General features: G+C 65.9%; 51 protein-coding genes and 1 pseudogene. 20 read left to right on the top strand and 32 right to left on the bottom strand.

What is annotated here, in order from left to right:
- The coding region (locus KIT53_RS12480; protein ID WP_297752853.1) for an IS3 family transposase at positions 1-1,279 on the top strand (1,279 nt) is incomplete at its 5' end.
- A 689-nt stretch (positions 1,280-1,968) separates the two neighbouring features.
- Here the strand turns inward: KIT53_RS12480 and KIT53_RS12485 are convergent.
- Genes KIT53_RS12485 through KIT53_RS12505 form a run of 5 tightly spaced genes read right to left on the bottom strand, consistent with a single transcriptional unit; the run spans position 1,969 to position 4,946 of the window.
- Positions 1,969-2,376 (bottom strand): SirB2 family protein, encoded by a 408-nt coding sequence (locus KIT53_RS12485; RefSeq protein ID WP_297752855.1) that lies wholly within the window; start codon positions 2,374-2,376, stop codon positions 1,969-1,971.
- Between the two features lie 4 nt (positions 2,377-2,380).
- A complete protein-coding gene (locus KIT53_RS12490; RefSeq protein WP_297752858.1) occupies positions 2,381-2,821 on the bottom strand; it encodes a hypothetical protein in 441 nt (146 codons plus the stop codon).
- The gene (locus tag KIT53_RS12495; RefSeq protein ID WP_297752860.1) at positions 2,818-3,273 is read right to left on the bottom strand and encodes an Rrf2 family transcriptional regulator; all 456 of its coding nucleotides are present in this window, start codon (positions 3,271-3,273) and stop codon (positions 2,818-2,820) included. Before KIT53_RS12495 ends, KIT53_RS12490 begins: the two co-directional genes overlap by 4 nt.
- A gap of 13 nt (positions 3,274-3,286) precedes the next feature.
- A complete protein-coding gene (locus KIT53_RS12500; protein WP_297752862.1) occupies positions 3,287-4,534 on the bottom strand; it encodes an NnrS family protein in 1,248 nt (415 codons plus the stop codon).
- Positions 4,527-4,946, bottom strand: a complete 420-nt coding sequence (locus KIT53_RS12505; RefSeq protein WP_297752864.1) for a group III truncated hemoglobin — start codon at positions 4,944-4,946, stop codon at positions 4,527-4,529. Before KIT53_RS12505 ends, KIT53_RS12500 begins: the two co-directional genes overlap by 8 nt.
- Before the next feature lie 104 nt (positions 4,947-5,050).
- On the opposite strand from KIT53_RS12505, the gene KIT53_RS12510 reads away from it, so the two are divergent.
- Positions 5,051-5,377: a cupin domain-containing protein gene (locus KIT53_RS12510; protein ID WP_009520424.1), complete on the top strand. Its 327-nt coding sequence runs from the start codon at positions 5,051-5,053 to the stop codon at positions 5,375-5,377.
- A gap of 42 nt (positions 5,378-5,419) precedes the next feature.
- Here KIT53_RS12510 and norR read toward each other — a convergent pair whose 3' ends face one another.
- Complete coding sequence (gene norR, locus KIT53_RS12515) at positions 5,420-6,979, bottom strand: nitric oxide reductase transcriptional regulator NorR (protein ID WP_297752866.1); 1,560 nt, start codon at positions 6,977-6,979, stop codon at positions 5,420-5,422.
- Between the two features lie 140 nt (positions 6,980-7,119).
- Here norR and ytfE point away from each other — a divergent pair, with 140 nt between their 5' ends.
- From ytfE to KIT53_RS12530, 3 genes are all read left to right on the top strand, one after another.
- Positions 7,120-7,797 carry an iron-sulfur cluster repair protein YtfE gene (gene ytfE / locus KIT53_RS12520; RefSeq protein ID WP_009515310.1) on the top strand — a complete coding sequence of 226 codons (678 nt, stop codon included), beginning with the start codon at positions 7,120-7,122 and terminating at the stop codon, positions 7,795-7,797.
- Positions 7,798-7,815: 18 nt separating this feature from the next.
- The gene (locus KIT53_RS12525; protein ID WP_297752869.1) at positions 7,816-10,092 is read left to right on the top strand and encodes a nitric-oxide reductase large subunit; all 2,277 of its coding nucleotides are present in this window, start codon (positions 7,816-7,818) and stop codon (positions 10,090-10,092) included.
- A 624-nt stretch (positions 10,093-10,716) separates the two neighbouring features.
- Entirely contained in the window at positions 10,717-11,079 is a 363-nt protein-coding gene (locus KIT53_RS12530; protein WP_297752871.1) for a hypothetical protein, read from the top strand.
- On the opposite strand, the gene KIT53_RS12535 is transcribed toward KIT53_RS12530, so the two are convergent.
- Positions 11,076-11,480, bottom strand: a complete 405-nt coding sequence (locus KIT53_RS12535; protein ID WP_297752873.1) for a hypothetical protein — start codon at positions 11,478-11,480, stop codon at positions 11,076-11,078. The two genes, KIT53_RS12530 and KIT53_RS12535, sit on opposite strands and share 4 nt — an antisense overlap.
- Positions 11,481-12,044: 564 nt before the next feature.
- On the opposite strand from KIT53_RS12535, the gene KIT53_RS12540 reads away from it, so the two are divergent.
- Positions 12,045-12,284: a hypothetical protein gene (locus tag KIT53_RS12540; protein WP_297752875.1), complete on the top strand. Its 240-nt coding sequence runs from the start codon at positions 12,045-12,047 to the stop codon at positions 12,282-12,284.
- 472 nt (positions 12,285-12,756) lie between these two features.
- Here the strand turns inward: KIT53_RS12540 and KIT53_RS12545 are convergent, their stop codons facing one another.
- From KIT53_RS12545 to KIT53_RS12600, 12 genes and pseudogenes are all read right to left on the bottom strand, one after another.
- The gene (locus KIT53_RS12545; RefSeq protein ID WP_297752877.1) at positions 12,757-13,311 is read right to left on the bottom strand and encodes a hypothetical protein; all 555 of its coding nucleotides are present in this window, start codon (positions 13,309-13,311) and stop codon (positions 12,757-12,759) included.
- Between the two features lie 58 nt (positions 13,312-13,369).
- On the bottom strand, positions 13,370-13,684 hold the full coding sequence (locus KIT53_RS12550; protein ID WP_297752879.1) for a hypothetical protein: 315 nt from the start codon (positions 13,682-13,684) through the stop codon (positions 13,370-13,372).
- Positions 13,685-14,037: 353 nt separating this feature from the next.
- Positions 14,038-14,325, bottom strand: a pseudogene (locus tag KIT53_RS12555) (IS3 family transposase); the annotation flags it as partial.
- Positions 14,326-14,416: 91 nt separating this feature from the next.
- Positions 14,417-15,340, bottom strand: coding sequence for an NAD(P)-dependent oxidoreductase (locus KIT53_RS12560; protein WP_297752881.1), 924 nt, complete (start codon positions 15,338-15,340; stop codon positions 14,417-14,419).
- Positions 15,333-17,093 carry a thiamine pyrophosphate-binding protein gene (locus KIT53_RS12565; RefSeq protein ID WP_297752883.1) on the bottom strand — a complete coding sequence of 587 codons (1,761 nt, stop codon included), beginning with the start codon at positions 17,091-17,093 and terminating at the stop codon, positions 15,333-15,335. Before KIT53_RS12565 ends, KIT53_RS12560 begins: the two co-directional genes overlap by 8 nt.
- 8 nt (positions 17,094-17,101) lie before the next feature.
- Entirely contained in the window at positions 17,102-18,502 is a 1,401-nt protein-coding gene (locus KIT53_RS12570) for an amidase (RefSeq protein WP_297752886.1), read from the bottom strand.
- The gene (locus KIT53_RS12575; RefSeq protein ID WP_297752888.1) at positions 18,502-19,794 is read right to left on the bottom strand and encodes a TRAP transporter large permease; all 1,293 of its coding nucleotides are present in this window, start codon (positions 19,792-19,794) and stop codon (positions 18,502-18,504) included. Before KIT53_RS12575 ends, KIT53_RS12570 begins: the two co-directional genes overlap by 1 nt.
- Entirely contained in the window at positions 19,791-20,333 is a 543-nt protein-coding gene (locus KIT53_RS12580; RefSeq protein ID WP_297752890.1) for a TRAP transporter small permease, read from the bottom strand. Before KIT53_RS12580 ends, KIT53_RS12575 begins: the two co-directional genes overlap by 4 nt.
- 58 nt (positions 20,334-20,391) lie before the next feature.
- Entirely contained in the window at positions 20,392-21,468 is a 1,077-nt protein-coding gene (gene dctP, locus KIT53_RS12585; protein ID WP_297752891.1) for a TRAP transporter substrate-binding protein DctP, read from the bottom strand.
- Between the two features lie 48 nt (positions 21,469-21,516).
- Positions 21,517-22,341 (bottom strand): class II aldolase/adducin family protein, encoded by an 825-nt coding sequence (locus KIT53_RS12590; RefSeq protein WP_297752893.1) that lies wholly within the window; start codon positions 22,339-22,341, stop codon positions 21,517-21,519.
- 28 nt (positions 22,342-22,369) lie between these two features.
- Complete coding sequence (locus KIT53_RS12595; protein ID WP_297752895.1) at positions 22,370-23,062, bottom strand: aldolase/citrate lyase family protein; 693 nt, start codon at positions 23,060-23,062, stop codon at positions 22,370-22,372.
- Complete coding sequence (locus KIT53_RS12600; RefSeq protein ID WP_297752897.1) at positions 23,059-23,883, bottom strand: IclR family transcriptional regulator; 825 nt, start codon at positions 23,881-23,883, stop codon at positions 23,059-23,061. Before KIT53_RS12600 ends, KIT53_RS12595 begins: the two co-directional genes overlap by 4 nt.
- A gap of 151 nt (positions 23,884-24,034) precedes the next feature.
- Between KIT53_RS12600 and KIT53_RS12605 the strand changes: the two genes are divergently transcribed.
- The 3 genes from KIT53_RS12605 to KIT53_RS12615 are packed head-to-tail and all read left to right on the top strand — an operon-like array spanning position 24,035 to position 27,508.
- Positions 24,035-25,414 carry an amidase gene (locus KIT53_RS12605; protein ID WP_297752899.1) on the top strand — a complete coding sequence of 460 codons (1,380 nt, stop codon included), beginning with the start codon at positions 24,035-24,037 and terminating at the stop codon, positions 25,412-25,414.
- Entirely contained in the window at positions 25,407-26,642 is a 1,236-nt protein-coding gene (locus tag KIT53_RS12610; RefSeq protein ID WP_297752901.1) for a CoA transferase, read from the top strand. The genes KIT53_RS12605 and KIT53_RS12610 overlap by 8 nt, the downstream gene beginning before the upstream one ends.
- A complete protein-coding gene (locus KIT53_RS12615; RefSeq protein ID WP_297752903.1) occupies positions 26,639-27,508 on the top strand; it encodes an aldolase/citrate lyase family protein in 870 nt (289 codons plus the stop codon). Before KIT53_RS12610 ends, KIT53_RS12615 begins: the two co-directional genes overlap by 4 nt.
- A gap of 64 nt (positions 27,509-27,572) precedes the next feature.
- Here KIT53_RS12615 and katG read toward each other — a convergent pair whose 3' ends face one another.
- The 4 genes from katG to KIT53_RS12635 all read right to left on the bottom strand — a co-directional run bounded on the left by katG (position 27,573) and on the right by KIT53_RS12635 (position 32,704).
- Positions 27,573-29,786 (bottom strand): catalase/peroxidase HPI, encoded by a 2,214-nt coding sequence (gene katG, locus KIT53_RS12620; protein WP_297752905.1) that lies wholly within the window; start codon positions 29,784-29,786, stop codon positions 27,573-27,575.
- 154 nt (positions 29,787-29,940) lie between these two features.
- Positions 29,941-31,248, bottom strand: coding sequence for a serine--tRNA ligase (gene serS / locus KIT53_RS12625; RefSeq protein ID WP_297752907.1), 1,308 nt, complete (start codon positions 31,246-31,248; stop codon positions 29,941-29,943).
- A 36-nt stretch (positions 31,249-31,284) separates the two neighbouring features.
- Positions 31,285-32,256 carry a 4-hydroxy-3-methylbut-2-enyl diphosphate reductase gene (gene ispH / locus KIT53_RS12630; RefSeq protein ID WP_297752909.1) on the bottom strand — a complete coding sequence of 324 codons (972 nt, stop codon included), beginning with the start codon at positions 32,254-32,256 and terminating at the stop codon, positions 31,285-31,287.
- A 1-nt stretch (position 32,257) separates the two neighbouring features.
- Positions 32,258-32,704, bottom strand: coding sequence for an FKBP-type peptidyl-prolyl cis-trans isomerase (locus KIT53_RS12635; RefSeq protein ID WP_297752911.1), 447 nt, complete (start codon positions 32,702-32,704; stop codon positions 32,258-32,260).
- A gap of 63 nt (positions 32,705-32,767) precedes the next feature.
- Here KIT53_RS12635 and radC point away from each other — a divergent pair, with 63 nt between their 5' ends.
- Both radC and KIT53_RS12645 read left to right on the top strand, forming a co-directional pair.
- Positions 32,768-33,460 carry a DNA repair protein RadC gene (gene radC, locus KIT53_RS12640; RefSeq protein ID WP_297752913.1) on the top strand — a complete coding sequence of 231 codons (693 nt, stop codon included), beginning with the start codon at positions 32,768-32,770 and terminating at the stop codon, positions 33,458-33,460.
- Positions 33,461-33,504: 44 nt separating this feature from the next.
- Positions 33,505-34,140, top strand: a complete 636-nt coding sequence (locus tag KIT53_RS12645; protein ID WP_297752915.1) for a Smr/MutS family protein — start codon at positions 33,505-33,507, stop codon at positions 34,138-34,140.
- Here the strand turns inward: KIT53_RS12645 and KIT53_RS12650 are convergent.
- Both KIT53_RS12650 and KIT53_RS12655 read right to left on the bottom strand, forming a co-directional pair.
- Positions 34,137-35,039: an SMP-30/gluconolactonase/LRE family protein gene (locus KIT53_RS12650; protein WP_297752917.1), complete on the bottom strand. Its 903-nt coding sequence runs from the start codon at positions 35,037-35,039 to the stop codon at positions 34,137-34,139. The genes KIT53_RS12645 and KIT53_RS12650 overlap by 4 nt on opposite strands.
- A complete protein-coding gene (locus tag KIT53_RS12655; RefSeq protein WP_297752919.1) occupies positions 35,036-35,875 on the bottom strand; it encodes an IclR family transcriptional regulator in 840 nt (279 codons plus the stop codon). The genes KIT53_RS12650 and KIT53_RS12655 overlap by 4 nt, the downstream gene beginning before the upstream one ends.
- 141 nt (positions 35,876-36,016) lie before the next feature.
- Here KIT53_RS12655 and KIT53_RS12660 point away from each other — a divergent pair, with 141 nt between their 5' ends.
- The 6 genes from KIT53_RS12660 (at position 36,017) to KIT53_RS12685 (ending at position 41,034) form a co-directional block, all read left to right on the top strand.
- Positions 36,017-36,709, top strand: coding sequence for a hypothetical protein (locus KIT53_RS12660; protein ID WP_297752921.1), 693 nt, complete (start codon positions 36,017-36,019; stop codon positions 36,707-36,709).
- Positions 36,710-36,731: 22 nt separating this feature from the next.
- A complete protein-coding gene (locus KIT53_RS12665) occupies positions 36,732-37,763 on the top strand; it encodes an alcohol dehydrogenase catalytic domain-containing protein (protein ID WP_297752923.1) in 1,032 nt (343 codons plus the stop codon).
- 59 nt (positions 37,764-37,822) lie between these two features.
- The gene (locus tag KIT53_RS12670; protein WP_297752926.1) at positions 37,823-38,833 is read left to right on the top strand and encodes a TRAP transporter substrate-binding protein; all 1,011 of its coding nucleotides are present in this window, start codon (positions 37,823-37,825) and stop codon (positions 38,831-38,833) included.
- A 51-nt stretch (positions 38,834-38,884) separates the two neighbouring features.
- Positions 38,885-39,433 (top strand): TRAP transporter small permease, encoded by a 549-nt coding sequence (locus tag KIT53_RS12675; RefSeq protein ID WP_297752928.1) that lies wholly within the window; start codon positions 38,885-38,887, stop codon positions 39,431-39,433.
- On the top strand, positions 39,430-40,710 hold the full coding sequence (locus KIT53_RS12680; protein ID WP_297752930.1) for a TRAP transporter large permease subunit: 1,281 nt from the start codon (positions 39,430-39,432) through the stop codon (positions 40,708-40,710). Before KIT53_RS12675 ends, KIT53_RS12680 begins: the two co-directional genes overlap by 4 nt.
- A 72-nt stretch (positions 40,711-40,782) precedes the next feature.
- A complete protein-coding gene (locus KIT53_RS12685; RefSeq protein WP_297752932.1) occupies positions 40,783-41,034 on the top strand; it encodes a hypothetical protein in 252 nt (83 codons plus the stop codon).
- Between the two features lie 12 nt (positions 41,035-41,046).
- Here KIT53_RS12685 and KIT53_RS12690 read toward each other — a convergent pair whose 3' ends face one another.
- The 3 genes from KIT53_RS12690 to upp form a co-directional block, all read right to left on the bottom strand.
- Positions 41,047-41,451 carry a group II truncated hemoglobin gene (locus KIT53_RS12690; RefSeq protein ID WP_297752934.1) on the bottom strand — a complete coding sequence of 135 codons (405 nt, stop codon included), beginning with the start codon at positions 41,449-41,451 and terminating at the stop codon, positions 41,047-41,049.
- 15 nt (positions 41,452-41,466) lie between these two features.
- Positions 41,467-44,022: an FtsX-like permease family protein gene (locus KIT53_RS12695; RefSeq protein WP_297752936.1), complete on the bottom strand. Its 2,556-nt coding sequence runs from the start codon at positions 44,020-44,022 to the stop codon at positions 41,467-41,469.
- Positions 44,023-44,119: 97 nt separating this feature from the next.
- Complete coding sequence (gene upp / locus KIT53_RS12700) at positions 44,120-44,752, bottom strand: uracil phosphoribosyltransferase (protein ID WP_297752938.1); 633 nt, start codon at positions 44,750-44,752, stop codon at positions 44,120-44,122.
- 121 nt (positions 44,753-44,873) lie between these two features.
- Here upp and KIT53_RS12705 point away from each other — a divergent pair, with 121 nt between their 5' ends.
- Together KIT53_RS12705 and KIT53_RS12710 are read left to right on the top strand one after the other, a co-directional pair.
- Positions 44,874-46,259, top strand: a complete 1,386-nt coding sequence (locus KIT53_RS12705; protein WP_297752940.1) for a sigma-54 dependent transcriptional regulator — start codon at positions 44,874-44,876, stop codon at positions 46,257-46,259.
- 16 nt (positions 46,260-46,275) lie between these two features.
- The gene (locus KIT53_RS12710) at positions 46,276-48,384 is read left to right on the top strand and encodes a cache domain-containing protein (RefSeq protein WP_297752942.1); all 2,109 of its coding nucleotides are present in this window, start codon (positions 46,276-46,278) and stop codon (positions 48,382-48,384) included.
- A 216-nt stretch (positions 48,385-48,600) separates the two neighbouring features.
- On the opposite strand, the gene boxA is transcribed toward KIT53_RS12710, so the two are convergent.
- The 4 genes from boxA to KIT53_RS12730 all read right to left on the bottom strand — a co-directional run bounded on the left by boxA (position 48,601) and on the right by KIT53_RS12730 (position 54,378).
- Positions 48,601-49,887 carry a benzoyl-CoA 2,3-epoxidase subunit BoxA gene (gene boxA / locus KIT53_RS12715; protein WP_297752944.1) on the bottom strand — a complete coding sequence of 429 codons (1,287 nt, stop codon included), beginning with the start codon at positions 49,885-49,887 and terminating at the stop codon, positions 48,601-48,603.
- Positions 49,888-50,022: 135 nt separating this feature from the next.
- Positions 50,023-51,450: a benzoyl-CoA 2,3-epoxidase subunit BoxB gene (boxB, locus tag KIT53_RS12720; protein ID WP_297752947.1), complete on the bottom strand. Its 1,428-nt coding sequence runs from the start codon at positions 51,448-51,450 to the stop codon at positions 50,023-50,025.
- Between the two features lie 162 nt (positions 51,451-51,612).
- Positions 51,613-53,280 carry a 2,3-epoxybenzoyl-CoA dihydrolase gene (gene boxC / locus KIT53_RS12725; protein WP_297752949.1) on the bottom strand — a complete coding sequence of 556 codons (1,668 nt, stop codon included), beginning with the start codon at positions 53,278-53,280 and terminating at the stop codon, positions 51,613-51,615.
- 153 nt (positions 53,281-53,433) lie between these two features.
- The gene (locus KIT53_RS12730) at positions 53,434-54,378 is read right to left on the bottom strand and encodes a helix-turn-helix transcriptional regulator (RefSeq protein WP_297752951.1); all 945 of its coding nucleotides are present in this window, start codon (positions 54,376-54,378) and stop codon (positions 53,434-53,436) included.
- A 179-nt stretch (positions 54,379-54,557) separates the two neighbouring features.
- Between KIT53_RS12730 and KIT53_RS12735 the strand changes: the two genes are divergently transcribed.
- A complete protein-coding gene (locus KIT53_RS12735; RefSeq protein WP_297753089.1) occupies positions 54,558-56,129 on the top strand; it encodes a 3,4-dehydroadipyl-CoA semialdehyde dehydrogenase in 1,572 nt (523 codons plus the stop codon).
- Positions 56,130-56,369: the final 240 nt, after the last annotated feature.

The raw sequence follows: 56,369 nt of genomic DNA on the forward strand, positions 1-56,369 counted from the left end.
CCCGGGCCGTGCGTCATTGACCGCCTGGGTGGAAGAGCTCCATCCCGAATTGCGAGTCCGCTTGGTCGGTCACGCTGAGCGTGTCAGCCACTCCGCTGAACTCAAGCAGGCAGCGGTTATTGCGCTGTGCACTCGTCAAGGCAGTGCAGAGGCCTTGGCTCAGGAGATTGGCGTGTGCAGGCCGACGCTGTACAAGTGGAAAAACCGGCTACTTGACCGCGAGGCACCAGCATTCATGACGAACCCAAACGATATGCCAACGCCTGGCGCTGCCCGCGAAGAGCTGGAACGCCAACTTGAGGTCTTGCGACGGGACATCAGGCGCCTGCAGTTGGAACAAGACCTGCTCAAGAAGGCGAACGAAATCATAAAAAAAGACCTGGGCATCAACCAGCCGCCCCTGACCAATCGGGAGAAGACCCTGTTGGTTGATGCCCTGCGGAGCACGTACACGCTGTCTGAGCTTCTTGGTCAGGTGGGACTGCCGCGCAGCTCCTACTTCTACCATCGCGCTCGTCTGAATGCAGCGGACAGGTACGTCGAAGTACGACGCACCATCGCCGACATCTTTGAGCGCAATCACCGCTGCTACGGCTACCGCAGGATACGCGCCTCGCTGACCAAGCAAAGCGTCAGCATCTCCGAGAAGGTGGTGCAGCGTCTGATGAAACAGGAGTCGCTGGTGGCCGCCGCGCCCAAGCGTCGCCGCTATGGTTCCTACCTGGGAGAAATCAGTCCGGCGCCTGAGAATCTCATCAACCGTGACTTCAGTGCGACCGCGCCCAATGAGAAGTGGCTCACGGATATCACGGAGTTCCAGATCCCCGCTGGCAAGGTGTATCTCTCACCCATGATCGACTGCTTCGATGGCATGGTCGTCAGCTGGGCAATTGGCACGCGTCCCGATGCGGCGCTGGTGAACTCCATGTTGGATGCCGCGATCGATGGCGTCGCCACCGGTAGCGACCGGCCGGTCGTTCACTCCGATCGCGGCGCGCACTACCGCTGGCCGGGTTGGCTCAAGCGCATGGCCGACGCAAAGCTGGTGCGCTCTATGTCGCGCAAGGGGTACTCGCCAGACAACGCAGCGTGTGAAGGCTTCTTCGGCCGGCTGAAGACCGAGCACTTCTATCCCCGAGACTGGCAGTCCGCCACCATCGAACAGTTCATGCAGGCCTTGGACGCCTACATTCGCTGGTACAACGAGAAGCGGATCAAGATCTCTCTGGGCTCTCTCAGTCCAGTCGAGTACCGACGCAGCCTCGGAATCGTCGCTTAACCAGTCCAAGATTTGTACCGCACCCCCCCCTGACTTACTGGGTCACTTCTAGGTGGAAATCAACAATCAGCGATCCATTTCACGACAAAATCGTGACAGACATATTTCCTTCAACCGCTCAGGACGCCGGCATGCATGCAAGTTGTCCATCCAGTCGCCTGAAGCCCAGTCACTGCCCCTTCGAAGGCCCCTCTTTCGCTTCCGTCAAGTGACGCCCTTCAGCCATTGCAGGCGATGGGATGTGGCGCGCTCGCCTGCGCGACGCTCGTGGATTAGCGCTTGATCGAGATGGTTCTCACGAGCACACCGTTGGGACCTGAACACCCTGGAACCCCCTTCTTGAAAAGGCGAGCGCATGAGCGGGTTCTGCTCGCGCGAGCACAATCCATCCTGCGATGGAAACCAATGCACTATCAGATGATGAATTGATGGCCCGAGCCCGCGAATGGCGACTTCGGGCGCTACGCGGCGAGAGGGAAGCGCGCGGCACAGCGCACGAGCTAGAGCGTGAACTGCGCCAGCGCACGAAGCTGCACCCCCCTAACACCAGCGCGCCCTGCCTGGACGTGCACTTGCCATCAACGACGCAAGAAGCACCTCGGCAGGCCTGGCGGTTCTGGTAACCGGCGATAGCAACGACGTTGCAATGGGTTGGAGGAACGTCCGAACGCGCTTCGCGGACGCAGCCATCACCAGCCCACGACGCGCAAGAACCCCAGCGGGTCATGGGTTCGGGCAACGGCAATCATCATCACGAAGCAGGTTAAAGCCGCAGCGAACGCCAACGCCTTGCCGGCCTGGGTCGGCGCCCGGCGCAGCGCCAACACACCCAATACGATGTACGCGATCAGTAGTGCGAGCTTGACCAGCAGCCACGGCGTGGCAAAAGGATTGAGCTGCAAGGCTGCCAGCAATAGCAAAGCGGCGGTGAGCAAGGCGGTATCGATCACCTGGCTCAACCGGCGCATCGCCAACGACCTTGGCATCTGGGCCCCCAGCAGCACGCCCAAGCCCCGACCGGCGAACAACCCACCGCTCAGCATCGCGAGCCCGACATGCGAGGCCTTGATTACAGGATAGAAGTCGGCCAATGCCATCCCATCACCATCGCAGGTAGAACATGGCCTTAGCCAGCAGCACGATGGCCAACACATGGCAGAACACGCTCAGGTGCAGCCTTCGCGAGCGGCGCCCGCCCAGCACGCCACTGCGCCGCCAGATCATGGCCATCGAGAAATGCCCGAACACGCTCAGCGCCAACGCTATCTTGAGCGTCAGCAACAACCCGAAACTGCTGGCCAGTGGCTGCGCCAGAGCCGCACGGTGCTGCCAAGCCAGTCCAATGCCAGTCACGTAGAGCGTCAACAACACCCAAGGCATCACGGCGGTAGCGCGGTCGCCGATCGCACGCTCCACCATGTGCATGGTCTGGCGCGGCAGGTGCTTGCGCACACCCTCAAGCATCACCACCTCGAAGAACACCGTGCCGACGAAGGCCATGGCAGCCGACAGGTGCAGGACAAGCAAGATGCCATAGCTCATGGCACCCGCCTGCGCTCCAGCTTCATGCGCTGACCCGATTTCAGCGGGAAGTCAGTGCCGGGCAGCAAGTCGGCCAGCGAAAAGCCGTCCAAGTGCGCCATGAACTCCCGCACTGCGCCACCCAGCACGCCGGCGAGGCGGCACTGGCCGCTGAGCACGCATTGGGTGCCCGTGGAAAAACACTCGACCAGCGCGAAGTCCGGCTCAATGCTGCGCACCACCGCGCCCAGATTGATGTCACGCGGTGCATGGGCCAGGCGCATGCCACCGCCCTTGCCTCGCACGGTCTCGACCCAGCCCTGCAGGCCAAGCTGGTGCGTGACTTTCATCAAATGGGCTTCCGATATCCCGTACGCCTGAGCCACCTCCGAGATGGTGCACAGGCGCTCGGGCTGCTGCGCCACATACATCAGCAAGCGCAGCGCGTAGTCGGTCATCGTGGTCAGGCGCACGGGAAGATCCTGGTCATGGCGTCGGGTGCTGACGCACCTTGATCTTGGCGGGTTTGGGTATCGGCGCTGCCGCCGCATCGATGCGCGGGCGGATCAACATCGGAAAGAACCGCCACAGGTACAGCGCGAAAGCCAGCACCCACGAACCAGCCGACGCATGCAGCGCGCTCCATGCCAGTTCGGTGGGCAGCAGGGCCAGCAGGCGCAGCGCCGCGGCAGCGATCACCAAGCCGTAGCAGCACACCATGAGGCGATCCGTGCGCAGCGGCCGCCCCAGATGACCCAGTGCTGTGCGCGTGACCATGCCGATGATCAGCACGGAAAAGCCCGCCACGCCGATCACGTGCGCGGGCCAGGCGGCGCGCAGCACGGCGCCCGAGAGCTGCGCCGCCGCCACCAGCAGCCCCGCCGCCAGTGCGGCGTAGCCCACGTAGAGAATCCACAGCAGCGGAACGCGTCGCACGGCCGCGGGCTTCCAGGCCGACAGCTGCACCAGCGCGATCACGCCTGCCACGCCCAGGAACAGCGCCGATGCCTGGGCCCAACCCACGAGCCCACCGCCAATGGCCAGGCCGGCCGCCGCCAGTTGCCAATGGCCGCTTCGCGTGTGCATGGGGATCGCCAGCCCTGGTACGGCGCGCATGGCGAAGAACGGAATCACCCGCCTGGCCACCAGCAACGCGATCACCGCCATGCACAGCAGGCCGGTGTTGAAGTGCTGCATGAGTCGCACAGGGTCTCCCTGCCAGGCGGACCACAGGAACAAGGCATTGGCCACGCCCAGCCCGAGAACCAGCACCGGCACGCCGTAGTTGCGCTGACTTCGCGCACCCACGATGGCGCGCCCCAAAGCGACAGCGGCGCAGGTGAAGAACAGCAGTTCGCTGGCCACCGCCACCCCAAAGGCCGTGTTGCCGGGCACCAGATAGGCCACCCGGGCCACCACCCATGACGCACCGAGAACGCCCAAGGCCTTCCCCGTGAGCGGATTGATGCCGGTCCAGTTCGCCCCCGCGGTGAGCAGGAAGCCCACGGCAATGGTGGCGATGAAGCCCCAGAGCATCTCGTGCGCGTGCCACACGACACCGGCCAGTTGTCCACGCAACAGGCCGGGCGCGAACACCCACAACGCCACCGACACGGCGGCCCAGAAACAACCGGCCAGGTACAGCGGCCGAAAGCCCAGCTCCAGAAAGGCTTTCCATTGCGGCCCGGGCATTTGCGCCGCCCCTGGCTCCTGGATCTGCAGCAGATCAGCCATGGCTGAGTGCCGTGGGCACGGCATCCGGATCGTGGCTGATCTGGTAGCCCATCCAGAGGCTCTGCGCAACCCGCACGGCCATGGCGCAGGCCCGCTCGGCCATGGCCTGATTGGACTGGGCGGCTGCGTTCTCCCGAAACAGCCGCAGCCAGCACTCGAACAGCTCGGCAGACAGCCCGGGCAACGCGGCATGCTTGGGCATGGGCGCGCCCGAGAACCGGCCCGTTCGCCGCAGCAGCGCCGACCAGAAATCCACCAGCTTGGCCAAGTGGCGGTCCCAGTCGTCGATGTGCGCGTCGAAGATCGGCCCCAGCACTTCGTCCCGGCGGACACGGGCATAGAACGTATGCACGAGCGCAGTCACCTCGGCCTCTGTACAGAGATGGGTTCCGGGCACTCGCTCGTCGGTCATGTGGACTGCGGCATCACTCATAAGATTTATTTCAAATATATCTTATGATGGCTCCGGATGCGCCCTCCCTGCATCCCCCCTGATCTACATCAAACGCCGGCATCATGGCCCTCAAGCACGCTCAGCCCCTGGAGATCATCGATCTTCACGCTACCGACGAGTCCCGCGGCACGGCGATCAGCAGCAGCCTCCTCAAGACGCCGCATCTGCAGTTGCTCCATGTCGTGCTCGCGGCAGGGCATGCCTTGCCAGAACACCATGTACCCGGCGAGATCACGATCCAGTGCATTTCGGGTGAGGCAGACGTTGTGACGCCGGCGACCAGCTGCCGTCTGGTCGCCGGCACCCTGGTGATGCTGCCCGCGGCAGAACCCCACCGCGTGCAGGCCCACCTCGACACCGCGTTGTTGGTCACCGTGCTTCATCCCTGAGGGGATTCGCGCGGCGGTCCCCGCCCTCGAAGCGCGCCCGCCTCAGGCCTTGAGCCCGAGCCGGCGGGCCAGCTTGTGCAGATTGCTGGCGTCCAGGCCGAGCGCACGGGCGGCCGCAGCCCAGTTGTCGCGGTGCAGAACCAGGGCTTGCTGGATCGCCTGGCGTTGCGTTGCGGCCACCATCTCGTGCAACGGCGCAAGCGCCGGCAAGACCTCGGTGCCCGGGTCCCGCGGAACTGCCAGCACCTCCTCACTCGCGGGCGCATCCTGCTCATCCAGGTCCAGCATGTCCGGCTCCAGGGTCACGATATCGCGCCGATCCGCGCCGCGGCTCATGGCCTTGAGCGCCGCACGGCTGATCACGTGCTCCAACTCGCGCACGTTGCCGGGCCAGCGGTAGCGACGCAACGCAGCCTCGGCGGCAGCGGACAGCCGCAGGCTGCGCAGGCCCAGGCGGCCACGGTTGAGTTCGAGGAAGCGGCCCGCAAGCAGCAGAACGTCGTTGCCTCGTTCACGCAAGGGCGGGATGGGGATGGGATAGACCGAGAGGCGGTGGTACAGGTCGTCGCGGAACGCCCCCTCGCGCACAAGTTCGCGCAGTTGGCGGTTGGTGGCCGCGATCACGCGCACGTTCACGCGCCGTGGCCGGTCGGTGCCCAGGCGCTGGATCTCGCCGTTCTGCAGCGTGCGCAGCAACTTGGCCTGGATGGCTAGCGGCAGCTCGCCTACCTCGTCGAGGAACAGTGTGCCGCCATCGGCGGCCTCGATGCGCCCCGGCCGTTCGCTTGTCGCGCCGGAGAAGGCGCCCTTGGCGTGACCAAACAGCTCGCTCTCGGCCAGGGACTCGGGCAGCGCCGCGCAGTTGACGTGCACCAGCGGTTTGCCGACGCGGCGCGAGAGTTGGTGCAGGCGGTGCGCGAACAGCTCCTTGCCGACACCCGTCTCACCCAGCAGCAGCGCGGGCAACTCGGAATCGGCCACCACCCGCAGCTCGTGCAGCAGGTGCACGATGGCTTCGCTCTGGCCAACGATCTCGTTGTCCTCGCGGAGAGCGGTGCGCGCGCTGGCCGGCGCCGACCAGCCCGTGGTACGCAAGGCGCGGATTTCGGCCTCCAGGCGCGTGATGCGTACCGCCGCTTCGATGGCGCTGGCGAGCTGCTCCAGTTCGCACGGGGCCTGGGCGTCGAAGCGACCGATGTCCAGCGCGTCGAGCGTTACGACGCCCCAGCGCTCCCCTTCTACGTTCAGTGCCATGCCCATGCAGTCGTGTACCGGCAGGGGTTGGCCGGCGTGGCCGTCGATCAGGCCATCGTAGGGATCGGACAGCGGACTGTCGTGGGGGAAGCGGGTGACCCCGCGTCGCGCCAAGATGGCCGCGAGCCTAGGGTGATCCTTCACCGCGAAGCGCCTGCCCAAGGCGTCACTGGTCAGGCCGTCCACCGCCAACGGTCGCAGGTGCTCCTGCTCCAGTCGCAGCAGCGCCACCGACCCACAGGCGAAGTGCGCGCGAAGGCTGTTCACCAAGCGCTGCAAGCGCACCGCCGCTGGCAGAACGGCCACCAAGTCGGTCAGCAGCAGCAATTGCGTCGTGTCGATGGTCATAAGCACCTCATGGGGTGTTTTATACCGTTGCCCCATCGTGGTGATTTTGACCAAGATCAATCCAAGTCCTTGATTGGAAAAGGAATATTCCTGGCACGCGGTTCGCATCTCCGGCAGCACCCATCCACGAAGGAGAGACCATGGACCTGATGGACCAATCCCTGGGGCAATTGGCTCGCCGCATTCCCGGCGCCACACGCGTCCTGGACGCGCACCACGTCGACTTCTGTTGCGCGGGCAACCGCACCCTGCGCACGGCGGCCGCCACCGCCGGCCTGGATGGCGATGCCATCGCCGCCGAACTGCTGGCACTGCAAGCGCGCGAGGCCCAGGCCGATGGGCCGGACTGGAGCCGGGCCACCGACACCGAACTGGTGGAGCACATCCTGACGCGTTATCACGCCGTGCACCGCGAACAACTGCCCGAGCTGATCCGCCTGGCGCGCCGCGTGGAGCAAGTGCATGGCGATCGCGAGGACTGTCCACACGGACTGGCCGACCACCTCATGGCCATGGCGCAGGAGCTGGAGAGCCACATGCGCAAGGAAGAGGTGGTGCTGTTCCCGATGATCACGCGCGACCAGGGCGCCATGGCCCGCATGCCCATCGGCGTGATGCGCGGCGAGCACGAAGAACACGGCGTGGCCTTGCGCCATCTGGTGGAACTCACGCAGAACTTCACGCCGCCGCGTGGCGCCTGCACCACCTGGAAGGCGCTCTACACCGGACTGCGCGCCTTTCGCGACGATCTGATCGCACACATCCATCTGGAAAACAACGTCCTGTTCGAGCGCTTCGCGCCGGCGGACGTGCACTGACCACACGGGAGAAGTCTCATGGGCATTTACAAGAAGTACTGGTTCGCGCTGATCGGCGTGTGCATGGTGATGTTCTCGCTGCTGGGTTACTTCGGCGCCGACGTCTACCGTTCCGCGCCGCCCATCCCCGCTCAGGTGAGCACGGCCGAGGGAAAGGCCCTGTTCACCCGGGACGACATCCTGGACGGCCAGACCGCCTGGCAGTCGGTGGGTGGCATGCAGCTGGGCTCCATCTGGGGCCACGGCGCCTACCAGGCGCCCGACTGGACGGCCGACTGGCTGCACCGCGAGCTCACGGCCTGGCTCGACCTGACCGCGATGCAACAGCAAGGGCGCCCCTTCGCGCAACTCGATGCCGGCCAGCAAGGCGCGCTGCGCGCCGAACTGCAGCGCGAGTACCGCGGCAACCGTGTCGGCGCCGACGGCACACTGGTGGTGAGCGAGCGCCGCGCGCAGGCCATGGAACAAACGGCGGCCTACTACGACCAGCTGTTCTCCGACGCGCCCGCACTGGTGAAGAGCCGCGAGAGCTTCGCGATGAAGGAGAACACCCTGCCCAGCGCGGAACGGCGCCAGCAGCTCACGCGCTTCTTCTTCTGGACAGCGTGGGCGGCGGGCACCGAGCGGCCCGATTCGAAGGTGACCTACACCAACAACTGGCCGCACGAGCCACTGATCAACAACGTCCCCAGCAAGGAGAACGTGGTCTGGTCCATCGCCAGCGTGGTGATCCTGCTGGCGGGCATCGGCCTGTTGGTCTGGGCCTGGGCATTCCTGCGCGACCACGACGAGCCGCTGCCGGCCGCGCCCAAGCGCGACCCGCTGATCGCCGCGGGACTCACCCCCTCTCAGCGGGCGCTGGGCAAGTACCTGTTCCTGGTGGTGGCGCTGTTCGTCTTCCAGGTCTTCATCGGCGGCTTCACCGCGCACTACACGGTGGAGCGCAGCTTCTACGGCATTGATCTGTCGCAGTGGTTCCCCTACTCGCTCACGCGCACCTGGCACATCCAGGCGGCGCTGTTCTGGATCGCCACCGGCTTCCTGGCCGTCGGGCTGTTCCTGGCCCCGGTGATCAACGGCGGCAAGGACCCGAAGTTCCAGAAGCTGGGCGTGGACGCGCTCTTCTGGGCGCTGGTCTTCGTCTGCGTCGGCTCCTTCGTGGGCAACTACCTGGCCATCGCCCAGAAGATGCCGGCCGAGTGGAACTTCTGGCTCGGTCACCAGGGCTACGAGTACGTGGACCTGGGCCGCGTCTGGCAGATCCTCAAGTGGGCCGGCATCCTGCTCTGGCTGGTGCTCATGCTGCGCGGCGTGCTCCCCGCGCTGTTCGCGCGCAACGGGGAGGACAAGAACCTGCTGGCCCTGCTCACGGCCTCGGTCGGCGCCATCGGCCTGTTCTACGGTGCCGGCCTGTTCTATGGCGAGCGCACCAGCCTGTCGGTGATGGAGTACTGGCGCTGGTGGGTGGTGCACCTGTGGGTTGAAGGCTTCTTCGAGGTGTTCGCCACCACGGCACTGGCCTTCGTTTTCTCCAGCATGGGGCTGGTGTCGCGCCGCATGGCCACCACGGCCAGCCTGGCCTCGGCGTCACTGTTCCTGCTGGGTGGTATCCCGGGCACCTTCCACCACCTGTACTTCGCGGGCACAACCACGCCGGTGATGGCCGTGGGCGCCTCATTCAGCGCGCTCGAGGTGGTGCCGCTGATTGTGCTGGGCCATGAGGCCTTCGAGAACTGGCGCCTGAAGACGCGCGCGCCGTGGATGAACAGCCTGAAGTGGCCGCTGCTGTGCTTCGTCGCCGTGGCCTTCTGGAACATGCTGGGTGCGGGTGTCTTTGGCTTCATGATCAATCCGCCGATCTCGCTGTACTACATCCAGGGCCTGAACACCACGCCCGTGCACGCGCACGCGGCCCTGTTCGGCGTCTATGGCTTCCTGGCGCTGGGCTTCACGCTGATGGTGCTGCGCTACCTGCGTCCCGCGCTCGTGTTCAGCGAGCCGCTGATGAAGGCCGGCTTCTGGGGCCTGAACCTGGGCCTTGTGCTGATGATCTTCACCAGCCTGCTGCCCATTGGCTTCATCCAGTTCATGGCCAGCGTGGACGAGGGCCTGTGGTACGCCCGCAGCGAGGCCTTCATGCAGCAGCCCCTGCTTCAGACCTTGCGCTGGGTGCGCACCTTCGGCGATCTGGTGTTTATCGCCGGCGCCGTTTCGGTGGCACTTCAGGTGGTGCTGGGGCTGCTGCCGTTCAGGCGCGACGTGAACAGTGACGCGCCGTCCTTATCCATGTCCTGATTCAGCCCAGGCCGAGGCGGTCATGGCCCGCCTCGCAGCTGAAGGCCATGCACGCCAGCATGTACGCCAAAGACGCGGTGATCCGGAAGGCGCATGAGCTGATCTGACTCGCGGCACCGAGCAACGCTTTCGGCGGCTTTCAGGCCAACTTCCCCAAGGGCATCCTGGGGGCAAGTCAGCCCAGGCCACCGCGCTGGTCGAGACTTTTGAAGAAACGGGCATGCGTATTCGCCGCATCAAACACCTCCTCGACCTCAGGCGTAGCCAAAGTTGCACGCGCTCCTACTTAGCCGAACGCGTGAATGACAACGCGGCCGACATGGGGTGGAAGTCATAGGCGGCTTTCTGGTACCGATCCGTCTACTCGGCACGCCACTCAGCAGATCAGATGAAGCGTTGATGCTGGTCAGGATGATATCGACAGACTAACGCTCTGTGCGTCGTGTACAGGCATCCGCTAGCGCTCTCCCGGTACCTGTGTACCCTAACGAGCATCAGGAAGGCTCAGGCGTAGCCTCCCAGGTCGGAAACGGATCGGGCAGATTCCTCCATCCAGTCAAGCCCTTTCACTACGGAGGCGTTCGCAGCCCCGCGCGCTCGCCGGATGGCGTCACGTACCTGCTGTTGAAACTGCCCGCAGGAACGACGTGGACGTTCCGGCCGCCCGAAGATCAGCCGGTCGCGTGGCTGGCGGTGGCAAAAGGCCTACTCGTCGGTGCAACACCCGCGGACGCAGGAGAGATGGTCATCTTCCATCCATCGCAGCAAGCGATCACCCTAGAGGCCAGCGCGGACGGCGACGCGATCTTTGTCATCGGATCCGCGGCGCCGCACCCCCATGAGCTGCACCTGGGAAACTACTCCGTCCATACGTCGGCCGAATCGCTGGCCTTGGGCGAAGCCAACATCGAGCGACTGCGGCAACTGCTGGTCGCTGCAGGCGATCGGCGCAACGCCAGCGGCACGACACCGGTGTTTCGTGGTTAAGCGCCTGGCGCCACCGCTGGCGTCGACGGTACGGCGTCGAAGTCGGGAAACTGGTCGAAGTAGTCCGTCAACATGTCTATCAGCACCCTGATCTTGCGCGCGGGGTGCTGACCGGGCGGACGCACGACATACGCGCCCGCTGGCCTAGCGGGATGCTGCGACAGGATCGGCACCAAGGCGCCGGAAGACAGGTAGCCGACTCGGCTAATGATGACGCGATCAATGCAAGCCCCCTCGACCGCACCCGGCGAGACCGGTCTACCGAAGAGCGCCCAAGTCGGAATCGTTTTGGACTGCTCATGGTCCTGCATCTGCTCGATACGACGGTGCGATATGCCATAAACGGTTTGGAAGGGCATCTGGCCGAGTCGCAGGAGTTTGAAGTAGGACGGGTAGACCATGCCGTCGAAACCGGCAGCACGTGCTGAGCTTGCGATGTTGCATGTGAGCTTGTACGAGTGACCACATGCGCATTTGAGGTGTGGGGCCCAGCTGTAGCAGCCCGGCACTTGGAGCATAGGAAAGCCACTCGCTTTGCAGTCGCAGCTACACGGCCCTGGTCAAGAGAGCCATGGTCTGCAGCAGGAGTTCATCACACCGTACAGCCCGGAGCAAAACGGCATGGTCGAACGCGTGATCAAAACGCTCCATCTTCCTAGAAACTATTGGACCGAAGAATTCGGGCAGGTCAGGGGAATTCTCTACTTACGAGTGATTCAGGTTTTCGAGGGGACTTCAAATCCGAAAAACCCGATTCGAACCACTCGTGCCACGAGGATTTCCGGGGCTCTGTTGAGCGAAATTTCAAGGAAGTCACGCGCGTAACTCGCGCGTGTATGCCGATTTGCGCGATGGAATCAAACCATCATCGGGGTGTCGATCTGTCGACCACGAGCGGCGTGATCGATGGCAAGTTTGAAACAAGTCCGGAGGGTGGTGGCAATCCGAAGAAACACTGAGACAGAATGTCCTTCCCCACCAAGCAAGCGGCGCTTCATCGCCCGAATCGGTATCGGTACAACGGGCGACAATTGTTTGTACAGCAGCCGATGGCGATCACCCGTTGCACGGAGCGCGACCGTGCCAATGCGAGCAGGATTCCGTGGAACGACGTCTTCGGCATGAAGCCGTTCATTGCTAGAAAAGCCTCTTGGGAGGAATCAGCGGATCCGATGGAAGTGGTGCGCATGTGCCTGTTGTCTTGACACCCTTCCACACCCCATCCCTGACCACTCCCATAGTGTATTCAAAGGTACCGCTTGTTCGCAGGATTTTGATAAGCCAGAAAAACCCCCCATCTGGAACTCCGTCTGGCTGGCATGAAACATTTATCGCTGCCGGTGAGATATTCACTTGACACGATGAAGTGTTGTTCCCGGGCGCATACCACGCCGAATTTTTCGCCTCAATAAATTTCTGTTTCTGCTCATCAAAAGCAAAGTGATAAATATCTGATGCGGGCTCCTTGTTGCGACCCTCCATAGAACCAAAACCTTGTACCTGATTTGCATCGCATTTCAGGTATTTATAGGTTTCAGCATAGGCCGACCTACTGACGCTGAAAAGCATGAGTGCTGCAAATGCACCCAGGTACATGAAACTCCGGTTTACCCTGCATAACTGCGACATGCGTATAGCTCCAATGGTCGGTGATTATCTTGCCAATTCACGCGCGTATCATTCCCGCTTGCTCTTCCATCGCGCCGCCTTGTCCGCCTCTGCCTTCTGGTGCCGGTTCACGGCGTCCATGCACTTGTCGCTGCCGGCGTTGGCGGAGTCGGTCATGTCGATCATGGCCTTGTGCAGCGTTTCGCATGCCGGGTTGGAGCAGACGCTGTCCTGGGTTCGGCCGAAGTTGCGAAAACCAGCGTTAACGTGCTCGAACGAATAGGGCTCGCTTCTCGGCTTGGTGGAGGCGATGCAGGCCCAGTGGTGATCGGATACGTCCCGGATGATCTGTTGGTAGGTGTCGCGGTAGCGTCGGCATTCTGCCGGCGACGTGGGCGCCAGCGGCGTGCTTGGCCTGGCCACGACCGACGCGGCGGGGTTGTAGCCCATCGGCCAGCGGGATTTGAACTCCGCCGCCTTGGCCTCGGCGTAGCGCTGGCGCGCGATCTGCTGGTGCACGCTCTGAATGGCGTGCGGCAAGCTTGCTGTCACGCCTGCTTCCGCCGCCCATTGCGGCAGCAAGAGCAGCGCGCCCAGCCACGTCGCCAAGGTCAACCTGCTCATGTCAGCCTCCGGTGAATGCCTACTAGGGGTCGAGAAGAAAATGCCAGTCGATGGTTGGTCAGAGCCGGCCCTGGGCACGGCAGGCCGCCAGCTTCTGGCGGCGGTATTCGCGCAAGTCGGCCTGGCACTTGGCGAGATTGGGGTCGTTCGAACTGCAGACCATTTCGCAGGCTTCGGGGCAGGCGGCGCATTCATTGCCGCCGCCTTGCGATTTGCCGAGATTGCGGATGGCCTCGTTGTTTCGGTTCATGCGGCATTCGAAGGCCGCATGCCCTTGCAGCGCGTCGCAGGGGTTTTGCTGCGGCGAGGTCTGTGCGTGCCCGGCGCCGGCCAGCGCCAGCAGTGCTGCGGCGATGCAAAGTTTGTTCTTCATGGATGCTCCTTGCTGTGGCCCTTCGCCAATGCCTTTTCCCTGGATGCTGCCCAACCCGCCCGTTGATCGGGTTGCAGATTAGCGCGGCTTGGTCAGGCGAGCAAGCAGGTGCCTGGGCAGTTTGTGGCGGCATGCCGCCGAGCCCCATTACCCGGCCGCAAGGAAGTCCGTGCAATCGGGCAGCGCCAGCGAGAGCGCATCACCCCATCTCCCCACCCATCAAAAGTGATGCGATCGGAGAGAACCGGATGAGACAGCGCGAACAGCGGGTCGCTGACAAGCGTTGTTGACGAACCCATCATCTGGCACGGCAAGATACAGTTTGAGGCTTCGATCGAGCAGTCTCTCTCTCCGCCGGCCACGTCGATCGCCAGGCACTCGCGCGTGTATTCGTCGATGAAGGTCAGGCACTTGATCTGCTGGCCTTCGGCGGTGGTGTCGAACACGAAGTCGTACGCCCACACGGCGTTGGCTTTGAAGGGTGTGTAGGCCCTGGGTCGGTTGCTGGCAATGCGCCTTCGGGGGCGTTTCTTCGGCAATAGCGGGCTGGACTGGCGCCAGATGCGGTGCGTGCGCGACCAGCTCAGCTCCAGCCCCTGGCGGCGCAGGAAGATGCAGATGCGCCGGGAACCGTAGCGCGGACTCAGGAAAACCGAGGCTTCTGCCTTGTTGGAAGGTCCATCCAGAATGGCATGCCACCATCCCGGACCCTGTCCGTTGGGTATTCGACAGTCAGGGTACCGAAACGGGGCCCAGGTAGTCCTGAATCAAAGTGGTGTCGCTTTGACCTCCACGCCCTGCCTGGGCTGCACCGTCCAGTACCGCGAGCACGGCGCGTGCGATCTTCGGATCGAGGCCGAGCCTGTTGGAAGCCTCTATGACAATGGACAGGTCTTTGCGCAGAGTGTCCACGCTCACATGCACCGTATCGTCGCCATCGGCGATGCGCGGCGCGCGCTTGTCGAAGATGCGCGATTGGCCCGCGCTGTTCGACACCACGTCAATCAGTTGCCTGGGCTCCACACCCGCAAGCCGCGCCAGGGCCATGGCTTCGGCCGTGAGCACGGAGTGCGCCGCCACCAGCAGTTGGTTGATCATCTTCACGCTGGCACCAGCCCCGGGAGGCCCCACGTGGTAGACGTGGCGGGCACAGACGCGCAATGCGAAATCGGCCCGGCTCAAAGATTCGGGGCTGCCTCCGCAGATGGCCACGAGATCCCCCGTCTGTGCACCGGTGGCGCCCCCGCTTACCGGTCCGTCGATCAAGGCGATGCCCTGTGCCGCCAACCGTGCCGCCAAGTCGATGGCAACGGACGGAGACACCGTGCTGCCCAGCCAGATCACACCACCGGGCGCCATGGATGCCAACGCGCCAGTGGGGCCTTCGAGCACTTGTGCCACCTGATGTTCGTTGTGCACCATGAGCAACAGCAGCTCGGTGTCACGGGCAGCGGCAGCGGGTGTTTCGCATGCCCACCCACCCCGGGCACCGAAACGGGCCACAGCGGCGGCGTCGATGTCGAACCCGCGCACCACGTGGCCCGCGTCGAGCAGGCGTTCGGCCATCGCGCCACCCATGATGCCCAGGCCGATCACACCGACAGTTCGGCCTTCAACAGGTTCTGTGCCACTGTCCGCCGGGTGCGACTCAGGCAATTCGATCTCCCTTTTTGATCACGGCGGCCCGACTGTCCACCCCGGGAAGCATCTTCGCAGGATCGCGCGTCACCACCACATCGACCACCACCGGTCCCTTGGTCGCCATCGCCTGGCGCAGGGCGCTTTCCAACTGGCCGGGTTCCTCCACCCGGATACCCGTGCAGTTGAAGGCTTGTGCCACCTTCGCAAAGTCCACCTCGTTCAAATCTGCGCTGATGTGCTTGCCCGCGCCGTAGACCAGGTGCTGCAAGGCCTTCACGTAGCCGGAAGCGGCATTGTTCACCACGACCACCGTGAAGTCGAGGTTCAGGCGTGCAGCGGTTTCCAGATCGCCCAGGACCATGCAGAAACCACTGTCACCGGTAAGGCTCAGCACGGTGCGACCGGGCGCGGCCAGCGCGGCGCCAATGGCACCAGGCAATCCGTAGCCGATGGATGCGAAGCCACGATCGGGCACGAAGCCTCGGCCTGCGCGCTTGGTGTCGAACAGCAGACCGGCCCAGTGCGCAGCGAAACCGCCGTCGGCCACCAGGATTCCGTCTTCTGGCAGCACCTTGTTGATCTCTGTAATCAACCGCGCAACGGAAATTGGCTTCTCATCGGAATACAGACGACCCGAGACTTCCTCACGCCATTTCGACATCCGCGCTGGCACGCTCTCGGCCAGCGGCTGCAGCCGGGCCTTCAATCCGGCCACGCGCGGTCCCAGCGCTGCCATGAGGTCTTGCAAGCCCAGTTTGACATCACCCCAGAGCATCACTTCGGGCTGCAGCGTGCGGCCGAACTCTTCGGCCACGATGTCCAGGTGAATCACGGTCTTTCCGGGTGCAGGTACGGTGTAGCGCTTGGTGGCGATCTCACCGAGCTTGCAGCCGACCACCAGCACCACGTCGCTTTGCTCGATGAGGCCATTGGCAATGCGATCGTAGCGGCCGAACAGGCCCGCGCTCAGGGGATCGACGCAGGGAATTGCACCCTTGCCGGTCAGAGTGTGGGCCACAGGAATGTTGGTGGCGCGCGCGAAGTCGGTCAGCGTCTGTGCCGCCCCTGACAGATGCACGCCACCTCCCGCCAGCACGATGGGCTGCTTCGCGTTGGCCAGCAGGTCGGCCGCCCGCGCAACCGAGTCACCGTCGGGTCGCGAACGCAGCGCCGGAGCCGCTTCATAGGCGGGATTCACCACGAAATCGCTGTCGCTGAACTCAAAGGTATCGTGCATCAAGTCCTCGGGGACATCCACCACGACCGGACCGGGGCGGCCGGTGGTGGCCACGGCGAAGGCTCGGCGCATCAACTCGGGGATGCGGCGGATGGATTCGACGCGGATCAACTCCTTGCACATGGGGCGTAGCGCATCCACCTGACGGCTTTCCTGCGTCATGTTTTTCCAGGAATGGTCGCGGTGTGTGTCACCCACCACGCAAACCAGGGGTGATCCCGCGTTGAGCGCTTCGGCCAGCGCGGTGAGCATGTTGGTGGCGCCAGGTCCTACGGTCGCGTCTGCGAGGCCGACGCGACCACTCACCTTGGCGTAGGCATCCGCCACGAAGACAGCGTTGCGTTCGTCGTGGATGAGGTGATGCGACAGGCCGAGTTCGCGCGCGGCTTCATAGAGGGGCAACACCTGGAACCCACCCATGCCAAACATGGGGCCGCCACCAAAGGCGCGAATCATGCGGGCGATGGCCTCACCACCGGACATGGTGCGGGTGGAGGATGGAGAGCTGGTTTCGGCAATGGTTGAGGACATGAGGTACTTCAGAAGGATGACGGTCGCGCGCGGTGGAAAGCCGTGGCGGACTGAAAGGCCACGCCAGCGCGCAGCAGGCGTGCCTCGTGGAAAGCGGGAGCTACCAGTTGCAGGGACATCGGCAATCCCTCCGGCGAAAGGCCGCAGGGCAGCGCCAGCGCACTCAGACCGTAGTAGCCGACGAAGCGCGTCAGGCGACTGGGCGCAAGATCGGCCTCGTCGATGGTGGCCAGTGGCCTTGCCGTGACAGGCAATGTGGGCAATACCAGCAGGTCGGTGTGCTCAAACACCCGGGCAAAGTCGCGGATGCGGCGCTGGCGTTCACGCAAAGCGGCGGCATAGCGCGGCGCAGCAATGGCCGCTCCGCTCAACAGCCGGGCACGCGCCGCAGCATCACCGGGCGGCGGCGAGCCTTGCAGAAGATGGCCATGCTCCGCGTAGGCCTCGCTGGAGATGATCACGCCAGACTCGACCTGATCGGCGACAAAATCGATGTGGGAGAAGGCCTCATCGCGGCGCAAGCAGCCCAGCGACATCAGAACGCCCACCGCATCATCGACCGCACGCTGGATCGCAGGCTCGACATGGCCAAGGATGTTCACCGGCGCCACACTGATGCGCAGGCCAGCGACGGGTTCTCGCAAACGAGAAAGAAAGTCCTCGGGCGCGCGTTGCAGCGTGGCAGGGTCATGCGGGTCAGGACCGTGCATGGCCTGCAGCAACAAGGCTGCATCTTCGGCCGTCCAGGCCATGGGGCCGACCGTGTCCAGGGTGTGGCTGACCAAGTCCACGCCGTGGTTGCTGACGCGGCCCTGTGTGGTCTTCAGGCCCGTGAGACCGCAGAAGGCCGATGGAATGCGCACCGAGCCACCGGTATCGGTTCCGATGGCACCTACCGCGAGGCCAGCGGACACCGCCACCCCAGAGCCACTGCTGGAGCCACCCACGCAGCGTTCGACGCTCGGGTCCCATGGGTTGACGGGCGAGCCCATGCCCTGGTTGGTGCCCCATCCCCCATAGGCGAACTCGACCAAGTTGGCCTTGCCCAACACCACAGCGCCCGCGCCCATCAGACGCGACGCCACGGTGGAGGTGACGGAGCTTGGTGCCCGATCCGCGAACACGGTGGACCCCGCGGTGGTACGGCGGCCTTCGACATGCAGCAGGTCCTTGAGAGCCAACGGGACCCCTTCCAACAGGCCCGTTGGCAGGCCGCTGGCCAGCCGCTGTTCACTGGCCCGCGCCTGCGCCAGCGCGGGCTCGGCGTACACCTCTACATAGGCGCGCAGGCGGTCGTTGCTCGCAGCGATCCGATCGAGGTAGGCACGCGTGACTTCCACCGGCGAGAGCGTGCCACGGCGGTAGGCCTGGCCCAGTTCGCCAGCCCCCAGACCCAAAACGTCGCTCATCACAGCACCCCTGTCACGATCTGCGGAAAGGCAATCATCAGGCCGACCAGCCCCAATTCCATGACGATGAAAGGAATCACGCCTCGGAATATCTCGCCCAGCTTCAGGCCAGGCACCGACCCCTGCACCACGAACACGTTGATGCCCACCGGCGGTGTGACCGCACCGATCTCCACCAGCTTGGTCACGAAGATACCGAACAGCACCGGATGAATACCTGCCGACTCGATGATCGGGAAGACAACCGGCATGGTGATGAAGATCATCGAAATGCCGTCGATCAGACAACCCAGAATCAGGTATGGAATGATGAGCAGCAGGAGCAGCACGGCCGGTGACAGGTTGAGGCCGGTCACCGCTTCGGCCAGCTGCGTGGGCAGTTGCGTGGTCCCCAGAGCCACACTGAAGACGGCCGAGGCAATCATCAGCAGAAAAATGGATGCGGTGCTGGAGCCGGTTTCCACCAGCCCCTTCCAGATGGATCCCTTCGGCCCCTTGCGAAACAGCGCGAACACCAGTGCCAGTGCAGCCCCGATACCCGCTGCCTCGGTGGCAGTGGCCACACCGGTGTAGATGCAGCCGATCACCACCAGGAAGAGCACCACCACCTCCCAGGCCGCGGCGGTGGAGCGAATGCGCTCGTTCCAGCTGGCCTTGGGGACACGCGTGCGTTTCACCAGCTCTGGGTCGCGACGAACCATGAACCAGATGCCAAAGGCGTACACGATGGCCGTGAGCACACCAGGAATCAGCGCCCCGATGAACAGGTCGCTCACCGAGACGTTGGTGGCGATGGAGTAGATCACCAGGATGCCACTGGGCGGGATGAGGATGCCCAGTGCCCCCGCAATGGCCACCGGGCCGGCGGCCAGCCGCTGGTTGTAGCCGGCGCGCAGCATCTCCGGCACAGTCACCTTGGAAATGGTCGCGGCCGTGGCCACGCTCGATCCGCACACAGTGGCAAAACCCGCGCAAGCAAACACGGTGGCAATGGGAAGACCGCCGGTGATGTGCCCGACCCACGATTTGGCCGCCTTGTAAGCCTTGTCCGAGAGCCCAGCCGAGAACGCGAAGTGCCCCATCAGGATGAACAGCGGGATCACGATCAGCGCCAGGTTGGCCACGCTCGAGTAGGGCAGGCTCTCCAGCAGGAATTCCGTGCCACGCACACCCCGGATGGCAAACAGGCCGGAGGCCCCGACGGCCAGCAGGCTCAGTGCCACGGGCACACCCAATGCCAGCAGCAGGATCACGCCTGCCACCATCAAGTAACCAATTTCCAGAGGGGTCATAGCGCTTCGCCTGTGTGATCCGGCGTGCCCTCATGGCCGCCATCGGGTCGGTATTGCGGCGTCGTCAAGGCGTCGATCAGGTCCATGAGAAACTGCACCGTCAACAGCAGAAGTCCCACGGCGACGACGATCTTGGCGGGCCAGATCGGGTATTCGATCACCGCGTAAGACTGCTCCAGGCTGCGGGTGGAATCGATGGCACCTCGCGCGGCGTACCAGGTGAACACGCCACACACCAGGCCCGACAGCGCGTACCGCAGCGCCCAGAGCCAGCGCGCGGCATCGCGGCTGATGAGCGTCTCCAGCACGCCAACGTGGAAGTGCTCCTTGCGCACCTGGGCCGCGCCCAGCGCCAGGAAAACAATGAGCACCAGCAGGAAAATGCCCGTCTCGGCCATGCCGTATACGGCTTCACCCAGAAAGCTTCGGGAGAACAGGTCGGGGACCACGGTGAGCATCATTACCGCGGTGCCCGCGCCGGCGATGGCGCCCAGGGCCAGGCTGAGGCGGCGTATTGCGCCTGAGAGGGTTGAAAACACGTGAGGTTCTCCGGGCTCTCGCGCCCTTTGGGGCGCGAGAGTCATGAAGGAAAAGAATCTACTTCTTGCTCAGACGATCGAAACCGGTCTCGTAGGGGTGTTTCGCTTCGTACTTGCGAACCAGCACGGTGAACTTGTCGACCAGTTCCTGCGGGTTCTTGTAACGCGGCCGCGCCATGTCAGCCCACTTCTTCTGCACCTCGGGACGGGCGACGTCCTGCCAGCGCTTGACCTCGGCATCGTCCAGCGGCACATAGGTCATTTTGGCGGTGCGCGCCTGCTCCACGGCCTTGTTCATCTCGCCTTCGTAGGCCGCGAAATACTTGCCCGGCACCTCGGCCGCCACCTCTTCCATCACCTTCTGCGTCGCGGCATCCAGCGATTTCCAGGTATCCAGGTTGATGGACCAGGTCACTGGCGTGTACACACCCATGCGGCCCGCGTTGGACGCATAAGGCGCCATGTCGTAGACCTTGGTGATGACCGCCTGGTTGAAAGGCGTTCCGCTCACGCCCTCGGCACCACCACGCTGCACCAACTCCAGCGCCTCCACCCAGGGAATGCTGATGGGCGTGCCGCCCAGGGCCTTGATGCCATCAGCCACGCCGATGATGGCGCGGATGCGAGAACCCTTGAGATCGGCGGCGGTACGGATCGGCTTGTTCGTCCACAACGAATTCTCACCCGAGGCCAGCGCCCACAAGAGCTTCTGGTTGTTGCGCTGGTACTCCTGCTGCAGCTCAGGCGTGGTGTCCATCAGCTCTTTGAAAGCGTAGGTCACCGCGATGGGGTTCTCGGAGATGAAGGGCATGACCACGCCCGTCAGGGGGAATTCACGCGGGTTGAAGGCCGCCGGCACGGCAGCACCGACGTCGGCTGCGCCTTTGGCCAGGCCGGTGCTCATCTCGGCCGTCTTGAGCAAAGTACCGCCGTAGTAGGGCTGGAAAGTGATCTTGCCCTGGGTCCGTTTGGTCACCTCCTCCATGAAATATTTCGCCGACATTTCATAGAACTCGCTGGAGCCGTAGAAAGTCGCGTAGGTGAGCTTGCGCGATTGCTGCGCGGAAGCGCCGATCGCGGTGAGGGCACAGGCGGCAATCAGCGCGCCCTTGAAGATTCGTCCGAAGGTATTCATGCAGGTCTTCTTCCAGGTCAGGGTTGCGGGAGGGGTGAAACGGAGAAATCAGTCGAACAGGTCAGGCTCGTTGCGCGCGACCGCGTCGTAAATCGGCTGAAAGTGCAACCAGGCCGCCATCGGCGTGGCCAAGTGCTTCGACGAATGCGCGGCGGCCTCGGGCGTGATGAGCTTGAGCGGGTGGCCGGTGGCTTCGGCCTTGAGCTGGATCTCGCAGGCGCGCTCCAGCGCGATGAACCACCAAGCGGCCTCGTCGACACTCTCGCGCCCCACGGTAAACAAGCCGTGGTTCTGGTGGATGACGGCTTTGTTGTTGCCGAATGCGGCTGCGACGGCCCGACCCGCTTCACGCTCCACCACCACGGCGCCAGCCTGTTCGGTGATCACCACATGGTCGTTGTAGAAGCCGGCCGCCGTCTGTGTGATGGGGTCCAGCGGACGGCCCAGCGCGGCCCAGGCCATGCCGTTGACCGTGTGCATGTGGCACGAAGCCAGTACGTGCGGGTGGTGCTTGTGGATAGCCGAGTGCAGCACGAAACCCGCCTGGTTGACGGCCCAGTTTCCTTCGAGAACGGTGCCATCGTGGTCCACCAGCAGCAGGTCGGATACGCGCACTCGGCCGAAGTCCATCGCGAACGGGTTGGTCCAGAAGCGGTCGGGAAACTCCGGATCGCGCACCGTCACGTGACCTGCAAAACCGTATTCGTAGCGGTAGCGTGCAAACACGCGACACACGGCGGCCAGGCGCTGCTTGCGGTGCACGCGCTCCTCTTCGATGGACTGAAAGACCGGAGGCCGCGGAAAGTACAGACCCTTCTGGGAGGGCTGGTAAACCGATGTCTTGCGGTCGGCGGAAGGAGGCGTCATGTCCATGCGAGAGGTCTTCGTTAGAAAGAGTGCGTCAATTGCGCACGATCGGGAACGACCGCGACCCGATGCGCAGCCAGTCGTTCACGTGGAAATAGAGGAAGCGCGCACCCCGCGCAATCCATTGTTCGGCATCGCCAGGCTTGACCATGGTCCCTACGGCTCGACCCGCTGCGCGGGTGCGTTGCAGGATGTCGTCCACCGCGGCCTGCACAGCCGGTACCGCGTAGTCACCCTGGTGTCCCATGCTGCGCGACAGGTCCACCGGGCCGATGAAATGCGCGTCGATGCCGTCGACGGCGAGAAAGTCGTCGAGATGAGCGTGCGCGGCGGCGCTTTCAATCTGCACCACGAACACCTTGTCGTCTGCGTTGTGGGGGTGGCAGTAGCGCAGCACGTCCAGCGCGGCGCGCGCCTGCGCGGCCGTGTCCAGGCGAGGCACGATCACACCGTCGATGCCGCGCAACAGCATGCGCTCTATCACCCAGGCCTCCGGGGAAAAGAGACGCACCAGCACGCACACGCCGCTCAGCCGTGCTGCGCGTGCCATGTCCTCGATGCGCTCGAAGTCTGGACTGCCTTGCTCGGCATCGAGCATCACCGCATCGACCCCCAGCTCGGGCCGGGAAAGAAACTCCACCAGACTCGCGTTCGCGTAGTCCGCGTTGATCACGGCCACCGGCCGGTCTTCACGCAAGGCCTGCTTGAATCGGTGCGCGGCCTTCATTCGCGCGCTCCCGACGGGGTGGTGACACCCAGCGCCTGCTCCAGCGCTCGCGCCTCACGCATGAGCAGCGCCACGATCGACGCGCGCCGCTCAGGCTGCATGCGGCTCGCGATGGTGGCGATGGACAGCGCGGCGGCGGGGCGCCCGGATGCGTCGTGCACGATGACGCCGATGGCGGCCATTTCAGGCAGCATCTTCCCGTCGTTGAGGGAGTGGCCCTGCTCACGTGTCTGACGCACCATGGCGCGCAGGCTCACCTGATCGAAATTGGCGTGCGGCGCGAGCTTCTCGCGGTTGCGTGCAATCACCTGCTCGACCTCCTCGTCGGGCAGCGCGGACAACAGGGCCAGGCTGCCCGCGCCCAACCCGAGTGGCCGGTAGTCGCCCACCTCCAACGTCAGTGTGCGGATCGGGAAGGACCCCGTCTGGCGTGCCACGCACAAGGCGCTGTCACCCGCACGCAGGGACAGATAGACCGTGTCGCCGGTTTCCTCGGCCAGCAAAGCCATGCCGGGCTGGGCGAGTTGCACCAGATCGAAGCGCGGAGCCGCAGCCAAGCCCATGCGGTAGAGCTTGAGGCCGGGAAAGAACAGGCGCGACTTCTCGTCGTAGTCCACCAACCCCAGCTTGCGCAGCCCGCTCAGCAAGCGATGCGCCGTGGGCTTGGACAACTGGGATTGCTCGGCCAACGCGCCCAGCGCAGCTCCGCGGGCGGCCTGATTCACCACATCCTCCAACAGGCCAATGGCCCTGTCCAGGCTCTGCGTAAGCGAAGCCTGGGTGCTGGCGGCGTCTTGATCGATGTCGGCGACTACGGGCATTTTGATTTCCTTTCATCTCATTAAATGAAATGAAAGTTTATTCGAACTGTTGGTCCGCACTATACATACCATTTAACGATATGTCATCATCATTAAATGAGATAAAGTGGTCGAGACCCAAAAACCCGTTCACCCCACCGAAGGAGCGCCCGTGCCCAACACCGCAAACACCCCTGTCCCTCCCCGCCTGGGCTGTGCCGTGCAGGAAACACGCCAGGCACTGGACCTCATCGAGCGCCTGAACCCCATCGTCAACGCCATGATCTGCACCACCGGCGAGCAGGCCATGCACGCTGCAGAGGCGTTGGACAGCGCTGCGGCAGCCGGCGAATGGCGTGGCCTGCTGCACGGCATGACGGTCAGCGTGAAGGACAACGTGGACGTGGCGGGTGTCCCCACCACCGCCGCGTCATCTCTGCTGCGTGACAACGTCGCGCGCAAGAATGCGTTCGTGGTTGACCGCCTGGTTCGCAACGGCGCGGTCATCGTGGGCAAGGCCAACCTGCACGAATGGGTGTTTGGCCCCACCAGCCAAAGCCTGCACTTCGGCCCCGTGCGCAACCCGTGGAACACCGACCACATCGCGGGAGGCTCCAGTGGTGGTTCGGGTGCTTCGGTGGCGGCGGGCATGTGCGTCGCTTCCATCGGCAGTGACACGGCCGGCTCCATCCGCCTGCCGGCGTCTTTCAATGGCGTGGCTGGCCTGCGTCCCACGGTGGGGCGCATCTCTACCACCGGTTCGCTGCCCGTGAGCCCGCCATTCGATACACTGGGCCCACTGGCGCGCCGTGTCAGCGACGTGGCACGCGTGTTCGCGTCCATCGCCGGGCACGACCCGAGTGACCCGATGTCGGCCGATGTACCTGTGCCCAATTTCCTGGCCCGGCTCAACGAGCCAGTGCGTGGCTTGCGCCTGGGCATACAGCGACGCTGGTTCTTCGAGGATCTTGATCCCGATATCGCCGCGGCCATGGAGCGCGCCATCGAAGTGTTCCGCTCGCTCGGCGTGGAGCTGGTGGACATCGATCTGGGTGATGTGCAGAACGCGCAACAGATGCTCACCTTCACCATGATTCCGGCCGACGCCATGCGTCTGCATCGAGACCGCATCGCCGAGCACGAGGCCGACTACGGAGCCGATGTACTCATGCGCATGCGCCTGGGCGAGAAAGTGAGCGGCGAACAGTACGCGCAGGCCATGCGCTGGATGGAGATCTGGCGCCACCGCCTGCGTGGCGTATTCCAGCACGTGGACGCCATCCTGTCGCCGACCACCCCGGCCACGGCACCGGCCTCACAGGGGTTGGATTTCGGGCAAGCGATCCGGCGCATCCCGCGCTTCAGTTGCGCGTGGCCCATCGCGGGCATTCCCAGCCTCGCGGTGCCATGCGGTGTCAGCGAGCAAGGCCTGCCCATGTCACTGGAACTGGCCGCGGGCTGGTTCAATGAGCCCACCATCCTGCAACTGGGGCACGCCTACCAGATGCTCACCGACCACCATCTGCGTGCAGCGCCCATTCTCCATGCTTGACGTAGGCTTCGATCCCACCCACCTCGGGCCACTGCGCGGACTGCGCGTGCTCGACCTCTCGCGCCTCGTCGCGGGCAACATGCTCTCGCTGCAACTCGCCGATTTCGGCGCCGAGGTGATCAAGGTGGAAGACCCCGATGGGGGAGACAGCCTGCGCCAGTGGCGCGAGCGCGGACCACAGCACCCCGAAGGCGTGGAAGTCTGGTGGAAGGTCTATGCGCGCAACAAGAAGAGCCTGGCCGTCGATCTGCGCAGCGAGGCGGGCCGAGCGGTGTTGCGCACCCTGGTGACAGGGGCTCAGGTACTGATCGAGAGTTTTCGCCCCGGCACACTGGAGAAAATGGGCTTCGCCCCCGACACCCTGCTGGCGCTGAATTCGAGGTTGGTCATCGTGCGGCTGACCGGCTGGGGACAGACCGGCCCATACCACCAGCAGCCCGGCTTCGGCAGCCTGGTGGAGGCCATGTCCGGGTTCGCGGCCAAGAACGGCGCACCAGAAGCCCCGCCCATGCTGCCCAACATGGCCCTGGCCGACATGGTGGCCGGTCTGTATGGTGCCTTCGCGGTATGCGCTGCGGTGCGCGAGGTGGAAACACAGGGCGGAGCCGGTCAGGTGGTGGACCTGTCATTGCTGGAACCCTTGCTCTCCATCATGGGTCCTGACGCCGCGGCCTATCACGTCAGCGGCCAGGTGCCCGCCCGCACAGGCAACAGAACTTCCATCACCGCGCCGCGCAACATCTACCGTACTCAGGACGGTGGCTGGGTGGCGCTGTCGGCGTCCACGCAGGGCATGGCCGAGCGGCTGTTGCGCGCCATCGATCGCGCGGACCTCATCGACGACCCGCGTTTCAGGACGAACGCGGACCGCCTCGCCCACGTCGATGCGTTGGATGCCGTCATTGGCGCCTTCATGGGCGCGCGCACGCTGGAGGACAACCTGGCCTTCTTCCGCGAGCGGGAGGTGACGGTAAGCCCGGTCTATCACATCGGGCAGATCGTGACCGACCCGCATGTGGTGGAACGCGGCGTCCTGGTGCGCACGCCGGATGCCGATGTGGGCTCGCTGCCGATGCACGCCGTCGTCCCGCGCCTGTCGGCCACGCCAGGCGGGCTGGCGCGGCCCGCTCCCCGCCTGGGCGAGCACTCACTGGCCCTGTTGCGCGCCGCTGGAATGAGCGAATCCGAACTGCAAGACCTGATCGCCAGGAAAGTCATTGCCTCATGAACCTTGAACAAGCCTTCTCTCTTCGCTCACAGCTTTTCGTACCGGCTCTGTCGGCGCGATTCATCGACAAGGCCCATGAGCGCGGTGCCGACGCCATCATCGTTGATCTGGAAGACGCCATTGCTCCGACCGCCAAGCGCGAAGCGCGCCAGGCGCTGCCCGACGTGGTGCGACGCATCACCGCACAAGGCGCTCCGGTGTTCGTGCGAATCAACAACGACCCAGCGCTGCTGCAAGAGGATCTGGAGGCCGCGCTGGCGACACCGCTGGCCGGCATCTTCCTGCCCAAGGCCGAAGACCCCGCGCAAGTGCACGCGGTGGCCGAGCGCACGCGCAAGGCCGGCACAGGCCTGGTTCTGCTGCTGGAAACGCCACCTGCGGTACTGCGCGCCGCTGAACTCACTGCCTGTGACCCTGAGACCGTGATCGGCGTGGTCTTTGGCAGCGAGGACTACGCCAACGCTCTGGGGGTGGTGCCGACCATCGAATCGATGTGGTACGCCGCGCACGCGGTGGCACTGGCCGCACGCGCCCATGGCCGCGCTGCCTGGGGCGTGGTCGGCAGCCTGGCCGAATTTGGCGACCTCGCGCTGCTGGGCAAGATGGCGAGCAGCGCGCGGTATGCTGGCTACACCGGCGCGCTGGCCATCCACCCGACACAGGTGCCCGTCCTGAACGAGGCCTTCGGCGCCAGCGCACAGGAACTCCACGAGGCGGCGGCCATCGTCGCGGCTTTTGAACAAGCCTTGAAGCAGGGGCTGGGTGCCGTGCAGCACCGAGGCCGCATGCTGGACAAACCGATCGTCGATCGCGCGCGGCGCCTGCTGGACCTGGCTCGGCGCCGCGCTGAGCGGTCCACGGCGTAGACCCGGGCATCGCGTCCAGGGCGGACAAACGCCCCACACCGTAGGGCAGCGCCGCCAGACACGGTCACGAAGCCAGATCGAATCGGTCCAGGTTCATCACCTTGGTCCAGGCCCGGGCAAAGTCCTCCACGAACTTGCCCTTGGCATCGTCCGACGCATACACCTCTGCAATCGCCCGCAGTTCCGAGTTGGAGCCGAACACCAGGTCGGCCCGCGTTCCCGTCCAGCGGACCTTGCCCGACGCGCGGTCGCGCCCCTCGTACACGCCTTCGGTGGCGGTGGGTCGCCATTCCACCCCCATGTCCAGCAGGTTCACGAAGAAGTCGTTGGTGAGCGTGCCGGGGGTGGCGGTGAACACGCCGTGCGGCGATTGGCCAACGTTGGCGTTCAGGGCGCGCAGACCACCCAGGAGCACCGTCATCTCCGGCGCGCTGAGCGTGAGCAGTTGCGCGCGGTCCAGCAACAGGGCCTCGGCCGGCACCTTGACACCCGCACGCAGGTAGTTGCGGAAGCCATCGGCGGCGGGCTCCATCACGGCAAAGGACTCGACGTCGGTCTGCGCCTGCGAGGCGTCGGTACGGCCGGGCGCGAAGGGCAGCTTCAGGTCGTGGCCCGCCTTGCGCGCCGCAGCCTCCACCGCGGCCGTGCCCGCCAGCACGATGAGGTCGGCCAGCGAGACTTTTTTGCGCCCGCCAGGTTGCGCAGCGTTGAAGGCCTTCTGGATGTCCTCCAGCTTGTGCAGCACCTGGGCCAGTTCGGCCGGCTGGTTCACGGCCCAGTCCTTTTGCGGCGCGAGGCGAATGCGCGCACCATTGGCGCCGCCGCGCATGTCCGATCCGCGGAAGGTGGAGGCCGAGGCCCAGGCCGTGGACACGAGCTGGGCCGTGGACAGGCCACTGGCCAGGACTTGGTCCTTGAGCGCCGCGATGTCCTGCGCATTCACCAGTTCGTGGTCCACCGCCGGCACCGGGTCCTGCCAGACCAGTTCCTCGGCCGGCACATCCGGACCCAGGTAGCGTGCGCGCGGTCCCATGTCGCGGTGGGTGAGCTTGAACCAGGCCCGGGCGAAGGCGTCGGCGAAGGCCTTGGGGTCCTTGTGGAAACGGCGTGCGATGGGTTCGTAGATGGGGTCGAAGCGCAGCGAAAGGTCGGCCGTGGTCATCATCGGGCGGTGCTTCTTCGACGGATCGTGCGCGTCGGGGATCATGTGCTCGTCCCGCACGTCCTTGGCCAGCCACTGGTGGGCGCCAGCCGGGCTCTTGACCAGTTCCCATTCGTAGCCAAAGAGCATGTCGAAGTAGCCGTTGTCCCAGGTCGTGGGGTTGGGCTTCCAGGCGCCTTCGATGCCGCTGGTGGTGGTGTCCACGCCTTTGCCGCTGCCCAGCCGGTTCTTCCAGCCCAGACCTTGCTCCTCGATAGGAGCAGCCTCGGGCTCCGCGCCCACCAGGGCCGGGTCACCGGCGCCGTGGGCCTTGCCAAAGGTGTGTCCACCGGCCACCAGGGCCACGGTCTCTTCATCGTTCATGGCCATGCGGGCGAAGGTTTCGCGCACGTCGCGGCCGGAGGCCACGGGGTCGGGCTTTCCATCCGGGCCCTCGGGGTTCACGTAGATCAGGCCCATCTGCACGGCAGCGAGCGGGTTCTCCAGTTGCCGCTCACCCGAGTAGCGGCTGTTGGCCTGGTCGCTGGTGGCCAGCCATTTCTGTTCGGCGCCCCAGTAGATGTCTTCCTCGGGCGACCAGATGTCTTCGCGCCCGCCACCGAAGCCGAAGGTCTTGAAGCCCATGGACTCCAGTGCGCAATTGCCGGCGAGGATCATCAGATCCGCCCAGGAAAGCTGGCGGCCGTACTTCTTCTTGATCGGCCAGAGCAGGCGGCGCGCCTTGTCCAGGTTGCCGTTGTCGGGCCAGCTGTTGAGCGGTGCGAAACGCTGGTTGCCGGTGCCTGCACCCCCGCGGCCGTCGGCCACGCGGTAGGTGCCTGCGCTGTGCCAGGCCATGCGGATGAACAGGCCGCCGTAGTGGCCCCAGTCGGCCGGCCACCAGTCCTGCGAGTCGGTCATCAACGCCACCAGGTCTTTTTTCACCGCGGCGAGGTCGAGCTTCTTGAATGCCTCGGCGTAGTTGAACTCGGCGCCCATGGGATTGGACTTTGCCGTGTGCTGGTGCAGGATCTTGAGGTTGAGCTGGTTGGGCCACCAGTCCTGGTTGGAACGCACACCGTTGGTGGCGCGGGCTCCGTGGGCGGCGGCAAAGGGGCACTTGGCTTCGGTTGTCATGGCTGCTGGCTCCTGGTCTTGTGTGGGAAGGCCCTCCAGTCTAAGTTGATGAAGACTATCGAAAGATAGTTTTTATTGATTGAAGCTATAGGAACAAAAGCCATGGACGAAAAAAAGCCCCGCAGCGCGGGGCCTTGGCCATGGACGGCGGCGTTCAGGCGGGTGCCAGGCGCTCCGTTCCCCCCAGGTAAGGGCGCAGCGCCTCGGGAACGGTCACGCTGCCGTCGGCGTTCTGGTAGTTCTCCAGCACCGCCACCAGGGCGCGCCCCACCGCCAGGCCGGAGCCGTTGAGCGTGTGCACGAACTCGTTCTTGCCTTGTGCATTCTTGAAACGCGCCTGCATGCGCCGCGCCTGGAAGGCTTCGCAGTTGGAGCAACTGGAGATTTCCCGGTAGGTGTTCTGAGCCGGCACCCAGACCTCGAGATCGTAGGTCTTGGCGGCGCCAAACCCCATGTCGCCGGTGCACAGCGTGATCACGCGGTAAGGCAGCCCCAGCTTCTGCAGGATGGCTTCCGCATGGCCCACCATCTGCTCCAGCGCTTCGTAGCTCTTCTCGGGGTGGGTGACCTGCACCATCTCGACCTTGTCGAACTGGTGCTGGCGGATCATGCCGCGCGTGTCGCGCCCGGCGCTGCCCGCCTCGGAACGGAAGCAGGGGCTGTGGGCCGTGAGGCGGATCGGCAGGTCGGCCTCGGCCAGCACGCGTTCGCGCACGGTGTTGGTGAGCGAGATCTCCGAGGTGGAGATCAGGTACTGCTCGGCGGCGGCCTCGTCGCCCGCGCCCTTGCCCCGGGTGACCCAGAACATGTCTTCCTTGAACTTGGGCAACTGGCCGGTGCCCTCCAGCACTTCGCGGTTGACGATGTAGGGCGTGTAGCACTCGGTGTACCCGTGCTCCTGCGTCTGCACGTCCAGCATGAACTGGGCGAGCGCGCGGTGAAGCCGGGCGATGGGACCGCGCATGAAGGTGAAGCGCGAGCCCGACAGCAGCGCGCCGGTCTCGAAGTCCAGCCCCAGCGGCGCGCCGACGTCCACATGGTCGCGCACCTCGAAATCAAAGGTGCGTGGCGTGCCCCAGCGGCGCACCTCCACATTGGCCGATTCGTCGCCACCGACCGGCACGCTGTCATGCGGCAGGTTGGGCACCGCCATCAGCAGGCCCTGCAGTTCGGACTGGATCACGTCCAGCCGCGCCGCCGAGGCCTCGAGTTCGGCTTTGGACGCGGCCACCTGGGCCATCACGGCGTCGGCGTTTTCCCCCTTGGCCTTGAGCTGTCCGATCTGCTTGGAGAGCGCATTGCGCTGGGCCTGCAGTTCCTCGGTACGGGTCTGCAACGCCTTGCGTTCGGTTTCGAGCGCCCGGAACGCCGGCACATCCAGGTAGGGCTGCGGCTGTCTGCGCGTTTCGAGCCGCGCGACGACCGCGTCGAGGTCTTTTCTCAGTTGAACGATGTCTAGCATGCGGAGATTGTAGTTTTGGGCCTCGCAGGCCCGGCTTCAGCGCAGGTGCGGCAGCGGCGCCTGGCCTTCGGTGTCGGTCTTGAGGCCTTTGGGCAAGGGAAACTTGACGGTCTCGGTGAGTCCGTCCATGGTGCGCACCGAGATCGCGCCCAGGGACTTGATGCGTTCGATCACCTGACGCACGAGGATCTCCGGTGCGGACGCGCCGGCGGTCAGGCCCACCCGGCGCTTGCCCTCGAACCATTCAGGCCGCAGCTCGTCGGCGTTGTCGACCATGTGGCTCGCCGTGCCCAGCTTGAGCGCCACCTCGCGCAGACGGTTGCTGTTCGAACTGGTGGGACTGCCCACCACGATCACCACGTCCACCTGCGGGCTGAGCATCTTCACCGCGTCCTGGCGGTTCTGCGTGGCATAGCAGATGTCCTGTTGCTTGGGCTCGCGCACCTGCGGAAAACGCGCCTTGACCGCAGTCAGGATCTGCGCCGCGTCGTCCACCGACAGCGTGGTCTGCGTGACCACGGCCAACAGTTGGGTCTGCAGGGGCGAGATGCGCGCCACATCCTCCACGTCCTCCACCAGGTGGATACCGCTGTCGAGCTGACCCATGGTGCCCTCGACCTCGGGGTGGCCCTTGTGGCCGATCATGATGAACTCATAACCTTCGCGGTGCAGCTTGGCCACCTCCACGTGCACCTTGGTCACCAGCGGGCAGGTCGCGTCGAACACATGGAAGCCGCGATCGCGCGCCTCCTGCTCCACCGCCTTGCTCACGCCATGGGCGGAAAACACCAGCGTGGCGCCGGGCGGCACTTCGGCGAGATCTTCGATGAAGATCGCGCCCTTGGACTTGAGTTCGTTGACCACATAGGTGTTGTGCACGATCTCGTGGCGCACGTAGATCGGCCGGCCGAACTTGGCCAGCGCACGCTCCACGATCTCGATCGCGCGATCGACGCCGGCGCAGAACCCGCGCGGTTCGGCCAGCAGGATTTCCTGGGCATCGGCCATGTCACAGCACTCCGATCAGTTGAACCTCGAACCGCACCGGCTGGCCCGCCAGCGGGTGGTTGAAGTCGAAGAGCACCGCGCCATCCTCGCGCACCTGCAGCGCCGCGCCCGCGTAGGTGCCCATGCCATCAGGGGTGGGGAATTGCACCACGTCGCCGACCGCGTACCGCTCGTGCGGATCGCCCAACTCGTTCAGCAGCTTGCGCGCCACCCACTGGACCATATCGGGTTGGCGTTCACCAAAGGCCTCGCCCGCGGCCAGTTCGATCACGGTGCGCGCGCCCTCCTCCAGCCCCAGCAGGCGCTGCTCGATGGCGGGCGACAGCTCCCCCATGCCCAGGCTGAGCGTGGCCGGCTGGCCATCGAAGGTGTCGATGATCACCTGCCCCTGGGGTCCGGACATCCGGTAGTGCAGGGTAAGGAAGGAGCCTTCTTGGACGTGGGGCATGGGTGGGGGGGTAGTGGCAAAGGCCCTATTGTAAAAAGCGGGCTCAACCAGGGAGAACAAGCGATGGAAGGCCTTCATGCCACCGGGCTCAAGAGCCTGCCCAGCGACACACGTCCGCGCGAGAAACTGCTGGCGCGCGGGCCATCCGCCCTCAGCGACGCCGAGCTGCTGGCGCTGCTGTTGCGCACCGGCATCCAGGGCAAACACGTGATTCAGCTTGCCCAGGAACTGCTGGACCGCTTTGGCGGCATGGCTGGGCTGCTGCACACCGGCGCGGAAGCGCTGCGCCAGATCAAGGGCCTGGGTCCGGCCAAGCGGGCGGAGGTGGTGGCGGTGCTCGAACTGGCCCGCCGCGCGCTGGCCCACCGCCTGCGCGAAAACCCGGTCTTCGACAGCCCGCAGGCCGTGCGCGACTACCTGCAATTGCAGCTGGGGGCCCGTGCGCACGAGGTGTTCGCGGTCATGTTCCTGGACAACCAGAACCGGCTGATCGCTCTGGAGGAACTCTTCCGGGGCACCCTCACGCAGACCAGCGTATACCCGCGCGAGGTCGTTCTGCGCGCCCTGCACCACCACAGCGCCGCCGTGGTGCTGGCCCACAACCACCCCAGCGGCGTGGCCCGCCCCTCGCGCGCGGACGAGGCCATCACGCAGACTCTCAAGGCGGCCCTGGCTTTGGTGGATGTGCGCGTGCTGGACCATTTCATCGTCACCAGCGAACGTGCGGCGTCGATGGCGGAGATGGGGCTGGTGTGACCTTTCAGGTCGGGAGGTCGCCGGCCACGGGCGACAATCCCACCATGAAAGTCCGTTCGCTGGCCGACCTCCAAGCCATCCGGCGCGCCCTGGCCGACCGGGCGGCCGCCGAGGCCGTGCAACGCGACCTGCTGCGCCAGGCGCAGGCACAAAAAGAGGCGGAGCAGCAGCTTTTCCAGCGCAGCGTCGGGCCGGTGCGCGCGCTCCCCGGGCGCAACCGTATCGAACCCTACCGCCGGCCTGTCCCGCCCCTGCCCGTGCAGCGCCAGCGCGACGAGGCCGCGGTAATGCAAGAAGCGCTTTCGGACGAATTCGACGTCGAGACGCTCTTGCACACCGATGAGCTGCTGAGCTTCCGCCGACCGGGCCTGGGGCCGGCGATCGTGCGCAAGCTGCGCGAGGGCAGTTGGAGCATTCAGCGTCAGGTGGACCTGCATGGCCTTCGCACCGACGAGGCCCGCGAGGCACTGGGCCGTTTCATCCGCGAGGCGCATCAGGCCGGGCTGCGCTGCGTGCGTGTGGTGCACGGCAAGGGCCTGGGCTCGCCCGGGCGCACCCCGGTGCTCAAGCAGCGTGTGCTGCGCTGGCTGGTGCAGAAAAAGGAAGTGATGGCCTTCGTGCAGGCCCGGCCCGCCGAGGGCGGCGCCGGAGCGCTGGTGGTGCTGCTGCAACCGGGCTAAGCCCGAACCGGATGAACCGGAAAGCGGTGCTCGGGCAGACCCGGCACATCGACATCCACCGCGAGCACGCCGCCGGCCAGGGGCTCGGCGCGCAACTGGGTGCGGCTGAGGAACTTGCGGGCGGTCGTGATGTAGAGCGTGCGCAGGTCAGGGCCACCCAAGCAGACGCAAGTGGGGTTGCTCACCGGCAGTTCGATCACGCGGTCCACGGCACCCGAGGGCGTGAACCGCACCACGCGCCCGCCAGCGAAGATCGCATTCCACACATGGCCTTGCGCGTCCACGCAGGCGCCATCAGGCCGGTCCTGAGCCGCCCGGTGGTCCACGAACATGCGCTGGTTGGACAAGTTGCCGCTTGCCGGATCGAGGTCGAACTGCCAGGTCTGGTAGCGCCGCGTATCGGAGAAATACAGCCGGTCCTGCGCGGGCGAGATGGCGATGGTGTTGGAGACGATCACGTCCTGCAGCAGGCGTTGGACCCGGCCGTCTGGGTCCACCCGGTAGAAGGCGCCGTTGGGACGGTGGAGCTGGTTGTCCATGGTGCCGACCCAGAAACGCCCCGCCGCATCGCAGCGCCCATCGTTGAGGCGGTTGTCCACCTCGGCCGGTTCCACCTGGCAGAGCAGGTGCAGCGCGCCGCTGCCCATGTCGAATACATGCAGGCCCAGGTCCAACGCGACAAGCACGCGCCCGGGGTCGGACGTCAGGGCGAGCGAGCCCACGTAGCGGGCATCGAAGGTGAAGACGTCGTGCCGGCCGGAAGCGGGATGCCACCGCTGAAGCCGGCCGCCGTCGATGTCCAGCCAGAGCAGCGACTGGGTCTGTCCGCACCACAGCGGCGTCTCGCCAAGGATGTCCTGCCCCGGCAGGACGCAGCGCACATCGTCCGGCCGGCTCATCGGCGCGCTCCACGGCTGCCCGCGGGCCGGTCGGCCACGTTGCCCCAGGTCCCGACGTTGGCGGCCTTCAACAGTGGCGAGGCGTTCGATGCCAGCGCCAGTTCCTCCGCCGCACGCAGCAGGGCGGGACCCAACTGCAGCATGCGCTTGTGGCTCAGGCGCAGCGTGGGACCCGCGATCACCAGCACACCCGTGGTGGGTTCGTCACCGCGGCGCACGGGCGCAGCCATGGAACTCATGCCCACCGCGTAGGTGTCCTGGATGACGCTGAACCCGCGCTTGCGGTGCTCGTCCAGCATCTTGAGCAGCGCACGCACGCTGGTGGGCGCATTGGGGCCGTAGTCCTTGGGGCTGCCCAGCCCCTGGCGGGTCACGTACTCGATGGCCACGTCTTCGGGCAGGGTCATGAGCCAGGCATGTCCGGCCGCGCTGCAGGACAGTCGCAGGTCCACCCCGGTGTCGGGGTCGTAGAGCAACCCGGACTTGGCGCCCTGCGCCTTGGCCATGAGCGTGAGGCGCTCACCATCCACCACCGCAAGGCGCACCAGTTCCTCGGTGTGTACCGCCAGGCGGTTGATCACCGGCTGCGCGATGTCCACCACGCCGGACTTGCTGAGAAAGCTCAAGCCCATGGACGCCATCTTGGTGGTCAGCGCGTACTCGCCGCGCACAGGCAACTGCCGCACATAGCCGTACTTGATCAGCTCCTGGAGGGTGCGGTGGCAACCGCTGCGCAACTGGTTGAGGTCGGTGGAGATCTGGGCCAGGCTGACCCCATCGGGAAATTCCGTCAGGTACTCCAGGATGGCCAGGGATTTTTCGAGGGCGCCGCTCATGCTGCTCCAGGTCGTAGGGCTTTCAATTTTTGAATGTTATCGTTTTGTTGAAAGCCTTTCAACTTTGTGGCAGCATGGCGGCCCCGAATCCAGGTGGCCACGCAGGCCACCTTTCACGAAGACAAGAAAGGTTTGCAGGCGATGTCGCTGTTGGGTAAGGCCGCACTGGCCATGTGGTGGGATATGGCGGGCGACATGCGCACCGAGTTCGAGGACTGGCACACGCACGAGCACTTCCCGGAGCGCCTGTCGATCCCGGGCTTCCGGCGCGCCACGCGCTGGGCCAGCGCCGAGGGCGGCGAGGGCATCTTCCAGATGTACGAGCTCGACGCCCATGAGGTGGTGCAGTCCGCTGCCTATCTGGAGCGCCTCAACTCGCCCACGCCTTGGTCCACGCGCATGATGCCGCACCACCGCAACATGGTGCGCAGCCAGTGCCGCGTGCTGGCCACATCGGGCGGCAGCGTGGCGCGGCATGCGCTGACCATCCGGCTTTCGCCCCAGGCCGGTGCCGACCAGCGGCTGCAGTCCTCGCTGACGCCGCAACTCGCAGCCATTGCCATGCAGCGCGGCTGCGTGGGCGCACACCTGCTGCGTCATGAGAAGCCCCCCATTGCGCAGACCCGCGAGCAGAAGATTCGCGGCGGTGACCGCGAGGCCGACTGGGTGTTGACCGCCATGGGCTACGACCTGGAGGCTTTGCGCGCGCTGCGTGCCGAAGCACTCTCCCCCCGGTCCCTCGCCGGCATGGGAGCCGAGGACACGTCCGAGAGCGCGCTGTACACCCTCTGCCACAGCGCCACGCCCACGGACACGGCCATCCAGCCAGACTGAAGCGCCTTGTGAACGAGCACCCATGAAAGCCGTCGCCAAACTCAAGCCCGAACCCGGCGCCATGGCGCTGATCGACCTCCCGGAGCCGGTGCGAAAGCCCGGCGAGGTGCTGATCCGCATCGCCGCTGGAGGCATCTGCGGCACCGACGTGGCGATCTGGAAATGGCACGAGGCGGTGGTGGGTCAGTACGCGCCGTCCTTTCCCCTGATCGTCGGCCACGAGTTCGCCGGCACGGTGGTCGAGACGGACAGCGCGCGTGCGCCTCTGGGCGCCGTGGTCGCGGTGAATCCTCAGATCGCCTGTGGCCACTGCCGCTATTGCGGCCTGGGCCGGCCCACGCTGTGCGACGACCGCCGCCTGATGGGCGGGCGCATCAACGGCGGCTGGACCGAATACGTCAGCGTACCGGCATGGAATGTGTTTGCCTTGCCAACGGACATGGACCCCGCGGTCGCGCCTCTGCTGGAGCCGCTCTCGGTGGCCACGCACGCGGTGCTGGAGCGCGTACCCGTGCGCACCGGCGACGTGGTGGCGGTCATCGGCGCGGGACCCATCGGCATCCTGTGCGCCATCCTTTCGCTCGCGGCAGGCGCACGCGAAGTGCTGGTCACGGGCGTCACGGCCGACGAAGGCCGGCTGCGCATGGCGCGCGACCTGGGCGCGGTCACCGTGAACGTGGAGGCACAGGATCCGTTGCTTTCCCTGCGTGCGCTGCAGGCCGACGGAGCGGACATCGTCTACGAGACCAGCGGCGTTGCGGCCACGCTGGAACAGGCCATCGCCATGACCCGCCGCGGCGGCAGCGTGGGCCTGATCGGGCTGTGCCAGGGCGCCAGCACCCTCAAGAGCACACCTGTGGTGCTGAAAGAGCTTGCCCTGGTCGGCTCGCGCGGCTACAACGAAACCACTTGGGCGCTGACCATGACGGTGCTACCCCGCGTGGCAAAGGACGTGATGCGCCTGGTGACGCATCAGGTCGCCTACAAGGATTTCGAGCAGGCACTGCAGCTCGTCGAGCGTCGGGAAGGCAGCAAGATCGTGCTGCGCCCGTGACGGCAAACCGGTTTCATCACGGCCTCTGGCCCATTCAACCAAGCAGAAGGAGACACACCATGAAACTTCGTCAGTTGTTGCTGGCGGCCACGCTGGCCGCCGTAGGCATGAGTGCCGCGCAAGCGCAGATCCAGGAACGCACGCTGCGCTTCGGGCACGTGGTGCAGCAGGGCCACCCCATCTCGCTGGGTGTGCAGAAGTTCGGCGAGATCGTCGCGGCCAAGAGCGGCGGCAAGATCAAGGTACAGGAACTCGGTGGCGGCACCGTGGGCGGCGAGGCCCAGCAGCTCAGCGCGGTGCAGGGCGGCGTGCAGGACATCACCCTGCCCTCGGCCACCATCATGGGCGGCGTGATCAAGGAGTACACGCTGCTGGACATCCCGTTCTCATTCACCAAGGCCGAACAGGTGGACGCACTGGTGGCCGGGCCTTTCGGGCAGGCCCTCTCGGCCAAACTCGGCGAAAAAGGCCTGGTGGCCCTGGGCTTCTGGGAAACCGGTTTCCGCAACTTCACCAACAGCCGCAAACCCATCGTCAACGTGGAAGACCTCAAGGGCTTGCGCCTGCGCGTGATTCCCAACCCGCTGTTCCTCGAAGCGTTCGGCGCACTGGGCACCAACCCTGTGCCCATGGCCTTCCCCGAGCTGTACGGCGCCCTGGAGTCCAAGGCCATGGACGCGCAGGAAAACCCCTTCGCCGTGGTGCTGACCAGCAAGTTCTACGAGGTGCAGAAGTACCTCAGCGTGACCAACCACGTCTACACCGCCAACCCGGTGGTCATCAGCAAGCGCACCTGGGACAAGCTGTCTCCGGCCGAGCAGAAGATCATCCAGGAAGCTGCCGTCGAGGCGGGCAACTTCCAGAAAACCCTGAGCCGTGAAGCCGCCGGCAAGGCGCGCAAGGAACTGGAGGCCAAGGGCATGCAGATCAACGACGTGCCGGCCGCGACGCTGGACAAGATGCGCGAGCTCACCAAGCCCGTGGCCGACAAGTTCGCCGCGTCCTACGATCAGGCGATCGTGAACATCTACCGCACGGAAATCGAAAAGGTCCGGGCCGGCATCAAGTAAGCCCGAGTGGGCTGGCGGGTCCGCCCGCCGGCCCCTGACCGGAAGTCGGACATGCTGCAAAAATTGCTCGATGGCATCTGCACGGTGCTCTCTGCCCTGGCCGTTCTCTGCCTGGCCCTGATGGTGGTCATGGTCTTCGGCAACGTCGTGTTGCGCTATGGCTTCAACTCTTCCATCCTGGTGTCGGAAGAACTTTCACGCTGGCTCTTCGTCTGGATGACGTTCCTGGGCGCGGTTGTGGCGGTGCGCAAACGCCTGCACCTGGGCACGGAAATGCTGGTGGCGCGCCTGCCAGCGCTGGGCAGAAAGATCTGCCTCGTGCTGACACACCTGATCATGATCTATCTGTGCTGGCTCATGCTCGACGGCGCCTGGCAACAGACCCTCATCAACCTGGGCAGTACCAGTGCGGTGATGCAGGTTTCCATGGCCTGGTTCTTCTCTGCCGGCGTGCTGTTTGCCGTCTTGTGCATCGTCATCCTGCTGGAGTCGCTCTGGCGCCTGTTCACCGGCCGCATGACCGAAGCCGAACTGGCGGGGCTGTCGGCTTCCGAAGAAGCCTCCGACGGCGTCGTGCCGAACACCGGGAGCCCGCGATGATCATTTCCATCTTCCTCGGCACGCTGCTGGGCACCATGGCGCTGGGTGTGCCGATCGCGTTCGCGCTGCTGGCCTGTGGTGCCGCGCTGATGTGGCACATGGACATGTTCGACGCGCAGATCCTGGCGCAGAACACCATCGAGGGTGCCAACAGTTTTCCGTTGCTCGCGGTGCCTTTCTTCATGCTGGCAGGCGAAGTCATGAACGCGGGCGGCCTCTCGCGCCGCATCGTGAACTTTGCGATGACGCTCGTCGGCCACGTCAAAGGTGGACTGGGCTACGTGGGCATCATGGCCGCCGTGATCATGGCGTCGCTCTCCGGCTCGGCGGTGGCCGATGCCGCCGCACTCGCAGCTCTGCTGCTGCCCATGATGAAACGCGCCGGCTACGACCCTGCGCGGTCGGCCGGCCTGCTGTCTTCGGCCAGCATCATCGCGCCCATCATCCCGCCTTCCATCGGCTTCGTGATTTTTGGCGTCGCGGCCAATGTCTCCATCTCCAAGCTCTTTCTGGCCGGCATTGCCCCCGGCATCATGCTGGGCGCTGCCCTGTGGTTCACCTGGTGGTGGCTGGTGCGCAAGGACAAGCTGGAAGCCCCGCCGCGCGCCAGTCGCGCGGAGGTCTTCGCCGCCTTCAAGGACGCCACCTTTGCACTGGTGTTGCCGGTCATCGTCGTCGTAGGGCTGAAGTTCGGTGTCTTCACACCGACCGAAGCGGCGGTGGTGGCGGCGGTGTACGCGCTGTTCATCTCCCTCGTGGTCTACCGTGAACTCAAGCTGTCCCAGCTCTACGGCCTTTTCCTCGCTGCCGCGCAGACCACCGCAGTGATCATGTTCCTGGTGGCCGCGGCCATGGTTTCGGCCTGGATGATCACGGTGGCCAACCTGCCAGCGGAGATCGTGAGCCTGCTGCAGCCGCTGCTGGACAACCCCACGCTGCTGATGTTTGCCATCATGGTCCTGGTCATGCTGGTGGGGACCGCGATGGACATGGCCCCCACCATCCTGATCCTCACTCCCGTGCTCATGCCCATCGTCAAGGCCGCCGGCATCGACCCGGTGTACTTCGGGGTGCTGTTCATGATCAACAACGCCATCGGCCTGATCACGCCCCCCGTGGGCACGGTGCTCAGCACGGTGGCGGGGGTGGGCAAGATCAGCATGGACCAGGTCACGCGCGGCGTGCTGCCCTTCATGATCGCCCAGTTCGGCGTGTTGTTCCTGCTGGTGCTGTTCCCCTCGCTGGTCACGGTGCCCGCAAGGTGGCTGCATGGCTGAGCCGGCGACGGGCATGCTGCGCTAAGCTCGGGGCATGCGGGCCCGGTGGACGGCCTGCCCAGGAGCCTTCACATGAGCCTGTCATCCCTGCGCGTGGTGTTCGTGTTCCATCCGGACGACCAGGACTGGATACGGCGATCGGCTGTTCCCGTGCCCCAGTTCTGGCAGGGGCACCCGGTGCCGCCCGCGCGCGGCGACGTGGTGCGTTTCGGCGGACGCCAGTTCACCATCCAGGGCCGGCTCTGGGAACAGGATGGCGACTCCGTCACGCTCCGGCTGTACATGAGTTCCGCCCACGCACCGAGCGACACCATCTTCGGCTGAAGCCGCACCGCCTCAACCGGGCGAGTTGCGCATCCAGTCGGCGGTCTGGAAGAAGCTGCCACGCAGGCGCTCCCGAAGAACCGGGTCCACGCCCGTCTCCCCCATGGCCTGGTCCATGCACGCCAGCCACTGGTCGCGTTCGACGATGCCGATCACGAAAGGCATGTGCCGCGCCCGCAGGCGCGGGTGGCCAAAGCGGTCGGTGTAGTGCTGAGGCCCGCCCAGCCAGCCGCAAAGGAACCAGAACAGCTTCTGCCGCGCGCTCTCCAGCGTGCTGCCATGCGCCGCCCGCAGCTCGCGGTAGCGCGGCTCGATGTCCATGAGGTCGTAGAAGCGCTCGACGAGCGCATGCACGCGCGCCTCGCCGCCGATCCACTCGAACGGGGTGTCGTAGGGAGATTTCTGGTCAGCCTGCATGGGTTCCGCCGTCACTCACAGCGCGGCCTTGCGCAAGGTCTCCACCACCGGGGTGCGCAGCACGCTGCGCAAGCCCCACCAGCCCGCCGCCAGCGCGAGCAGTGCGCCGGCCAGAGACCCGGCCAGAGGCACCCAGGGTGAGGCGGTCCAGGTGAACTCGAAGGCGAAACGCGCCAGTGCCCAGCCCACGGCCACCGCGACCACGGAAGCCAGGAAACCCGCCAGCAGGCCCACACCCAGCAGTTCGATGCGCTGCACCTGGCGCAGCAGCCCGGACCCGGCACCCACCGCGCGCAGGATGGCGAACTCGCGTTCGCGCTCGCCGCGCGTGGCCGTCACCGCCGAGAGCAGCACCACCAAACCGGCCGCCAGCGTGAAGGCAAACAGAAACTCCACCGCACCGATCACCTGGCCCAGCACCCGCTGCACCTGCGCAATGGTCTGGCTCAGGTCGACGTTGGTGATGTTCGGGAATTGGCGCACCAGGGCATTGTCGAAACCGCTGGCGGCACCCGGTGCTGCGTCTGGCGCGCGGAACGCGCTGATGTAGGTCACCGGCACGTCGGCCATCTTCGCCATGGGAAACAGCACGAAGAAATTCACCCGCATGGAGCCCCAGTCCACCTTGCGCAGGCTGGTGATGCGGCCTTCGGTGAGCTGGCCCGCGATGTCGAAGCTCAGCCGGTCGCCCAGCTTGAGGCCGAGCTCCTCGGCCAGCCCCTCCTCCACACTGAGGCCGTCGGCCTCGTTGGCCTGCCAGCGGCCGGCCACCACCGGGTTGTGCTCAGGCAGCGCATCGGTATGGGAGAGGTTGAACTCGCGGTCCACCAGGCGCTGAGCGCGGTCGGAGGCAAAGTCTTCCGGCTGGACCTGCTGGCCGTTGATGCGCACCAGGCGCCCCCGGATCATGGGGTACCAGTCGTAGCGCTGCACGCCGGCGGCGCGCAGCGCCTGCTGGAACGCCTCGCTCTGTTCAGGCTGCACGTTGATCACGAAGCGGTTGGGCGCATCCGGCGGCGTGGCGTTGCGCCAACTGGCGACGAGGTCCGTGCGCAGCAGCACCAGCAGCACCAGGGCCAGCAAGCCAACCGCCAGGGCACTGATCTGCACCACCGCGAAAGCCGGGCGTGCGCCGAGCTGGCGCGTGGCCATGACCAGCGCACGCGGTGCGGTAGCCTCGTTGACGCTGGCGCGCAGCAGGCGCACCGCCGCGTAGCTGGCCGCCGCGAAGAGCAGTACCGCCCCGGCGAACCCGCCGACGGCGATCGCACCCAGCAGAAGATCGCGGCTGGCCGCCAGCAGCAAGGCCGCGAAACCCGCCATGCCCAGGGCCAGCACCGCCAGCGAAGCGGGCTTGAGCTGGCCGACATCGCGGCGGATCACGCGCAGCGGCGGCACGCGCGCGAGCTGCAGCACAGGCGGCAGGCCAAACGCCATCATCAGCGTCAGGCCCATGCCCAGGCCCAGCAGCACCGGCGCGACACCCGGCGCGGGCAGACTGGCGTCCACCAGCCCGGCCAGCAGCAGCACGAAGACATGGTGCACCGCGTAGCCGATGGCCACGCCCGCCGCGCTGGCCAGCAGACCGGTCAGCGCGAATTCAAAGGTGTAGGCGCGCGCCATGGTGCCTTGCGACAGGCCCAGCACGCGCAGCATGGCGCAGTCGTCCAGGTGGCGCTGCGCGAAGCCCCTGGCGGCGATCGCCACCGCCACGGCGCACAGCAGCGCCGCCAGCAGCGCCACCAGATTGAGGAATTTCTCGGCCCGCGCCAGGGTCTGCTGCATCTCCGGCCGCCCGCCCTCCAGCGACTCCAGCCGCAAGCCGCGAACATCCGGCTTGTGGACTTCCTGGTCAGCCCAACGGATGAACTGGGCCACGCGGGCGTCCTCGCCGGCCACCGCGAAACGGTAGTTGATGCGGCTGGCTGGCTGCACCAGAGCAGTGGCCGCCAGGTCGGCGCGGTTGATCATGACGCGCGGCGCAAAGCTCATGAAACCCGCGCCACGGTCGGGCTCGACCACGACCACGCGGGCAATGCGCAGCGTGGCGTCGCCCAGCAGCAGCGGGTCGCCCATCTTCAGGTCCAGCGCCACGAGCAGCGCGGCATCCACCCACACCGTGCCGGGCTGCGGAATGTCGCGCGTCGGGGCATCGACGGCCTGCGGGCCTTCCGCCACCCTCAGGCTGCCGCGCAGTGGATAGCCTTCCCCCACCACCTTGAGCGCCACCAGCCGCGCGGCGCCCCCTTCTTCGTCACGGGCCCGTCCCATGGTGGGAAAGTCCAGCGTATGCGTGGAGGACAGCCCCAGGGCGCGTGCCTGCGCCTCGAAGGCTGGTGGCGTCGGGTTGTCGCTGCGCACCACCGCATCCCCCCCGATCAGCGCCCGGGCGTCCCGGGCCAAGCCACCCTGCAGCCGGTCGGCAAAAAACCCCACCGCCGTCAGCGCCGCCACCGCCAGCGTCACCGCCAGCAGCAACAGCCGCAACTCACCCGCCCGCCAGTCGCGCAGGAGCGAGGACCAGCCCAGGGTCCAGAAACGAATGGGCAACGGCGCTGGATGGGTGTTCATGGCCCCGTACCTTATCGCATCGAAAAAACCCACACAGAAGACGCGCCACGACCCTGGCGCGCGAAGACCCCGCTGGAGTCCCGCGGCGCAGGGGAATCTACTTGGTGCCGAAGATGCGGTCGCCCGCATCGCCCAGTCCGGGCACGATGTAGCCGTGCTCGTTGAGTCCCCGGTCCACCGCCGGGGTGTACACCGGCACGTCCGGGTGGGCGTCGTGGAAGGTCTTGAGGCCTTGCGGGCAGGTCACCAGACAGACGAAGCGGATGGAACGCGGACCGGTCTTCTTGAGCCGCTCGACCGCCGCCACCGCCGAGTTGCCGGTGGCCAGCATGGGGTCGAGCACCAGCACGTCGCGCTCGTGCATGTCCTGCGGCATCTTGAAGTAGTACTCCACCGCCTGCAGCGTGGCCGGGTCGCGGTAGAGGCCGATGTGACCCACGCGCGCGCCGGGAATCACCTGCAGCATGCCATCGAGAAAACCGTTGCCGGCGCGCAGGATGGACGCCAGCACGATCTTCTTGCCATCGATCACGCGCGCGCGCATCTTCTCCAGCGGCGTCTCGATCTCGATGTCCTGCATGGGCATGTCGCGGGTGATCTCGTACGCCAGCAGCGCACTGAGCTCATGCACCAGCTCGCGGAAGCTCTTGGTGCTGGTGTCCTTGCGGCGCATGAGTGTGAGCTTGTGCTGCACCAGCGGGTGGTCGATGACGTGGACGTCTCTGCTCATGGAAGGTCTTTCGGCGAGGAAACGGAGGGATGCGGCACAGGGCACGCGAACGTTGCCGAGTGTATGTCCGAAGCCAGGCGCAGGCGCCTGCAACGGTGGCTTCGTCCGTAGAATGCCCCGCGTGGAGACCACGATATTCCCCCCCGCCCCCGAGAAAAGCCTGGAAGGCTGGCCGGACTGGTCGATCCTGATCGTCGACGACGAGCAGGGCATGCTCAACTTCCTGGTGAAGACGCTGGCGCCGCGCTGCCATTTCGTCATGAGCGCGGGCAGCGCCGAGGAAGGCGCGCAATGGCTGCGCGGCCACCATGTGGACCTGGTCATCCTGGACATCTCCCTGCCGGGCAAGAGTGGCGTGGCCTGGCTCAAGGAGTTGCGTGAACAGGGTTTCACGGGCGAGGTGATCCTGATCACGGCCTTCGCCGACCTGGACACCGCCATCGAGGCGCTGCGCGCGGGCGCCTCCGATTTCATCCTCAAGCCCTTCCGGGTGCCGCAGATCCTCAACGCGGTCAAGCAGTGCTACGAGCGCTCGCGCCTGCGGCGCGAGAACTTCGTGCTGCGGCGTGCGGTCACCAGCACACCCGGGCGCGGGGCACTGGTGGGTTCGTCTGAGGCGTTGCAACGTCTGCGCGAATCGGTCACAAGGGTGGCGGCGGTCAACAGCACCGTGCTGCTCCAGGGCGAATCGGGCACCGGCAAGGAACTGGTGGCGCGTGAACTGCACGCACTGAGCAGCCGCGCGGCGGGCCCGTTCGTGCCGGTCAACTGCGCCGCCGTGTCCCCCGAGCTCATCGAAAGCGAGTTGTTTGGCCACGCCAAGGGCGCCTTCCATGGCGCGACGCGCGCGCGCGACGGCCTGTTCCACTACGCCCAGGGCGGCACGCTGTTCCTCGACGAGATCGCCGAGCTCCCGCTGCCCATCCAGGCCACGCTGTTGCGCGCCATCGAAGACCTGAACATCCGACCCGTGGGCAGCGAACAACTGGTGCCGCTGAACCTGCGCATCGTCGCCGCGACCAACCGCCAACTGAGCGAGGAGGTGGCGGCTGGCCGCTTCCGCAAGGACCTTTATTTCCGCCTGCAGGTGGTGGACCTGACATTGCCGCCGCTGCGCGAACACAAGGCAGACATCGCCGAGCTGGTGGCGCATTTCATGGCCCAGTTGGCGCCGTCGCTGGGCGTGGAGCCGCTGGCCATCAGCGAACGGGAAATGGACTTCCTGCGCCAATACGACTGGCCGGGCAATGTGCGCGAATTGCGCAACCTGATCGAGCGCTCCCTGATCCTGGGCAGCCTCAACGTGTCCGCGCTCTACCCGGGCGTGCGTCCGGCGCCAGACAGCGGTGTGGCACCGCTGGTCCCCACCGACCTGCACACGCTGGAGAAGATGCACATTCTCTCGGTGCTGGACTCGGTGCAGGGAGACAAGACCCGCGCGGCGCAGTTGCTGGGCGTCTCTCGGCGCACACTGGAGCGGCGTGTGGCCGAATGGGGCTCCGCGTGAGCGGGCGCACCTGCCCATGAGCCTCTGGCACCCGCCGCGCTGGCTGGCCGGCTCGGTCCGCAACAAGCTGCTGGCCATGGCCTTGCTGCCTTTGCTGCTGGCGTTCCCGTTGCTGGTGCTCGCGCTGGCGCTCTGGAGCAACGTGGCCTATGACCGCCTGCTGATCACCAAGGTGCGCAGCGACCTCGCGGTGGCGCACGGCTACTTCGATCAGGTGCTGGGTGAACTGGGCACGGGCACGCGGGGCGTGGCCGACTCCCGGGCGCTGTATGCGGCGCTGCTGCATCAGCCCGACGACCATGCCAGCGCCGTCGTCGGCCAGCTCGCGCTGGCGCGCGAGCGCCTGGGACTGGACTTTCTCCTGCTCTACGACCCCGAAGGCCGACCGCTGGCCCGAGCGGTACCGGTGCGCGCAGGCACAGGTGAAGCGAACGCGCCCATCCCGCTGATGCCCAGCGCCCTGGGGGAAGCGGTACAGACCCCACCTCCCGACGGGGCCCGGGCCCGGCTGCTGGTCCTGGAGCCTGAGGCCCTGGCCGCGCTGGCGCCGCATCTGCCCCCGCGCCTGGGCATCGCCCTGGTGGCCACGCGCAACGCGGCGCCCGCCACACGCGACGTGGAGCACCGGGCCATGGTGATGCTGGCCACCCACCCGGTGAAGGACCAGGCCGGCCAGACCATCGCGGTGCTCGCGGGGGGTCTGCTGCTGAACCAGAACCTGGACTTCATCGACCACATAAACCGCATCGTCTACCCCGAAGGATCGCTGCCTTTCGGCAGCCAGGGCACGGCCACGCTGTTCCTGGACGATGTGCGCATCACCACCAACGTGCGCCTGTTCCAGGATCAGCGCGCCATCGGCACGCGGGTCTCGCAGACGGTGCGGGAAGCGGTACTGGGCCGGGGCCAGACCTGGCTGGACCGCGCCTTCGTGGTCAATGACTGGTATGTCTCCGCCTACGAGCCGCTGCTGGACGCCAGAGGGCAACGCATCGGCATGCTCTACGTCGGCTACCTGGAAGCCCCTTTCCGGCTGGTGCGGTACGCCATGCTGGCGGTGATGGGCCTGATCTTCCTCGGCGTGATGGCGCTTTCCGCCTGGTTCTCGCTGCGCTGGGCGCGCAGCATCTTCCAGCCGGTGCAGCGCATGAACCGCACCATGCAGATGGTCGAGCAAGGTCAGTCGGATGCGCGCGTGGGAGACATCGCTGCACGCGACGAACTCGGCGCGCTCGCCGGCCACCTGGACGAGCTGCTGGACGTGATTGACGAGAAGACCGAAGCCTTGCAGCAATGGGGCGAGGCACTGGACCACAAGGTGGCCGAGCGTACCCGGGAGCTGGAAGCCTCCAACGCCTCGCTGCAGTTGGCCCAGCAGCAGCTCGTCAAAAGCGAGAAGCTGGCCGCCATAGGCCAGCTGACCGCCAGCATTGCGCACGAGATCAACAACCCGATCGCCGTGATGCAGGGCAACCTGGACCTCATGCGCGAGACCCTGGGACCTTCGGTGGCACCCGTGCGCGCCGAGCTCCGCCTGCTGGACGAACAGGTCGAGCGCATGCGCATCATCGTCACGCAGCTCCTGCAGTACGCGCGCCCCACCGAATACGCCGGCTATGTCGAGACGCTGGAACTCAACCGCACCGTGGAAGACTGCCTGGTGCTGGTCGGCCACCTGCTGGCGCAGACCGGCATCGGCGTGCAGCGCGACCTGCAGGCGACACGGCGCGTGGGCTGCAACCGGCAGGAACTGCAGCAGGTCGTGATCAACCTCATGATCAACGCCATCCAGGCCATGCCGCAGGGTGGCGTTCTGCGGCTGGTCTCAAGGGACTGGGCGGACGCCGCCGGACGCGGGGGCGTGCGCCTGTGCGTGCAGGACAGCGGCACCGGCCTGTCCGCCGAGGTGCGAGAACGCCTGTTCCGCCCCTTCTACACCACCAAGAACGACGGCAACGGCCTGGGCCTGTGGATCAGCCAGGGACTGGTGGAACGCTACGGCGGCCAGATCAGCGCCGACAACCGCGAGGACGGCCCCGGCGCCTCGTTCTGCGTCACCCTCTACACCGAACCCCAGGCCCCCGAAGCCACCCCCACCCGCGACGGAAGACCCGGCGGTACATGAAAAGGGAGGGCAGCGCAACGAGGCGCCCAACCCAGAGATGCCGAGGGTCCGACCCCACCAGCCCAAGCCACCCCAGCGAGCGCAGCGAGGCGCACCCACCCAGAGATGCCGAGGGTCCGGCTCCGCCGGCCCAAGGCATCGTCCCCCCTCGAAGCGCCGAAGGCGCGCCACAGAGGGGGGAAGCCGCGCAGCGGCGCAGGGGGGTGCCCCCTCCCCTCAATACGTTTCGAGGTGCAGGCGGCCTTCGCGCTTGAGCGCGCCGCCCAGGCTGTCCCAGTCCAGCCCTGCACCCTGCGCCACGTCGCGCAGCGCCAGCACCACGCCCTCCTCCATGCTCTTGAGTCCGCAGACATAGAAGTAGGTACTGGGGTCCTGCAGCAGTTGGGCCAGGTCGGCCGCGCGCTCGCGCATCGCGTCCTGCACATAGCGCTTGGGTGCACCCGGCGTGCGGCTGAAGGCAAAGTTGATGTCGATGAAATCCTTGGGCAGGCTCTGCAGTGGCCCGAAGTACGGCAGTTCTTCCTGCGTACGCGCGCCGAAGAAGAGCATCAGCTTGCCACCCTCGAACTTGCCAGAGGTGCGCAGGCGCCGGCGCCATTCGGTCATGGCGCGCATGGGCGCGCTGCCGGTGCCGGTGCAGATCATCACGATGTTCGAGCGCGGGTGATTCGGCATCAGGAAACTGCTGCCGAACGGTCCGATCACCTCGACCTTGTCGCCCACCTTGAGGTCGCACATGTAGTTGCTGGCCACGCCGCGCACCGGCTGCCCCTGGTAGTCCTCCAGCACGCGCTTGATGGTCAACGACAGATTGTTGTAGCCGGGACGCTCTCCATTGCGAGGGCTGGCGATGGAGTACTGCCGCGCATGGTGGGCGCGGCCCGAGGCGTCGGTGCCCGGCGGCACCACGCCGATGCTCTGGCCTTCGAGCACGGGAAAAGGCATGGCGCCGAAGTCCAGCACGATGTGGTGGGTGTCGTAGTCGCTGCCGGCCTTGCGGCCCACCTCGGTCACGCGCACGTTGCCCACCACGGTCGCGGTCACGGTCTTCTGCGCCGCCTTGGGACCGTAGAGGTTGGTATAGGCATGCGCGGCGGACCACGGCGGCAACGTGGCGCCGAAGGACGAGGCATTGAATGCTTCCTGGCCCGTAAGATCCCGGACCGGCTCCGCCACGGCCTGGACCACGGACTGGGCCGCCTCGTCGAGATCGTCAAAGGCCTCCTGCGGCAATTCCGGCGGCAGTTCGTCCCAGGTGAGTTGCTCATCGGTGGAATAGGCGCGCACGCGCGGCATGGTCCGCCAGTTGTCGATCGACCCCGTCGGGCAGGGCGAGATGCAGTCCATGCACAGGTTGCACTTGGAAGCATCCACCACGTAGTTGCGCGAATCGTGCGTGATCGCCTGCACCGGGCAGATCGACTCGCAGGTGTTGCAACGAATGCAGATCTCGGGATCGATCAGGTGTTGCTTGATGACAGCGGCTTCAACAACAGCGTTCATGGGCGTGTCTCCGTGGGTCGAGACAGTGTAGGTGCGAGAGAAACCAGAGCCAAGAGCGACGCGGAACCGGTTTTGCCGGGCCGCAGACGCTGCCCTCTGGGGGAGTGACGCGCCGCAGTCGCGGCGCGGGGTGCATCACCCGAACCGGACGTACTCGAAGTCCACGGGCTGGCGGTTGATGCCCATGACGGGCGGTGCGATCCAGTTGGCGAACTTGCCCGGCTCCACCACGCGGCCCATGAGGGAACCCACATAGGCACGGTCTTCCTCGCTGGGCAGCCATTCGTTGACACGGGCGTTCCACTCGGCCTCGCTGACCACGCGGCCATCGGGCGAAACCTTCACGCCGGCCAGCGAGCCGATGTTGCGGTGGAAAGCCTTGTGCGGGACGGTGAGCTTGAACGGGATGCCGGCCTTCTCGATCAGGCGGTTCCAGCGCTCCACCCCCGCCACGGAGTCCTTGATGTAGTCGTCGCGCAGCACCTCGTTGAGCGCGTTGAGCATCGGCACTTCCTTCTCCACCAACTGCCCGTCCACCACCTCCAGAATCTTGTAGCTCTGGCCCTTGAGGACGTGGTCGTCGGTGCGCTTGCCTTCTTCGTAGCGGCCCTTGAGGCCGGCGCTGTAGAAGGTGGCGGCGTTGCTCGACTGGTCGGCGCCGAACAGGTCGACGGTGACGGAGAAGTGGAAGTTGATGTAGCGCTGGATGGTCGGCAGGTCGATGACGCCCGCCGCGCGCAGCTTGGCCGGGTCATCGGTCTTGAGTTCGTTCATCACCTGGCAGGTGCGGCTGATGACACGGCCCACGCCGGACTCGCCCACGAACATGTGGTGCGCTTCTTCCGTCAGCATGAACTTGGTGGTGCGCGCCAGCGGGTCGAAGCTGCTCTCGGCCAGTGCGCAGAGCTGGAACTTGCCGTCGCGGTCGGTGAAGTAGGTGAACATGAAGAAGCTCAGCCAGTCGGGCGTCTTCTCATTGAAGGCCTGCAGGATGCGCGGGTTGTCGGCGTCGCCGCTGTTGCGTTCGAGCAGTGCCTCGGCCTCTTCACGGCCGTCACGGCCGAAGTGCTTGTGCAGCAGGTACACCATGGCCCAGAGGTGGCGGCCTTCTTCCACGTTGACCTGGAACAGGTTGCGCAGGTCGTACTGGCTCGGGCAGGTCAGGCCCAGGTGGCGCTGCTGTTCCACCGACGCCGGTTCGGTGTCGCCCTGGGTCACGATGATGCGGCGCAGGTTGGCGCGGTGTTCGCCAGGCACGTCCTGCCAGGCCGGCTCGCCCATGTGGTCGCCGAAATGGATCTTGCGGTCCTGCTCGGCCGGGTTGAGAAAGATGCCCCAGCGGTAGTCGGGCATCTTCACGTGACCGAACTGCGCCCAGCCTTGCGGGTCCACGCTGACCGCGGTGCGCAGGTAGACATCGAAGTTCTGCGAACCGTCCGGCCCCATGTCCTGCCACCACTGCAGGTAATTGGGCTGCCAGTGCTCCAGCGCGCGCTGCAACGTGCGGTCTTCGCTGAGGTTGACGTTGTTGGGAATCTTCTCGCTGTAGTTGATCGTGGACATGGAGATCTCCTGGGTGGTAACTCAAACTGCCGTTCGCCCCGAGCTTGTCGAAGGGCTCACGCGATGCTGACTGGCATGGGCTTCGACAGGCTCAGCCCGAACGGCGGAGGCCCGGTCGTCCCCAGCTTGTCGCAAGACAGGCCCGGGACGACTGGCCCGCGCTTACACGCGGTTGAAATCGAAAGCGGCCTTGTCGCCCTTGCCATAGACCTTCAGCGCGCCCTTGTCGCCGACGGCGTTGGGGCGGATGAAGATCCAGTTCTGCCAGGCCGTGAGGCGACCGAAGATGCGGGTGAACATGTTTTCCTTCTGGGCAAAGCGCAGGTTGGCCTCCAAGCCGGTGAGCGCGTCTGGCGACATGGCGGCGCGCTCTTCCAGCGCGATGCGCACCTCGTCGACCCAGTCGATGTCGTCGAGCGCCGCCGTCACCAGGCCGAGGTCGGCCGCGGCATCGGCGTCCAGCGCCTTGCCGACCGCGCCGCGCGCGGCTTCCATCGGGCCGGCCTCCTCGTAGAAGCGGCGCTGCAGACGCGACTGGCCGTTGACCATGGGCAGGTAGCCGAAGTTGAACTCGCCGAGTTGCAGGCTCGGTGCTTCTTCAGGTGCGTCCGGCAGGGCCAGCATGTAGGCGCGATCGGCGGCGAAGGCCAGCTCGGCCAGGCTGCCCGCGAAGCAGGAGCCGGACTCTATCAGCGCGAACAGGCTGCGCGAAGACACGTCCAGGCGCGCGAAGGTGCGGCGCATCAGGCCCAGGGTCTCGCGCACGAACCAGTGGTCCTTGTGGGCCAGCATCAGTGCGTCGCTGGCCAGCACCGCTGCGGCATCGCCTTCGGTCTTGAGCAGCCAGGTGCCGATGTCAAGCTCGTTGGTGCGCAGGCACAGGATGGCGTCGTCCAGTTCACGCGCCATCTGCAGCGGCCACCACGCGGCGCCCGCCGCCTCGATGCCGGCGAGGTCCTTGGGCTGGGCGCCAGAGGGCGCCTTCACCGTCAGCGTGGCGGTGCGCTTGGCGCGGTCGATCGCCACGTTCACATACGCATAGCCCAAGCCGTTCTCGCTGTCGGTGCGGGTCACGCGCGGCAGGGCCACACCCTTGGCATGGGCGGGGCGGTCGCTGCCCGCCGCCAGGGCTTCGGCGCGCTCGCGCACACGTGCAGCGAACTGCTGCGGCTTGGCGATCGCATCGACCAGGCGCCAGTCCACGGCCTTCTGGCCGCGCACGCCTTCGCTGGTGGTGCAGAAGATGTCGGCCAGGTCGTGGCGCACGTGGCGCTTGTCCGTCACGCGCGTCAGGCCGCCGGTGCCGGGCAGCACGCCCAGCAGCGGCACCTCCGGCAGCGACACCGCCGAGGAGCGGTCGTCCACCAGCAGGATTTCGTCGCAAGCCAGCGCCAGTTCGTAACCACCGCCGGCGCAGGCGCCGTTGAGCGCGGCCACGAACTTCAGGCCGCTGTGCGCAGACGAGTCCTCGATGCCGTTGCGGGTCTCGTTGGTGAACTTGCAGAAGTTGACTTTCCAGGCGTGGCTGGAGAGGCCCAGCATGAAGATGTTGGCGCCCGAGCAGAACACGCGGTCCTTCAGGCTGGTGACCACCACCGTGCGGACCTCGGGGTGCTCGAAACGGATGCGGTTGAGCGCGTCGTGCAGCTCGATGTCCACACCCAGGTCGTAGCTGTTGAGCTTGAGCTTGTAGCCGGGCCGGATGCCGGCGTCTTCGTTGATGTCCACCGCGAGGGTGGCGATGGCGCCGTCGAAAGACAGCTTCCAATGGCGGTACTGGCTGGGATCGGTGCGGTAATCGACGGCGGCGGGCGGCTGGTTGGCACTCATGGGCATGTCTCCGGGCAGGGTCTGAGGCGATCGCGGCGGGCTGGCGCCACGGGGTTTCGCGGCCCCCCCGCGTCCGCATCAGATGCGGGCAGGACCTCGGTGACGTGAATAATATTTCACATTACCCAAAACGTCAATGCACTTTTATGCATGTCACGCCGGCTGGCCGATCAACTCCCGGACTTGGTCACGCAATGCGGCAAACGCCTCCTCCAACGTATAGGCGCTGGTGTTGAAGCTCAAGTCGGCTTTGGAATAGAAGGCCGAACGGCCAGCCAGGATGCGCTTGAGGTCCTCCATGGCTTCCCGGCTGGCGGCCATGGGCCGCAGATCACCTTGCGCCGCCACGCGCCCCATGTGGTCCGCCGGGTCGGCCTGCAGCCAGACGGTGGTGCAATGGGACAACAGCAGGTTGAAATTGGCCGCATCCGAAACCAGGCCACCGGGCGTGGAAATCACCACCTCGGGGTAGATCTGTATGGTCTCCTCCAGTGCGCGGCGTTCGTAGCGGCGGTAGGCCGGCGTGCCATAGAGCGAGTGGATCTCGTTGATGCTGCAGCCGGCGAACTTCTCGATCTCGCGGCTGAGCTCGACATAGGCAAACCCCAGGTCCTGGGCCAGGCGCTGGCCCAGGGTGGATTTGCCCGCCCCGCGCAGGCCGATGAGCGCGATGCGCGAGCGCCGCGCCGGGTCGCCACCGGCCACCGGACCACCGTCCAGCAGACCGGCTATGGCCATGCGTACGCGGCGCAAGTCCGGCTCCGAGCGCTTCTCCAGCAGTTCGCGAATCAGCAGCCATTCCGGTGAGCTTGTGCTCACGTCACCCAGCAATTCCGCCAGCGGGCATTGCAGGGCCTGGGCCACCTGCAGCAGCACCAGGATGGATGCATTGCCGGTGCCGTACTCCAGGTTGGCCAGGTGCCGCTCCGACACGTCGGCCGCCAGGGCCACCGCCTTGCGGGTCATGCCACGCCGCGAACGCAGCGTGCGCACCCGCTCGCCCAGCGCCAGGAGAAAGGGGTGGCGGGCCTCCTCGACGGCCGGATCGGTCGGCCGGTCCGCGCTCAGTGCCGCCTCGCTGCGGTCGGGTGATTCCATGGTGGCGGTGTTTTTCAATGATTGAACCGGGTTAACCCTGGGAAGGCTTGCCATTCGGGACAACATGCACTTTAATGCACAATTTGCAGCAAGCAGGATAGTGCATTTATAGCGCCATTGCCCGCCTGCGAACAGCCCCATCTACCCCAGGCATGCCCCCTACCGGAGACACCATGAGCATCCCCACCCTGCTTCCCAACCACCTTGGCGGCCAATGGGTCACCGGCAGCGGCGCCGGCACACCGTTGTTCGACCCCGTGCTGGGCACCGAGCTGGTCCGCGTGAGCAGCGCGGGCCTGGACCTGGCCGCGGGCTTCCGCTTTGCCAGGGAACAAGGGGGCAGCGCCCTGCGCGCGCTGAGCTATGGCCAGCGCGCCGGTCTGCTGGGCGCCATCGGCAAGGTGCTACAGGCCCACCGCGACGCCTACTACGAGATCGCCACCGCCAATTCGGGCACCACCGCGCGGGATTCGGCGGTGGACATCGATGGCGGCATCTTCACGCTCGGCTACTACGCGAAACAGGGCGAGGCCCTGGGCGAGGCGCGCGTGCTGCTGGATGGCGAGCGCATCCGCATGGGCAAGGACCCGGCCTTCCAGACCCAGCACATCCTGCAGCCCACGCAGGGTCTCGCGCTGTTCATCAACGCCTTCAACTTCCCGAGCTGGGGCCTGTGGGAGAAGGCGGCACCCGCCCTGCTCTCCGGGGTGCCCGTCATCGTGAAACCCGCCACGGCCACGGCCTGGCTCACCCAGCGCATGGTCCAGGACGTGGTCGACGCGGGCATCCTGCCGCCCGGCGCGCTCTCGGTGGTCTGCGGCTCGTCCGCCGGGCTGATGGACCAGCTGCAGCCTTTTGACGTGGTGTCGTTCACCGGCTCGGCCGAGACCGCACGCCTGATCCGCAGCCACCCGGCGGTGGCCGAGCGGTCGGTGCGCTGCAACATCGAGGCCGACAGCCTGAACGCCGCGCTCCTGGACCCCGACGCCACCGCCGACAGCGAGGCCTTCAACCTGCTGGTCAACGAGGTGGTGCGCGAGATGACGGTCAAAAGCGGGCAGAAGTGCACCGCGATCCGCCGGGTCTTCGTGCCGCGAGCGCTGTACGACGCCGCCGCCCAGGCCATCGCCGCGAAGCTGGCCAGGACCACGGTGGGCAACCCGCGCAGCGAGGCGGTGCGCATGGGTTCGCTGGTGAGCACCGAGCAGAAAGCCAACGTGCTCGAAGGCATCGCCCGCCTCCGCGCCGAGGCGGAGGTGCTGTTCGACGGCAGCGGCCAGCCCCTGGTCGATGCGGACGCCGCGACCTCGGCCTGCGTGGCGCCCACCCTGCTGGGCAGCCGCGCGCCCGCCCAGGCCCGGTTGCTGCACGAGGTGGAGGTATTCGGCCCGGTCGCCACGCTCATGGCCTACGACGGCCTGGCGCAGGCCGTCGAACTCATCCGCCGCGGCGAAGGCTCCCTGGTGTGCTCCCTGTACAGCGCCAACCCGGCCTTCATCGCCGAGGCCGCGCTGGCGCTGGGCAGCGCGCACGGCCGCGTGCACGCCATATCGCCCGACGTCGCCGCCAGCCAGACCGGCCATGGCAACGTGATGCCCATGTCGCTGCACGGCGGGCCCGGTCGCGCCGGCGGCGGTGAAGAACTGGGGGGCTTGCGCGCGCTGGGCTTCTATCATCGGCGCAGCGCCGTGCAGGCCGGAGTCGATGCGCTGGACGCGCTGGCGGCGTCCGCTGTCGCGCTCAAGCTCTGAACACCCCGCTGCCACCCGCCCGCGAGGCCGACAGGGTTGAAGGACACCCGACCCGGTTCGAGCAGGCTTCGACAGGCTCAGCCCGAACGGATTGGGCTCAACCTGAAGGGATTGGGCTCAACCTGAAGGGATTGGGCTCATTCCCAAGGGATTGGCCTCATTCCCAAGGGATTGGCCTCATTCCCAAGGGATTGGCCTCATTCCGAACAGACCGTTTGCATGAACAACGCAGGAGACACA

This window comes from Hydrogenophaga sp. (genome assembly GCF_026125785.1).
In the GTDB taxonomy this organism is placed as follows: Bacteria; Pseudomonadota; Gammaproteobacteria; order Burkholderiales; family Burkholderiaceae_C; genus Hydrogenophaga.

Coding starts and splice junctions, on each gene's coding strand:
- KIT53_RS12550 (WP_297752879.1), bottom strand. CDS start 13,684: ATGAAGAACAAACTTTGCATCGCCGCAGCACTGCTGGCGCTGGCCGGC.
- KIT53_RS12490 (WP_297752858.1), bottom strand. CDS start 2,821: ATGAGCTATGGCATCTTGCTTGTCCTGCACCTGTCGGCTGCCATGGCC.
- KIT53_RS12500 (WP_297752862.1), bottom strand. CDS start 4,534: ATGGCTGATCTGCTGCAGATCCAGGAGCCAGGGGCGGCGCAAATGCCC.
- KIT53_RS12690 (WP_297752934.1), bottom strand. CDS start 41,451: ATGCAGGCTGACCAGAAATCTCCCTACGACACCCCGTTCGAGTGGATC.
- KIT53_RS12485 (WP_297752855.1), bottom strand. CDS start 2,376: ATGGCATTGGCCGACTTCTATCCTGTAATCAAGGCCTCGCATGTCGGG.
- KIT53_RS12590 (WP_297752893.1), bottom strand. CDS start 22,341: ATGGACATGACGCCTCCTTCCGCCGACCGCAAGACATCGGTTTACCAG.
- katG (WP_297752905.1), bottom strand. CDS start 29,786: ATGACAACCGAAGCCAAGTGCCCCTTTGCCGCCGCCCACGGAGCCCGC.
- KIT53_RS12730 (WP_297752951.1), bottom strand. CDS start 54,378: ATGGAATCACCCGACCGCAGCGAGGCGGCACTGAGCGCGGACCGGCCG.
- KIT53_RS12695 (WP_297752936.1), bottom strand. CDS start 44,022: ATGAACACCCATCCAGCGCCGTTGCCCATTCGTTTCTGGACCCTGGGC.
- KIT53_RS12665 (WP_297752923.1), top strand. CDS start 36,732: ATGAAAGCCGTCGCCAAACTCAAGCCCGAACCCGGCGCCATGGCGCTG.
- ispH (WP_297752909.1), bottom strand. CDS start 32,256: ATGGCCGATGCCCAGGAAATCCTGCTGGCCGAACCGCGCGGGTTCTGC.
- boxA (WP_297752944.1), bottom strand. CDS start 49,887: ATGAACGCTGTTGTTGAAGCCGCTGTCATCAAGCAACACCTGATCGAT.
- boxB (WP_297752947.1), bottom strand. CDS start 51,450: ATGTCCACGATCAACTACAGCGAGAAGATTCCCAACAACGTCAACCTC.
- KIT53_RS12510 (WP_009520424.1), top strand. CDS start 5,051: ATGGCCCTCAAGCACGCTCAGCCCCTGGAGATCATCGATCTTCACGCT.
- KIT53_RS12655 (WP_297752919.1), bottom strand. CDS start 35,875: ATGAGCGGCGCCCTCGAAAAATCCCTGGCCATCCTGGAGTACCTGACG.
- KIT53_RS12565 (WP_297752883.1), bottom strand. CDS start 17,093: ATGTCCTCAACCATTGCCGAAACCAGCTCTCCATCCTCCACCCGCACC.
- KIT53_RS12545 (WP_297752877.1), bottom strand. CDS start 13,311: ATGAGCAGGTTGACCTTGGCGACGTGGCTGGGCGCGCTGCTCTTGCTG.
- boxC (WP_297752949.1), bottom strand. CDS start 53,280: ATGAGTGCCAACCAGCCGCCCGCCGCCGTCGATTACCGCACCGATCCC.
- KIT53_RS12525 (WP_297752869.1), top strand. CDS start 7,816: ATGGGCATTTACAAGAAGTACTGGTTCGCGCTGATCGGCGTGTGCATG.
- ytfE (WP_009515310.1), top strand. CDS start 7,120: ATGGACCTGATGGACCAATCCCTGGGGCAATTGGCTCGCCGCATTCCC.
- KIT53_RS12675 (WP_297752928.1), top strand. CDS start 38,885: ATGCTGCAAAAATTGCTCGATGGCATCTGCACGGTGCTCTCTGCCCTG.
- KIT53_RS12685 (WP_297752932.1), top strand. CDS start 40,783: ATGAGCCTGTCATCCCTGCGCGTGGTGTTCGTGTTCCATCCGGACGAC.
- KIT53_RS12610 (WP_297752901.1), top strand. CDS start 25,407: ATGCTTGACGTAGGCTTCGATCCCACCCACCTCGGGCCACTGCGCGGA.
- KIT53_RS12570 (WP_297752886.1), bottom strand. CDS start 18,502: ATGAGCGACGTTTTGGGTCTGGGGGCTGGCGAACTGGGCCAGGCCTAC.
- KIT53_RS12595 (WP_297752895.1), bottom strand. CDS start 23,062: ATGAAGGCCGCGCACCGATTCAAGCAGGCCTTGCGTGAAGACCGGCCG.
- KIT53_RS12575 (WP_297752888.1), bottom strand. CDS start 19,794: ATGACCCCTCTGGAAATTGGTTACTTGATGGTGGCAGGCGTGATCCTG.
- KIT53_RS12660 (WP_297752921.1), top strand. CDS start 36,017: ATGTCGCTGTTGGGTAAGGCCGCACTGGCCATGTGGTGGGATATGGCG.
- upp (WP_297752938.1), bottom strand. CDS start 44,752: ATGAGCAGAGACGTCCACGTCATCGACCACCCGCTGGTGCAGCACAAG.
- KIT53_RS12650 (WP_297752917.1), bottom strand. CDS start 35,039: ATGAGCCGGCCGGACGATGTGCGCTGCGTCCTGCCGGGGCAGGACATC.
- KIT53_RS12670 (WP_297752926.1), top strand. CDS start 37,823: ATGAAACTTCGTCAGTTGTTGCTGGCGGCCACGCTGGCCGCCGTAGGC.
- KIT53_RS12600 (WP_297752897.1), bottom strand. CDS start 23,883: ATGCCCGTAGTCGCCGACATCGATCAAGACGCCGCCAGCACCCAGGCT.
- KIT53_RS12535 (WP_297752873.1), bottom strand. CDS start 11,480: ATGGTCTACCCGTCCTACTTCAAACTCCTGCGACTCGGCCAGATGCCC.
- dctP (WP_297752891.1), bottom strand. CDS start 21,468: ATGAATACCTTCGGACGAATCTTCAAGGGCGCGCTGATTGCCGCCTGT.
- KIT53_RS12645 (WP_297752915.1), top strand. CDS start 33,505: ATGAAAGTCCGTTCGCTGGCCGACCTCCAAGCCATCCGGCGCGCCCTG.
- radC (WP_297752913.1), top strand. CDS start 32,768: ATGGAAGGCCTTCATGCCACCGGGCTCAAGAGCCTGCCCAGCGACACA.
- KIT53_RS12710 (WP_297752942.1), top strand. CDS start 46,276: ATGAGCCTCTGGCACCCGCCGCGCTGGCTGGCCGGCTCGGTCCGCAAC.
- norR (WP_297752866.1), bottom strand. CDS start 6,979: ATGACCATCGACACGACGCAATTGCTGCTGCTGACCGACTTGGTGGCC.
- KIT53_RS12615 (WP_297752903.1), top strand. CDS start 26,639: ATGAACCTTGAACAAGCCTTCTCTCTTCGCTCACAGCTTTTCGTACCG.
- serS (WP_297752907.1), bottom strand. CDS start 31,248: ATGCTAGACATCGTTCAACTGAGAAAAGACCTCGACGCGGTCGTCGCG.
- KIT53_RS12540 (WP_297752875.1), top strand. CDS start 12,045: ATGTCCTTCCCCACCAAGCAAGCGGCGCTTCATCGCCCGAATCGGTAT.
- KIT53_RS12505 (WP_297752864.1), bottom strand. CDS start 4,946: ATGACCGACGAGCGAGTGCCCGGAACCCATCTCTGTACAGAGGCCGAG.
- KIT53_RS12635 (WP_297752911.1), bottom strand. CDS start 32,704: ATGCCCCACGTCCAAGAAGGCTCCTTCCTTACCCTGCACTACCGGATG.
- KIT53_RS12680 (WP_297752930.1), top strand. CDS start 39,430: ATGATCATTTCCATCTTCCTCGGCACGCTGCTGGGCACCATGGCGCTG.